Origin of the sequence: Salipaludibacillus sp. CF4.18 (assembly GCF_051262595.1) — a bacterium.
Lineage (GTDB): Bacteria > Bacillota > Bacilli > Bacillales > Salisediminibacteriaceae > Salipaludibacillus > Salipaludibacillus neizhouensis.
In genome coordinates this window covers 1-50,001 of record NZ_JBIMEV010000032.1, presented here as the reverse complement: position 1 = coordinate 50,001, position 50,001 = coordinate 1, and the positions used below count along the sequence as shown (strand labels likewise).

Here is a 50,001-nt window from a genome sequence, read left to right as displayed (position 1 = left end):
ATTGTTTCAGGAGAAGTTCTGAAAAAAGAGGATTTAATCTTTTCTTTATAGATAATAAAGTATATATTCTGACCGTTTTTTTGTACTAGAAAAGATTAGCTGATCTAGTAAAAAACACATTTGTATTTAGAATTTCACCCTTCATTCATGTTCATTAGCAAGGAAATGAAAACGATTATCGCAGTTAAATATAAAAACAAGCAAGCTACTTTTGGTAGCTTGCTTGTTTTACGCGATTACCCCAGGTTTTTGTGTGGATGGTTTAATGTATTTTGTTAACAATTTTCGTGAGATTGGACCAACAATTAGTAACTGCGCTGGGAAAGCTACGATAAAGTTTAGACCAACAATTTTAAGGTAGGCTGTGAAAATAGAACCCTCCACTCCTGACATGAACGACATTAAAATAAGGCCGTATCCTGACATAATAAGAACCATCATCGGGACCATACAGACAGACATGGCCAAAATAAAGTTGAGTTTTTTTGACTTATCGTAAGGTATTGATAATGCAATTTTACGCGCTTGCGGTTCAACTATTGACTCTACGATAAACGCGATGATAAACGTAATGACAAATTGAATTACTAAGCTTCCTACTGTAATTGATGAAAATTCGACGTGTAAAGCTGTGTTATAAACTGACATGATTAGTACCATTCCGAAACACATAAAAAGTCCAAAAATGATCCCTTCTTTTTTATTACTAGGCAAGTAAAAACATCCTTTCTTATAGAACATAGATGTAATTATATATCCCTAGAATTATTTTCATAAGTGACGTTTTTGTGAACTTTTTATGAAAAACATTGTTCGATTTTTTTGATTCACTTAATTTTACTATTCATTGTTTTCCTTTAACCGCAATTCAATGCGTCTTATTTTCCCAGAAGTAGTCTTTGGAAGCTCATGAGTATAAGTTACTTTTCTTGGATATTTATATGGTGCTGTCAGCGTTTTGACGTGGTTTTGAATGTCAGTAACGAGTTCGTCCGATTCCTGACCGGGCTCTTTCAGCACAACAAACGCTTTAACGATATTACCTCTTACCTCATCGGGGCTTGCAATGACGGCACACTCTTTCACAGCTGAATGCTTCATAATGGCATCCTCGACTTCAAAAGGTCCAATTGTATAACCAGAGCTTACGATAATATCGTCGGAGCGACCTTCAAACCAAAAGTATCCGTCAGAATCTTTTTTAGCTTGATCCCCGGTTATGTACCAATCGCCTCGATAAGCCATGGAAGTTCGCTCGGGATCCTTGTAGTATTCCTTGAATAATGCCGGTGTACTTTTATGAAGGGCAATATCTCCTTGTTCGCCAATTTTCACAGGCAAGCCATCTTCGTCAATAATCTCTACTCTGTTCCCTGGTGTAGGTATCCCCATGGATCCAGGTTTAATTTCCATTCCGATCATTGTACCTACTAGCAAGGTACTTTCCGTTTGGCCATAACCGTCTCTTACATTGACATTGAAATGGTGCTTAAACGTTTCAATGACCTGTCTGTTCAACGGTTCTCCGGCTGAAACGGTACTTCGAAGGTTTGGTAACTGGTATTCATCAAGGTTGTCCAGCTTAGCCATAAACCGGTATTCCGTTGGCGTGCAGCATAAGACTTGAATCTGATGATCTTGAAGGAGCTGCAAGTAAAGTGACGGATTAAACTTGCCGTCATAAACAAAAGCAGTGGCCCCCATACCGATCGTTGATAGGAAGGGACTCCATACCCATTTCTGCCATCCCGGTGCGGCTGTTGCCCAAACAACATCACCCTGTTCAACACCAAGCCATTCTTTGGAAGCTGTTTGTAAATGGGAGTAGGCCCAACCGTGTGTATGCACAACAGCCTTTGGATTCCCTGTCGTTCCGGATGTATATGGAAGAAAGGCAGTTTCATCACGGTTAGTCGGAATGGCATCAAATGAAGAAGACTTTTGTTCTGCCAGCATGGATAAGGAATCCCAACCTGTTACATTCTCTCCAACTGAACACTTCAAACGGAGGGAAGGCATTGTTTCTTGAATGGCATCTACTTCTGTTGTAAATGCACTGTAAGCAATGACTGCTTTGGCTTCAGCATGATTAATTCGGTAGCTTAAGTCTTTTGCCCGTAGCATTTCGGAGCAAGGTATGATAATCAAACCTGCCTTAATGCATGCTAGATAAATAAAATAAGTTTCCGGCAATCTTGGGAAGATTAACAGGACCCGATCTCCTTTTTCAAGACCTTGACTAATTAATGCATTAGCAAATTTATTCATCTGCTCGATCATTTCCGCATATGTAATGTTTCGAGAGTCCCCTTCGTCATTGAGCCACTTAATAGCTAGACGTTCAGACCTAGAATTAAGATTTTCGATTTCCTGTGCTAAGTTATACATTACTGGAGCAACTAAATCTTGCATGTCTAAATTCCCCTCTTCCAATTATCTTAATAGTTAACTAACTTATCCATCCATTATACAGAAAATCACCATACAAAAGAATTAATACGGTTTTGGCAAACGGGATGGTGTTTACGAACCAAATCGTGAAACTGAAAGGTGGTTTTGCGCAGAGTTGATATCTTTTGAAAGTACTCAAAGAAGCGAGGCATGGCTCACCTTTGTTTAAAGTAAAACAGCCCCCTATTAGTCAGGCAGATAAAAAAACCCTACTTTAGTTATAAAGAGCAGGGGTTGCAGCCTTCGCTTCTTCGAGTAAACTTTTTAAAAAGTCAATGTTGACAGCTATCTTTACGCCACTCGTGTCAAGGGAAACCCACCCTTGATACTTAAAAGATGGCGGTGGAAGCTGACGCTGTCTAATAAAAGACGGCTATGCCGTTTTTCTTAGGCAAAGCGGTAATAAATGAGAAGGATTGTAGCCAATACAAACAAAAAGTTTAAAAAGACGAATACGATTTTTTCTAAAGGACTCTGATGCATGCCAATCGGGGGCTTGTAAAAAGAGACCCCTTCAATGATAAAAGTAATTAAAATAATATGAATCATTAGGTGTCCAATAATTTCCGTTGTTCCAAACAGCATCGTTGTCGACACGAATATAATGGTAAGTACAAGTGCTAACAAACGGTTGAGAATCCCTACAACGAGAAGGTAACCTACGACAAATTCAATGTAGGCACTAAGAATAACGAAAGTCTCCGGAGAGAAACCGAATGTTGGAACACCATGGTTTAAAATCACATCAGTAGCCATGGTAGGATAGACGAATTTCTCGACGGCAACCCAGCAAAGGGATAATCCGGTTGCCAAGTATAAAACAGGAAAACCCCAAGCTTGTAGTTTGGTACCTTGAAACAGCAAAATGAAAATGACAGCAAGGTAAAAAGCGTAATCGAGCATATGGAAGATCCCGTACTCCAAGGTTGTTATGGAAAACAAAAGTAGAAGTAAGATTCCTGCTGCTCTCGTAGCAAATAGGTGTGGAATGAGCAAAAGTATAATAGCAGCCCATGGCAGGATCGTCCACATTTCGGTAGGGGCCAATAACTCCGGCGCAAACAGTCCACCTGTGAACACTTGAACGAGAATAGCGAGAGCTGCCCCATATTTAATGATCCAATAGGTGTAAGATCTAAAACTTCCTAAGCTCTGTTCAACTTTTTTTAATGGCTGATAGGCCATGATTTTTGGTACAAGCTGCGGTAAAACGGCTAATATTACTGCGGTAATAAAGGCTAAAGTGACAAATAAAGGACTAATGATTTGTTCGATGGGTGCTCTCTCGGCTTCAGCCTCTGTAAACCATTTCACGTGCGAATGCACCATGACAGATGGAATAAAGAGCAATATTAAAAAAAGGGAACTAGCTTTCAAAAAGTAATTTTTCATCGGTCCGTTAACTCCTTCAGTGTAGTGTTGAATTTAGTGTATGTAGGAAGAGCCTAAATCACTATAACAGATAAACATTTATTTTTTAGCGGAGCTGAAATGAAAAAAGTCCCTGACCTCAATAGATCAAGGATCAGGGCTTCTCCGTTTTCCTAAACTCCCACTGGAGCCAAGGTTTTCGTATTTTGTTCAGCCGCTGCGAGACCGGCTTTGTTAATGAAGTTAAACGGTTGATTAAAGTGTGGTTGGAAAAAGAAGTCCACGTAGCCGAGTTCATCAATGGTCATACCCGATTGGATGCAAACACTAAGCGTATTAATAGATTGTGTGACATCTGCTTTTGAAAGAACTTGTGCGCCTAGAATGCGGCGGCTGTCCGGATCAAAACTGACTTTGAGTTGAACGTTCTCGGAAGAAGGCATGAATTCAGGACGATGATTATCATTGATTGTGATACTTTTCACATTAATAGCCATCGCTGAAGCGCTCGTTTCCGTTAGACCAGTAGAAGCCATGTTTAAGTCATAGATGTGAAGACCTGATGTTCCTTGAGTACCAACATTTTTGATAGTGGGTTCAAAAATATTACGAGCAACGAGTGTACCCATGCGAACCGCATTCGTAGCTAACGGAATATACGCATGATCTCCGGTTGGATTGTACTTCACTGCACAGCAGTCTCCGGCAGAGAAAATGTTAGGATCGCTGGTTTGCATAAAGTCATTTACTTTAATCGCTCCGTTTGGAAGCATATCGACTTTTCCTGTAAGCAGTCCTGTATTAGGTTTGAATCCAACGCAGAGGATGACGAGGTCTGTTTGAAGGCGTCCTGTGCTAGTAACGACCGCTTCAACTTTGCCATTCCCTTCGAACTCCTTCACAGATTCACCGAGTCTCAATTCAATTCCTCGTGAGCGGAAATCTGCTTCCACCGGATCTGTGAATTCTTGATCAAGATATTTGTTGAGTATCCGGTCTACGCCATCGATAAGTGTCACCTTTTTTCCTGACTTTTCAAAGGCTTCGACGAGTTCGACGCCAATATAGCCAGCGCCGACAACCGTGATATGTTCGGCCTCTTTACTTTTTTCAATGATTGTATTTGATTGTGCATAATTTTTTGCTAACAACACGTTCTCAAGGTTGACGCCCTCAAGAGGCGGAATTACCGGCCAAGAGCCTGTTGTAAACACGAGTTTGTCATAACGATCATAGACCGTTTCATTTGTAAGCAAGTTGAGCGCTTCGATTGTCTGTTTTTCTGTGTCTATTTCTTTCACTTCGTGTTGCATGTTGACCTGAATCCCGAGTTTACGAAGCGCCTCTGGTGAAGAATAGAACAAGCTTTGTGCATTTTCTACGACTCCTCCAACATATAGTGCAAGTCCACAAGATAAAAAGGAAACATTGTCATTTCGTTCATATACGGTAATCTCGGCTCCTGGATAAAGAGTGGCCATATTTTTTAAAGCGGCAGTGCCAGCATGTGTGCTTCCAATAACAGCGATTCTCATAATAATAATTCCTCCTATTATTTCACTTGTGATTAATTTCACATATCAACCATAAACATAGTTTAAACCGTAATTAAAAAAAGCGCAACCCTTTTGCTCATATTTTCACAATGTATTTTTAACTTATAGGTCAGTCCGGTGGGAAATGGTCTGCCGGTTAAGTGAAAGTCGTCGAGAAGTTATGATTAAGTTAGACGAAAAAGTATGGGAGGCTAGAATCGTGACTCCTGCACTTTTTGAATTAGAAAATGTATCGAAGACTTATAAAAAAGGGAAAGCGTCTAAATTGTAGCGAATTCAAGTATCATATCTAATAAGAGCAACCTTCTTGCATCTAAAAGAACAGCTGATGTAAACTAGTAAAAACTCGGAAAGTTATTGAAAAGTACTGCCAAGATCATCTATCTCAATAGAAAACAAGGAGTATGATATGTATGAGTTTTAAAGCTTTTGTTATTCAAAAAGAGAATAATCACGTTTCATCCAGCATCGAAACTTGGGAAGAATCGCAGCTTTCTGAAGGGGAAGTGACGATAGCTGTTTCCTATTCAAGTGTAAATTACAAAGATGCAGTGGTTGGAAAAACAGGTCAGCTTGCTGAGTTTTTCCCATTAATTCCTGGTATAGATTTAGCGGGGAAGGTTATATCTTCCGCAGATTCCCGTTTCAAAGAAGGTGACAGTGTCATTGCAACAAGTTATAAGATCGGTACTGGCCAACATGGTGGGTTTAGTGAAGTTGCGCGTGTTCCGGCTGATTGGGTTGTGCCTTTACCAGAGGGGCTGACGTTAAAAGAAGCGATGTCTCTAGGCACAGCAGGTTTAACCGCTGCTCTATCTATCCAACGTTTGGAGGATAACGGGTTAACTCCTGAGGATGGCCCAGTTCTTGTTGCTGGCGCGACTGGAGGAGTTGGAAGTCTTGCTGTGGCGATGTTAGCCAAAATTGGCTATGAAGTTATGGCAAGTACTGGCAAAAAAGAAGAACACGAATTTTTATATCAAATAGGTGCGAAACACGTCATTGATCGGGCGGAAATTACAGCAGGGGATAATAAACCTACTCGTAAGCAGCAGTGGGCAGGTGCTGTTGATCCAGTAGGGGGACCGATTCTTTCTTACATTCTTTCCACATTGAAACGAGGCGGATCTGTAGCTACAAGTGGTTTCACAGCAGGCGCACAGGTAGAAACGAGTGTTATTCCGTTTATTGGCAGAGGGGTGAACTGGCTAGGAATTGATTCTGTAACATGTGATATGAAGCGGCGTAAACAGGCATGGAGCAGATTAGCCACAGACCTAAAACTAGATCAATTAGACACGATTGCACATGAAGTTGGCCTAGAAGATTTAGACCATGTTTTTTTACAATTGTTAGCGGGTCAAGCAAAAGGGAGAACCGTTGTGTCTTTTTAATAAAATGTAAAGGGGATGTTCCGAAAGGTCTTTTTTACCTTTTGAAACATCCCCTTCTTCTAATTGGAATAACTATTCTTGTATTTGTGAGAACTCATGGACCCAAACTTGCATATCCGCTTTCCATGGCATACCCGGATGGAAAGATAGGATCGAATCTTTATACTCCTCCAAATTATCATATCCCTCTTGCACAGCAATTTCGTCTGTAACGTCACCTAAAGTTTGCTTGTACACACGTTCTACTTTAAATGATTTTCCTTCCAGCACCATGATTTCACCAGGATCAGCATATCTGCCATTTCTTCTTGTTGCGGTCTTTTTCCCTTTAAGCACCTTTTGAACATCTTCTTTTTTTGTAACCAGTCGATCGATCTCACAGGTTTTAGGTGGTAATTCATTGTTGTAAGTCACTATTTATTCCCCTCTTTTCTCTTTCCTCTATTTTATACTATTAAAGGTCAGACTGGAACATTTTCGAGGTGATAATTACTATAAAATACGAGATGAATGTAGGATTCGCTATTTTAGAGTTTTTACTAGGACTATTAATTACCAGGTGAAACTAGATCTCATACCTTGAAATCGTGATCGATGATTTAGACTAAGGCTTATTAATGCAACCTCTTGTTATAAGTCGAAAACAGAATTGGTTTATTGTACCGCTATTCTGACAGTTCACTTTCTGTTATCCATTTATGATTTGTTACTTCTTCTCCGCCATCTGTAGGAGTGAGATCCACCATATACACAGTCGTTTCTTCAGCCGAATCAATTTCAGCAGTTGCACCTTTCATACCTTCCATGTGTTCAGCAGCTAAAATTACCTCTGTACCAGGTTCTAAAGGTTTCGGTCCAGCATCTTCTAATTCCTCATGAATAACCCATTTATGATTTTCTACTCTTTGTTCACCAGTTGTTGGAGTATAAGAGACAGAATAGACCGTAGTATCATAGGCACCAGCAATCGTTGCTTCAGCACCTTCCATACCTTCCATATGATCTGCTTCGATTGTCGCTTGACTTCCCTCTTCATAAGTTGGATTTTCAGACCCTTCTAATCCTTCAGGTACTTCTCCTGAACCAGAATGGTCCATATCTTCATGTGGATCAGATTCTGTTTCTGTGTTTTCCTCTGTCCCAGCCTCTATTTCTGAATTTGTTGCTTCTTCTGGGTTGGCATCTTCATTAACTCCAGCACACGCAGATAAAGCAAATACGGAGAAAAGGGTAAGTAGTCCTATCAATATGTTTTTCATACTCATTTTTATGCTCCTTTCATTTTTAGAATTCTTTATTACACTACCCAATAAGTGTGCAGAATATATGCAGAGTTTATGGTATTTTATTTAAATTACTTTCTTATAACAAAATCAGTATTAAGAGTTTTATTGTAACTTCTTGTTCTTATCAGCACATTCTCCATCCAAATGAATTCATTCAGCCATCATTTTAATATCATCCTCTTGTTGACATGCATCATAATAGTGATTACATTCTTTCATCCATTCATGTAAAGTTAAAATAAGCTCTTGATACTGTTCGTGTGCCATATAAAACCTCCATAGTTTTTTACTTACTTGGATCATTAAAATAGCTGCTCTATTTGTATAAAACAATCTACTAGTAGGTAAAACTCCATAAAAAATGCATATATTTTTTATAATATATAAAAGGTATAAAGCAGTGTGTCGAGGATTGAAAGAAATAAGGAGAGTGATGGTTATGCATATGATCCATGGTTATGGTGGATGGAGTTGGATGATGATTTTCATGATAATCAATTTGGTTGTCTTATTTAGTATTGGAGTATATCTCATACGTTACCTCGTTCGTGGTTCAAAAAAGCAGAAGAAGGAACCAATAGACATACTAAATGAGCAACTAGTAAAAGGCGAATTGAATGAAGAAGATTACGATCGTATGAAGCGCAAGCTAAAAGATAAATGAGATGAAAAAGGCGGATTGTTGGTGTTATTGGAGAAGAGGAATCGAAATGTTTAACAAATTGTCATTAAAGATAGGTATGTTATTTTTTGTGTTTATCTTATTTATCGAATCGGTATTATTTATCTTCTTATATATGAATTTAGCGAATGATCGAATTGATGAAGTTCTTAGCGGGTTATTGGCTCAAGGTAATAGTCACCGTGATGTTTTGGAGAAAAATTATGACCCGGTTACATTAAACCATGTCGTTTTAATGGAATCGGAAACAGAAACAATGGTAGTAATAACAGATGAAAAAAATACTCCTATCGCACAGTCAAATTCAATTGAGCAAGAAATGGAAAAAATGATGGACCATACCGATACACTGCCACATGATGGGGAAATCATTGCAGATCAATGGAGAAATGACACCTATATTGCAACGGAAAGTCCAATCCGAATAGACGGAGATCTCCGAGGCTATGTCTACATGTTTGCTGAATCAAACATGATAAAAAATGGAATTAGCCAATTAAGTTATCAGTTTATACTCAGTGGTATTCTAGTGGTCATACTAACGATCTTAATGATATTTATACTTACACAGTTTATTACTTTGCCGTTGGTGCGAATGAAAGAAGCTACTGAAAAAATGTCTCAAGGACAATTAGAGATTACTTTAGGATATGAGGGAAATGATGAGCTTGGACAACTAGAGTCTTCTATACGTAAACTGGCTCAAGATTTGGAAAAGCTTAAGCAAGAAAGAAATGATTTTTTAGCTAGTATTGCCCATGAACTTAGAACACCTCTGACATATGTGAAAGGATATGCTGAAATTGCTAATCGAGATGGTATATCAGAAGAGGACCGAAAAAATTATTTAGTAATTTTAAAAGAGGAAGCTGACAATATATCTAAACTTGTGAGTAATTTGTTTGAGTTAGCTAAAATAGATCAAAATCAATTTTCAATTAATACACAAAAGATTCATTTATGTGATCCTATTGAGCATATTGTTGAAAAAACAAGACTTTTAGTAGTGGAAAAAGGGATTCAATTAAACATTGATTGTCAAAAAGAAGTTACAGCAATGATAGACCCGGAACGCTTTCAACAAGTGTTACTTAATTTATTGGATAATGCGATTAAACACTCACACGCTTCTTCAAATATCACGATATCAGTAAAAGAAAGGGAAAAATGGATAGAAGTGAATGTTGAAGATGAGGGTGAAGGGATTTCGAACCATCATTTACCGTATATTTTTGATCGTCTTTATCGTGTAGATAAATCTAGGTCAAGAAAATTGGGCGGAACAGGATTAGGTCTATCTATTGTCAAAGAAATTATTGAGGAGCACCAAGGAACAATGCAGGTACAAAGTACAGTGGGTAAGGGAACAAAAATCACTATTCAATTAAAAAAGGGGCTTGACCATGGATGAGATTTTGGTAGTTGATGATGAGCAAAGAATGTTAGATTTACTATCGTTGTATTTGTCTCCTCATGGGTACATATGTAAAACAGTTGCATCGGGAGAAGAAGCTTTAAAGCAAGTGGAGCAGAAAGATTTTGATTTGATTTTGCTTGATATCATGATGCCTGACAAAAGTGGCTGGGAGACGTGTGAAGAAATACGCGAAATCACGGATATTCCTATTATTATGGTTTCAGCAAGAGACCAAAAGCCGGATATTGTTAAAGGGCTAAGGTTAGGTGCGGATGACTATATAACGAAACCCTTTGATGAAACGGAGCTATTGGCAAGAATGGATGCTTTATTAAGACGTTTCAAACTAGGGGATAAAGTAGATTTTAAAGGGCTTATTTGGGATGGCGTACGACATGAATTAAAATTCAATGATAAAGAGATTCGATTAACACCAAAAGAGTTTTCAATAATAGGACATGTCATGAAACATCCGAACCTAGTATTTAGCCGTGAACAACTCATAGAGTTAATTTGGGGATTAAATTCAGAAACAGAAGGAAGAACCGTCGACTCTCATGTTAGAAACATAAGGGAAAAAATACGTCACGCAGGTTTTCCTGTGGAAGACCATCTCCTGACAGTATGGGGAGTCGGATACAAATGGATTAAATAGTAAAGGTGAAATGATAGTCTTTAAAATGGGTGGTCATATGAAGCGATAAGTGCTATCCGAGCAAGTAATAGAACGAGTGAAGGTTGATATTAAAGCTTTCTCTGGAGGATAAATACAGAAGTGATTTAAGAAATAAAATAAATACTAAGCTAATGCATAAAAATTAGCCTCAGATCGGATGAATGCCATGTACATCAAAAACAAATATCTTAAAAGAATTTTTTGAAATGATTTTTATAAGTATGGAAGTTTTGCATTTTTGAAAGGATCAATTATGAAATGTGGTATATATACGCAATATTATAGACGAGTTGTACTACAAATAAATATACCAATAAAGGATAAACCGCTATATAACCACAAAAAATGCCTATCAAATGAGTATACAATTTGATAGGCATTTTTTATAGGAAGAAACCGTTAATACCATTGTTATGAAAAGTTTTGATCCCTTTTTTACGTGAAGCAACAAAAAATAGAAACAGGACATAAGAATGTCACATTTAATTAGCGGTATTTTCATAGAACTTTCACATTGTAATTGTATAGTTTTTTAGAAGGTGTTTTCGTAAACTTTGTCATTTTTAGAAAACAACCTCTCAGAAAGAAATATGGAGGAGGGTCCTAATGGCGGCGGTCAGTAAATTAATGTCAATCTCCTTTATTATTATAACTATCATTGCAGGCATTATTTCTTTTTATATGATGAGCGATTTACAAAAGGAGCAGAAGAAAAGCCAGATAGAGGAACTGACTTCGCAACTTATTAATTTCGTTATCTTTATTTGGGTTGGAAAACTCATCTTAAATTTTTCCATATTTATGAACGACCCAATGGCAATATTAGCTTATCCAAGTGATTCAAGTTCATTTTACCTAGCGGTGTTATTCAGTGGATTATTTCTGTTTTATAAGTCAAAAAAGGGAAAGATCGATGCACTTATGTTTATGGCATCTTTTATCCATGTATTTTTAGTAGCATCCTTTTTGTATGAGTTTATACAGTTTGTCTGGAACAACAATCCATATTCGTTTGGATATATGATTTTACTGGCAATTCTCCTCGTTTTATTTTTATTCATCCACGGGGTGACAATTAATATGTTACTAACCGTTGTGTTAATCGGATGGTCTTTAGGATTGTTCGTACTAACCATTGTCCAACCGTATGTGACGGTATTTGGTTATATTATGCAATCGTGGTTTGTGGGAGTGTTTTTTGTAATAGGTTTTACCATAATCATAATAAATCAAAGAAAGAAGGTGCGAAATGAGTGGAATTGAAACAGATACAGTATTTACAGTAGGGATGCTGTTAGCTATTGCAGCTGGAGCACTATCTTTTCTATCTCCTTGTGTACTACCAATTTTCCCAGCATATTTATCCTACATTACAGGAGTAAGTGTGAAAGAATTGCAAGGAAAACAAACCTCTGAAATTCGCAAGAAATTATTGAGCCATTCCATCGTATTTTTGTTGGGAGTGTCGCTCGTTTTTATTAGCTTGGGCGCCAGTGCTTCCTTTTTAGGGCAATGGATACAAACCTTATTACTTGGTGACTCAGGATTATTTATTCAACGTATTGCGGGTATTTTCTTAATTATTATGGGTTTATTCATAGCAGGTTGGATTAATATAACTGCATTAATGAAGGAAAGACGTTTGCATATATCCAAAAGATCACCTGGGTATGCTGGAACCTTCTTTGTAGGACTAGGATTTGCTGCAGGCTGGACCCCGTGTATAGGACCGATCTTTGGTTCCATATTACTTCTAGCAGCGAGTAATCCCACCCAAGGTATGTTTTATACAGTCATGTATGTTATCGGCTTTGTTTTGCCATTTCTAATATTAACTTTTTTCCTCGGATCAACGAAATGGATCGTTCGTCGTAGTCAAGTGATTATGAAAGTGGGCGGAATCATTATGATTGTTATGGGATTGGTATTATTTTTAGGTCAAATGCCCCGTATTTCAGCTTTTTTACTTGATTTAATAAAAGATACGTGGTTGGCAAAATTAGGTTAGAGATGGAGGTTATATCAATGAGTAAACGAAATAAAATAATTCTTGCTTTACTGGTTGTAGGAATGGTGGGGTGGGCTGTTATTGATCTTGTCATGTCAACTAGTGAAGGCGCTAATCAAGAAGATAACGTCATTGTCACAGAAACACCATCTGCGGATGATGAAGAGGTCGTCGCGTCTGATAGCGTTGGGCTTGGCAAAGGTGAAATAGCGCCTGATTTTGAACTGACTACATTGAAGGGAGAAAAAGTTCGGTTATCGGACTACAGAGGGAAACGTGTCTTTGTTAATTTTTGGGCCACTTGGTGTCCTCCGTGTAGAGCAGAGATGCCTGACATGGAAAAACTATATGGAAAAACGAACATAGAAATTTTAGCAGTTAATTTGACAGAATCAGAAAAAAGTGAAGAAAATGTCGCAACGTTTGTAGACGAATTCGGGCTGACTTTTCCGGTGTTGATGGATGAGGAATCGGAGCTGGAATCTACTTACCAAGTTCAGGCATATCCAACTTCTTATTTGATTGATTCAAATGGTCGTATACAATATATTGCATTAGGCGCGATGAATTATGATCTTATGTTTCAAGAGTTTGAAAAAATGGAATGATTTTTTGTTGTTTAGTATATTAGTTTCTTCCTCTTCGTGGGTAGGATTGGATAGTGCAAAGAACAGAGGTGACATGAATCTTTTCATGTCACTGAATTAGGGGAACTATATATGTCAAAGCTAATGATCTTTTAAAATCTACAACTCTAAATTTCAGCAAAATTTATTGATGTAATGGGGGATACAAACATGAAAAACCGACGACTGCTTAAACGTTCCATCATTTTAGGAGTGATGTTGGCAGCTATTGGTTATACGTTTTATATTCATTTTTCTGAAGATAGAGGCCTTGTAAGTCAAGGGGATACTGCACCGAATTTCGTGTTAGAGGACATGGAAGGGAATCGTTTAGAGTTAGCAGAGCTCCGAGGTCAAGGTGTATATTTGAATTTTTGGGCAACCTACTGTCCATACTGTGTGCAAAAAATGGAATATTTGCAGAAATATCACGAAGATTACAAAGAAAAAGGTGTGGAGATTATAAACATAAATGTCGATGAGACGACATTACAAGTAGAACGTCATCAGGAAAGAAAAGGACTTAGTTATTCATTATTTATTGATCGAAACATGCTTGTGAGTAATGCATATGGAGTTTCAGTTCTTCCAGCAGTATTTCTTATTAATGAGGATGGACAAGTGTTAGAGGCAGAAGTTGGCGCTAAAACAGAAGAGCAAGTTATAGCAGCGCTGGATAAATTAATACCGATCAACTAATAGGGGCTATTAACAATTAACAGCCACCTAAAAGCCGCTCGCCTAAAGATGGAATTCTTAAGACGAGCGGAATAAGTTAGTTGTCTAATTTAAAGACCATTCTGCGATTTAACTTTAAACACTTTTATCGATTGCTGAGATGAGTCTATTTTCAATTTCTAATGCTGTTTTGTGTAATCTGTCATCATTTACGAGTTTTATCAATGAACTGGGTTTCGGCATTCCAATTTTCGTTTTATCTTGATCACTATAAACAACGATTTTACAAGGTAAAAAGTAACCAACCATCTGATTCATATCTAACATCATTTTTGCTTCATGCGGATTACATACTTCTAAAATTCTAAACGGTTGTTCATGGTCTAAGCCTTTCTCTTGTAGTTTACTTTTAACATCAAAATCCCATAAAATACCGAATTTTTCTTCCTCTAAATTTTTTTGTAATTTTTCGATTGTAGCATCGATTCCGTTCGTAGTCTCCACTGTGTAATCAAACATGTTCACCACTCCTTAAGTTGGAATTAGTTATATAACTATTTATACCCATATAGGTATCTGGATAAACCATATTAGCAAACGAAAGCAATGTTAACTTGAAGAATAACTTATTTTAATGGTAATGCTAGGGTGAATGTATGAATGTTACCAACCGAGTTAACATTTACACTACCGCTATGCTGGGTGACAACAATTTCCTTGACGATGGCCAGGCCAAGACCCGTGCCACCGGTTTTTCGGTCACGTGAAGCATCAACACGGTAAAAACGTTCAAACAACCACTCTCTGTCCTTATCTGGAATAGAGTGCCCGGGACTGGTCACACGTATTTCATACATATCGTTATTTATAAACCCTTTAAGTTCAATTGGAGTGTTTCCATCATAATATTCAATCGCATTTTGCAGAAGGTTTGTCACAGCCTGCTGTATACCATCTTTATTTAATAATATCTTTTGAGAGGTCACTTCTAGAAGAAAAGGAATGTGTTTGTGTTGTAACTTTAATCGAAACAAAGCAATACTTTCATCTAGAACAGCCTTGATGTCCATCGTTTCTTTGTCAATAATGGAATGGGAGGAGATCTCATTCCATTTACTCATTTCAGATAGCTGGTTAACCATGCTAATTAAGCGCTCTGATTCTTTATGCAAAGACCCATATAGCGGCTGTTCGCCTTGAATAACTCCGTCTCTCATTGCCTCAAGATAGCCGTTAATATTCGATAAGGGTGTGCGTAATTCATGAGCCATGTCTGCGAGCATTATATTTCGTGATTCTTCATTTTTTCTTAAACGTATATTAAGTTCATTAAAGTGCATCGTTAATTGATCGATTTCACGAAAAGAGGTCTTCTTAATTATAGGTGGATAATTCCCCTTACTTAGATCATTGGTCGATTTAACTAACTCATGTAAAGGAGATAGCATTCTTTTTGTGAAAAAATAATAAATAAAAGCACCAGTAATAATAATTACGGAGGAAATCCACCACAAAAGGGAAGCTAATTGTTCATTAAATATCAATTGTTTTTCTTCCGATGCTGTGGGGAATTGCTCAACGAGGAAGCAAGCCGACGAATAAATAGAGTAACTGCTAATAATAATGAGAAGTGCACCTGTTCCAACATTGATTATGGTTAATCGATGAAGCATACTTGGAGATGATTTTCTTTTATCAGTCAGTTTAGCAAACAAATTGATACCCCATTCCCCTCACAGTAACAACTCTTTTAGGTTGCGAAGGTTCTTCCTCAATCTTTTCCCTCAGCTTTTTAATATGAGCATCGATCGTCCGATCAAGAATATCGCTTTCTGCATTAGGATGAATTTGCTGCAAGAGTTGATCGCGAGATAATACGATATTAGGATTCTCCATGAAGTAATAAAGCAAATTAAATTCATATTTAGTTAATTTAACCTTTTTACCGTTCATCAGTACTTCGCCTTTTCGAGGTTTGATCACTAAACCACCGTGGCTAATTTTTTGGCAAAACTGGCCACCTCTTCTTAACACAGCCTCAATTCTTGCCATGAGTTCATTTGGACTGAACGGTTTTGTTATATAGTCATCAGCGCCCATTTTTAGTCCTTTAATTTTATGTTCACTGCTCGTTTTTGCGGTAAGCATAATGATGGATATCTCATTTCGCTCCATATCTCGAATCCATTTGCAAACCGATTCTCCACTTAATTTAGGTAGCATCAGGTCAAGTATGACAAGACAAGGAGAGTGCATAAGGAATAGTTCTTTTGCTTCTTCCCCATCTCTAGCAGTAATCACCCTATATTTGTTTTTTTGTAGATAGATTCGTATTAAGTCTCTAATCATTTCATCGTCTTCCACGACAAGTACAAGTTGCTCCATAATAATCACCTTTTCTAACCTATACTGCAGTCTCAGTCTTTATAAGACGACAGCTGCCATCACGCTAGTTTTTTTCTTAATCCATTTCTGCAAACCTTTGTACGATCATTTCTTTATTTAGTGGTCCGAAAGCAATACTTTGTATCCGACCTTGTGAATCAATTAAGTATGAGGTTGGAATCGGCTGAACTTCATATATATCTGCAACCTCGATTTTTTCATCTAAAAGAATTGGAAATGTAAGTTCAAAATCGTCTTTAAAACTTTTTATACTATCGATGTCAGGTTCGGTTTCTGTTAGGTTAACTGCTAAGATTTTTATATCATGTTCTTCATAAACTTCTTGTATATCAGGCATCTCAGCGCGGCAGGGGGGGCACCACGTTGCCCAAAAGTTTACCATCACCTTTTCTCCTCGAAAATCTGATAGTTTTACTTCATCACCGGCTAGACTATCTAACGTAAAATCAGGAGCAAAATTACCTTCATCGAGGCCAATATCCTTCTCTTGGATAATTTGTTCATTTCCTTCGTTTTCATCATTGGTGGTTTCTAAGGTAGCATTATTATTTTCACCTTCATTCGATTGTACACTATTAGGTTTCAGTTCTGAAGTTTGTTCTGAGGAGCTACTCCATTCAATACTCTGAAAGAGTGTCCAACCTATCATACCTGCTAATAAAATGATAAGAGACCATTTTTTCATTTAGATTCATCCTTTTTCGCTTTTTATAAGAGTAGGAAATTATAAGTTTTCTGCTTTCTTCTCGCCGCTCACCTTAGTAGAAAGCCAGCCTTCATTTCGAGTAGCATCTAACGCAATTAATAGGTGCTGCATGGGTCGATGGAAGCTGACGCTGTAATTAAAAGGTGGTAAGCGTTTTTCTTACAAGATAAGAATTTATAAAATTCTTGGTTTTTTAGAGATTTTTATTATCGTCGAACAGAGAGACTCGAATCGGCTCTAGGCCGACGCTTTCCGCGGGCAACGACCTCAGCCTCCTCGGGAGAGTTCGCCCTGTGGGGTCTTCAGTCGTTGCTAATTCCGTAGGAGTCGCCACCTTCGCTACTTCGAGCTCTTAAAAATTGAGTTAAGAAAGCAACTGCTTCTATTTTAAATAAGACGCTACGCGTTTTTCTTAACCAAGATTTTCGAACCTTGTTCCTTCAATTAACCTTAAAATAAAGACGGAAATATCGGTTAGTTTACCAGTAAATAAAAGAACACCCATTATAATCATAATTGCTCCGCCAACTTTCATTATGATTCCGCTGTATTTGACAATCCATCTTGTTGAACTAATAAAAAAGGTCAAAATGAAGAAAGGAAGCCCGAAGCCGATGATATAGAATAATGTGTAAATCAGACCTTGAGAAGGATTATTAGCAGCCAAGACTAGGATAGAAGCAAAAATTGGACCTATACAGGGAGTCCATCCCGCTGCAAACCCCATACCTACAAATAATGTTCCGAGAAATCCGGCTGGTTTGCGAGAAAATCTCATTCTTTTTTCTCGCATCAACCAGTTAAAGTTTATGACCCCAGCTACAAACAGTCCCATAAAGATGATGAAAATACCTGCAAAACGTTGTGTTAAGTTACCGTACTGACCGATCACCAAACTTTGTATCCACCCACCGAAATAGGTTGCACCGACCCCTAATGCGAGAAAAATCGTTGAAACACCTGCAATAAAGAAAACGGTGTGTAGCATTAGATGTCTACGTACTTTATGATGTTTATTCGTTTCAAGTTCTTTTACGCTTATACCGGTAATGTAAGACAAGTAAGCAGGAAATAAAGGCAACGTACAAGGAGAGATAAAAGAAATAACACCTGCAGCAAATGCTGCCCAAACTGTAATAGTTAGAATTTCATCCATCGGATCACCTTTTTCTTTTCTAAAATAATTTAATAGTGTGACTGCTTTGCATCCTTCAAGTTAAACGGATAGGGCGAGAAAAAAAGTAAAGACTATCATTTAATGAATTTAATAGGATAACTCCTTCTCCAAATCATGATCTAACATCATCCATCACGCATCTTTAAATTAACTTTCGTTTATCAGTTTATAAAAGTTATATGAAAGTTTGATGAAAATGTAATATATCGATGAAAAGAAAATGAAAAATTTCATGAGGAATAATACCTGTGGTCAATCTAAGTGACTGGAAATTAATAATTGAAGGTGTGAACTCTACCAAAGGAGGTAAAAACATGAGTCTTAAACCAATGCCTGCAAACGAATTAGGAAAATTGGTCATTAACGGAGAAGAAATATTTATTTTAGATGTCAGGAATACAGAGTCATTTGATGATTGGAAAATAGAAGGTGAGGGAGTACACATTATTAACAAACCCTACTTTGATCTGATCGATGGGGTAGAACATATCCTTGAAGAGCTACCAAAAGACAAAATCTTACTTGTTGTATGTGCGAAAGAAGGTTCTTCTAAATTCGTAGGGGAACAAATTGTCGAGGTAATGGAGCATGACGTTTACTATTTAACTGGCGGAATGAAGTCCTGGAGCGAACATCTAGAACCAGTGAAGATTGGAGACCTGAAAGAAGGTGGAGAGCTTTATCAATTTGTACGATTAGGTAAAGGATGTTTGTCTTACCTCGTTGCTTCAAATGGTGAAGCGGTCATTATAGACTCCAGCCGAGTAACAAATTTATATGAGAAATTTTTAGAAGAGCATAAATTAACATTAAAACACGTGATTGATACACACCTCCACGCAGATCATATATCTGGTGGCCGTAAACTGCAGGAAGCGAGTGGTGCTTCTTATTGGCTTCCTCCTAGGGATGCAGAAGGTGTCACTTTTAACTTTGAAGCATTAGAAGAAGGTACTGGTATTAAAGTTGGGAATTCTAAAGTTATGATTCAATCGATATATACTCCTGGTCATACGATTGGGAGTACGTCGATGATTATCGATGATCAGTATCTATTAACAGGAGACATTCTTTTTATTCATTCGATTGGTCGTCCGGACCTAGCAGGTAAAGCGGAAGACTGGGTCACTGATCTCCGAAAATCTCTTTATCAAGTCTATGCTAACTTGAGTGGGGAGTTGTACGTCCTTCCTGCTCACTTTGCTAAGCATCATGAATTGGATGAGCAAGGGCGTGTGATGGAAAAGCTAGCTATCCTCTTTAAGGAAAATCATGGTCTTAATATTGATGACGAAAGTGAATTCCGTAAAGTTGTATCAGAAAACTTACCACCTCAGCCAAACTCTTATCAGGAAATTCGGCAGACAAATATGGGGAAAGTGGAACCTTCAAAGGAAGAACAAACGGAGATGGAAATTGGTCCTAATCGTTGTGCTGTAAGTGAGTAATTGCTAAATCATGATGGGGTTTATGAATGATTAAATATATCAAGGTCTAATTTTTTTTGTAAGGGGGGTGAAGAATGTGGAACTGACCGTTAACAGTATTTTAGATGCAAAAGGTCTTGCATGTCCGATGCCTATTGTAAAGAAAAAAAAAGAAATGAGTTCACTTGAACCAGGTCAGGTCATGGAAATCCAAGCGACTGATAAAGGATCAACGGCTGATTTAAAAGCCTGGGCAGAAAGTACAGGAAATCAATATCTTGGAACCGTAGAAGATGGGGAAATATTAAAGCATTATTTACGCAAAGCAAGTTCCGATGAAGAAAAAACAGAATATAATCATCCTCATGTGGTCTCCTTGGATGATTTAACAAAAAAAATAGAAGGTGATGAAAAGATCACTATTTTGGATGTTCGAGAAAGCGCTGAATATGCTTTTGGACATATTCCAGGGGCTGTTCATTTACCATTAGGAGAGCTAGAGCACCGATTTGAAGAGATAGATAAAAATGACGATATTCATGTTGTGTGTCGTACCGGTAGTCGAAGTGATTTGGCTGCCCAAAAGCTAGCAGAAAAAGGGTTTGAAAATGTTAAAAACGTGGTGCCAGGTATGAAAGAATGGACAGGACCCAAAAATAAAAACTAATTATGAGGAGATGGAAAGAGTGAAAGTTGCTATTATCGCCGCAAATGGTGGAATGTTTGATGCGTACAAAGTGTTTAATATTGCAACAGCAGCTGCAGCAACAGATGCAGAGGTAGGCATATTTTTTACATTTGAAGGTTTGAATTTAATTCATAAAGAAGCGCATAAAAGTCTTCCTATGCCAGCTGGAACGGAACATTTTCAAGAAGGATTTAAAAAGGCCAATGTACCTCCAGTAGATGAGCTGGTTGGAATGGCAGCAGAAATGGATGTGAAGATGATTGCTTGTCAAATGACAATGGATGTTATGGGTCTAGAAAAAGAGCAATTCATCGAAGGAATAGATGTTGGTGGGGCAGTAACATTTTAACTTATGCAAAAGATGCAGACGTTACCCTTACATTTTAGAAATTAGGCAGTGCGTTCAATCATTAACTATAAAAAATCCATCAAGTTTTATTTGGTACTTAAATATTATTTCATTGTTAAAGTAAATTTATTTATCCGAGATCCCTCATTTGTTAGGGCGCTGTAATAGGCCCTAATACATAATTTTAATATGGAATTTGACAATTTAAAACGCTGGAGTTAATATAGGTATACCGGTATTGGTATAAATAAAAATGAAAGGACGGACTGATGTGTTTAAAAAATTTATTCCAGCGTTAGAATGGATACCCAATTATAAAAGGAAGGATTTAAGGGGAGATATGCTAGCAGGACTGATTGTTGCGATCATGCTTATTCCTCAAGGGATGGCGTACGCAATGTTGGCAGGACTCCCACCAGTTATTGGATTGTATGCTTCGACCATTCCTTTACTAGTCTACGCTTTATTGGGTTCGTCAAGACAATTAGCGGTAGGCCCGGTTGCAATGGATTCATTATTGGTTTTTGCCGGAGTATCTGTGTTGGCTGCCCCTGGGTCAGAGCAGTATTTTTCTTACGTTCTGTTATTAATGTTAATGGTAGGAAGTATTTTACTGATAATGGGGGTATTTAAACTTGGTTTCCTAGTGAATTTCTTATCCAATGCAGTTATTAGCGGATTCACCTCTGCGGCAGCGATTATCATTGGACTTAGTCAGCTAAAGCATTTACTCGGTGTTAATTTAGATACGAACCAGAATGTTTTTTTTATCGTCTATGAATCGATGACTAAAATTAGTGAGGTTAATATATTTACTTTAGTTATTGGACTACTCGGTATCGCTCTGTTAATTGGTTTGAAACGATTTCCGAAAGTGCCTGGACCACTAGTTATAGTAGGATTGAGCATCTTCGTTGTTTATCTTTTTCAGTTAGAGAAGGTTGGCGTTAATATTGTGGGAGAAGTTCCAAAGGGTCTTCCTTCATTTTCTCTACCGACAGTTTCGGATGATGCTATGATGAATCTTTTACCGATCGCACTAACGATATCCTTTATTGCATTTATGGAAGCTATTTCTGTCTCAAAGGCCATTGCCGCAAAAGAGAAATATAAAATAGTGCCTAATCAAGAGCTGGTTGGTATTGGCATGGCAAATATAGCAGGTTCGTTCTTTTCAGCGTATCCAGTGACCGGTGGATTTTCAAGGTCAGCAGTTAACTACCAAGCAGGAGCTAGAACTCCATTAGCTTCTATTTTTACAGCTATCTTAATTTTATTAACATTATTATTTTTCACGGGTTTCTTTTATTATCTGCCAAATGCGGTACTTGCAGCAGTTATTATGGTTGCAGTTTTTAAATTAATCAATATAAAAGATGTGAAAAAATTATTTGCAATACGAAAGATAGACGGATGGACTTGGGTGATCACTTTTCTAGCGACGCTTGTATTAGGAATAAGCCAAGGAATTTTAGTCGGGATAGCATTTTCTTTACTTATTTTTATTGGAAGAAGTGCCTATCCACATGTAGCAGAATTAGGATATTTAAAGAAAGAGAATGTATATCGAAACATTATAAGGTACCCAGAGGCCACTATTGATCCGGAAGTGATGATCTTTCGTATCGATGCTTCTCTCTATTTTGCCAATATGACCTTTTTAGAGGATAAATTATGTGTGCGAGTAGGGGAAAAACCTCAAACCAGGTGGATAATATTAGATTTCTCAGGAGTGAATTCAATCGATGCGGTTGCTGTTCAACAATTAGAAGAGTTAATGGAGCAATGCCAAAAAGGAGATATGGAGTTTCTTTTTGCTGGTGTTAAAGGTCCTGTATTGGATCTTTTGGAGAAGGCTCGATGGGACATAAAATATGGTGAGAAATTGAACCATTTATCGATTGATCAAGCTATAAAAGCCATTGGAAAATAGGAGATAGATCTGTGAAAGACTTAGATTTAAGAAAAAAGAATGAGGCTTTTATCCACAAAACGAAAGAACAAGATCCTCTCTTTTTTGAGCAATTGAAAAAAGGACAGACACCAGAATTTTTCGTTTTGTCTTGTAGTGATTCACGTGTAAGTCCTTCTGTGATTACGCAGATGCCGTTAGGTCAAATGTTTGTTCATCGAAATATCGCAAACCAGGTAGCAAATGACGATGAGAGTTTTTCCGCCAGCCTTTATTATGCTTTAAAACATCTGAAAGTGAAACAGATTATCATTAAAGGACATACAGATTGCGGAGGAGTGAAAGCTGCTTTGTTAGACAATGAGGAAGAAGAGTTACAGGGATGGATTTCAAAGATAAGAAAAGGTTTACCGGATAAACGGATAACAAACAAGTTTTCGATGGATGATTTAACGAATATGAATGTATTAAGACAAGTAGAAAACATCCAACAACATCCGATTTATAAAAAATACGGACAGCACGTTAAAGTGATCGGCTATTTGTTTCATGTAGAAACCGGAGAATTGGAAAGAATTTATCCTTTGTAAAAAATTAGAGTAGTTGGAGGTAAGTATCATGGCAGGAGAACGTTTTAATCCAAAAAAAGCAGATAAACTCATTGATCCAAAAAGGTTTGAATTACTTCAACCGGATAAAGTAATTGACTCCCTTGGCTTACGTGAAGGGGATACTGTTGCAGACTTAGGTGCGGGAAATGGCTTTTTTACAATTCCGCTGGCTGAAAAAACAAAATCAAAAGTGTATGCAGTAGACATTGAACCAGATATGCTTAGTTTGTTAAAGGAACGATCAGAACAGATGAATAGCAACATTACAAATATTCACTATGTTGTAAGCGACTTAGAAGAGATAAAGTTAGAGAGTCATTCGATCGACAAAGCGATTAGTTCGCTAGTGTTGCATGAAGTTCCTAATCTTCAAAAGGCTTTACATGAAATTAAAAGAATCCTACGTCCAGGTGGACAGCTTTTTATAATAGAGTGGGAAGCAGTAGAATCTGAGATGGGACCTCCGCTACATGAAAGAATTGGTTCTGATGAAATGATCGAAATAGTAAAAGAGCGTGGCTTTGAAGTGGAGAGGACATTAGAAAAAGATTCTATCTACGGTTTATCTGCTACACTTAGAAAGCAGTAGTCATAAAGATGTTTGAAGGAAGAGAGGTTTGGAGTTTAATAGAAACTGCAGCCCGCCACATATATTCATGAGTTACTTGAAGATCAGATTATATTTTTTTACATGAGATATACCCCCGCGTGTATAAAGAGTAGAAAGTATGAATAAGAAATCTCGAAGTATTTATGACAACTTGACAAATATACCCCAATGGGTATAAAATAAATTCATTGATTGCAACAATCTATGATTAAACTGATCAAATAATTTAAAGCATGTCGACATAAATGGTATTATCTAAAATAGGACCTAAAAAATGATCAACGAATTACTCATTTATTGAACGAGGAGGAATTATGATGGAATACACTACCCAAATGAAAAATAGAATTAGTCGAGTGGAGGGTCAGGTCAAAGCGATTTCGAGAATGATGGAAGAGAACAAGGATTGTAAAGATCTTGTTGTGCAAATGTCAGCTGCTAGAAATGCATTAGACCGGGCTATTGGATTAGTTGTAAGCTCGAATTTAGAGGCTTGTATTAGAGATCAAATTGATAAAGGGGAAGATACGGAACCTCTTATTCAAGAAGCGGTCAATCTGTTAGTCAAAAGCAGATAATAAATTTTTGTCAAGGAGAGGGTTAAATGAGAAAATCTCCATGAATTATTACAACAGAGGTTGTGTACAACTTCAATGATGAACGTGTCATTACGAAAGCAAATAATCGGAGCAATAAAAAAGAAAAAGTCGTCTATTTAACGTTCGATGATGGACCGAGTAAATATTTAGAAGATATTTTAGATGTTTTAGCCGCGGAAGGTGTGGTTGCACATTTCTTTTGGCAGTCGCGACTACTGCATCATCACAGACCTTGGAAACGAGTATTAGCAGAAGGTCACCGGATAGGATCTCATTCACACTCTCATCCTGATTTAACAAAATTAACTTATGAAGCACAGAAGAAACAGCTGGTCACTAGTAAAAAAATAATCGAGCAAGTCACAAAACAACCTGTACAGTATTTTCGACCACCATTCGGTCAGTATAATAGTGATACGTTGGATATTGCGAGTAACCTTGGTATGGAAACGATCCTCTGGAACGTCGCTTTGTTAGATTGGACATTAAAAGACGATCCTGAAAAAATTATTCAAAACGTAAACGATTCTGTTGTAGATGGATCGATTGTTCTTCTTCATGAACTTGAGCAAACACTTTATGCACTGCCGGGATTAATCAAGACTTTAAAGACAAAAGGTTTTACCTTTTCTACATTTCGAGGTTGACAGAATGTAGAATACAATGTAATATACCCCTATAGGTATAAAACAACTATTTTTTTATATGAAAACATACCCCAATGGGTAATATAATAGGAGGAATTTAAATGGACGTATCAAAAGTATTAGATGCTAAAGGCTTGGCTTGTCCGATGCCTATCGTTAAAACAAAGAAAGCAATTGCGGAGTTAGAACAGGGTCAAATTTTAGAAATACATGCGACGGATCAAGGCGCAAAAAATGATTTAGCTGCATGGTCAAGATCTGGTGGTCACGAATTACTGGCAGACAAAGAGGAAGATGGCGTGTTAAAGTTTTGGATTAAAAAAGGATAGTGTATATTTTTTTGAATATAATAATACCCCTACATGTATAGGTAAAATAATGTGATTTATTCGATTGTAGTTTTAAAACCACAATCAATGATATCAAAGAAAATTAAAAGGAGTGTCTAAAATGTCAGAACAGAAAAAAACGACTATTATTTTATTTAGTGGTGATTATGATAAAGCGATGGCTGCATTTATTATTGCAAATGGAGCGGCAGCCTATGATCATGAGGTAACAATATTCTCAACTTTTTGGGGTTTAAATGCTTTTAGAAAGGATCAACAAGTACCAGTAAAAAAGGGAATTCTAGAGAAAATGTTTGGCAAAATGATGCCACGAGGTGCAAATAAAATGGGGCTATCTAAGATGAATTACGCTGGAATGGGTCCGAAAATGATTAAACATGTGATGAAAAAGCACAACGCAATGCCGTTACCGGATTTGATTGATATGGCTAAGGAACAAGATGTGAAACTAGTTGCATGTACAATGACGATGGATTTGTTAGGCCTTCAAAAGGAAGAATTAATCGATGGACTAGAATATGCTGGCGTCGCTGCTTATCTGGGAGACGCTGAACAAGGAAATGTGAACTTATTTATCTAATATAATATTTTACCCAAGGGGGTAATACTTTTGGAAGTTATTATCTATGCTCTGTTCACCGGAATTGTCATTTGGTTTTTTCTTAGTCGGGTGATGCCAGCTAAGGGGATTACTGAAATAAGTGCAAAAGAGTTAAAGGGAAAGTTAAAAAGCAAAGATATTCAGTTTATAGATGTTCGGACTTCGGGTGAGTTTACTGGGAATCACATTAAAAACTTTAAGAACATTCCGCTTCATGAGCTATCTCAAAAGGCTAATCAGTTTTCGAAGGAGAGAGAAGTTATTCTCATCTGTCAAAGTGGAATGCGCAGTAATAAAGCGGCCAAAATGCTTAAAAAGAGGGGATTTACACAGTTAACGAATGTCAAAGGCGGCATGAGTGCCTGGAACTAAACAAGAAGAGGAAGGGAAAAATCATGAAAGAAATAAAGCCTGAAAAAGTAGAAAAGTTAGTGAATCCAAACATTATTGATGTGAGAGAGGTAGAAGAAGTTGCAGGCGGAAAAATTCCAGAAAGTATTAATATCCCTCTCGCTTTACTAGAATTTAAAATGCATGAACTAGATAAATCACAAGAATATATTATGGTTTGCAGATCTGGTGCTAGAAGTGCAATGGCTACTAAATTTCTTGAGGGTCATGGTTTCAACGTCACGAATATGACTGGTGGCATGTTGGAATGGAAGGGAAATTCAGCATAGTTTTTTTGATAAACTAATACCAATGAGGGTATAAAATAAGGAGGAAACATAAAATGGAAGCGATTAAATTTGATGAATTAGTAGATGCAAAAGGATTAGCGTGTCCAATGCCAATCGTTCGTACAAAAAAAGCAATGAAGGACCTAGAGCCAGGAAAAGTAGTCGAAATTCAGGCAACGGATAAAGGCTCTACCGCTGATATGAAAGCATGGGCACAGAGTACAGGGCATCAGTATCTAGGTACCTTGGAGGATGGCGAAGTGTTAAAACATTATCTTCGCAAAGCAACAGAAGAAGAAAAAGAGGAAAAGAAACATCCTCATGTAGCTAGTAATGAACAGCTTCAAGCGAAGCTAGGTAGTAAAGGGGATTTATTGGTTTTGGATGTTCGTGAATCAGCCGAATATGCTTTTAATCATATTCAAGGTTCAACATCCATTCCATTAGGGGAACTTGAGAGCCGTTTAGATGAACTAAATAAAGAGTCTGAAGTCTATGTAGTATGCCGTACCGGCAATCGAAGTGATTTAGCAGCACGAAAGTTAACGGATGCAGGATTTAAAAACGTCATAAATGTCGTGCCAGGTATGAGTGAATGGAAGTAAGAAGTTTAGTCATTGAGGCTGCTTAATGCCTCTTTGCCTAGCTATTCATGATTAAAAAAATTTAACTAAAAAAATACTATAGGGGGTATATAAGTGTCTTTTAAAGCAATGAATGCCAAAGAAGTAGCTAGAAAAGTCATTGAAAAACAAGATCTGTTTATTCTAGATGTTCGTAATGAAAGTGATTTTGCAGATTGGAAAATCGAGGGTGAAAGTATAGATTACTTTAATATTCCGTACTTTGAATTACTTGATGGAGTTGAAGAAATCATGGATAAGATCCCAACAGACAAAGAGATTTTAGTCGTCTGTGCCAAAGAAGGATCCTCGATGATGATAGCGGAAATGTTGGCGGACGAAGGATTGGCCGTGTCATATCTCGAAGGAGGAATGAAGACGTGGAGTGAACATTTAGAGCCAGTAAAAATAGGCGATCTAAAGGATGGCGGAGAGTTATATCAATTTGTCCGTCTTGGCAAAGGGTGTCTTTCTTATATGGTTGTTTCAAATGGAGAAGCGGCTATCATTGACGCGACACGTATGGCTGACATCTATGTGGATTTTGCGAAAGGGATTGGCGCAACGATTACACATATATTTGATACACATTTACACGCCGACCACATTTCCGGGGGAAGAACAATTACGGAAGCTACGGGTGGAACATACTGGTTACCTCCAAAGGATGCGGAAGAAGTAGTTTTTGATTATGCAGCCATAGAAGGTGGGAATGATGTAGTAATTGGAAACTCTACTATTAACATTCATGCCTTATACTCACCAGGGCACACAAATGGTTCTACTTCATTTGTGATAGATGAGCAGTATCTATTAACTGGTGATATTCTTTTCATCGATTCGATTGGTAGACCTGACTTAGCAGGGATGGCGGAAGACTGGGTAGGCGATTTAAGGGAATCGCTTTACACACGTTATAAAGAGCTTTCCGCTGAATTAATTGTTCTACCGGCTCACTTTATGATCATTGATGAATTAAATGATGATGGCAGCGTTTCTGAAAAACTAGGAACTTTATTTGAAAAAAATCATGGGTTAAATATAGAAGATGAAGAGACGTTTAGAAAAATGGTAACAGAAAACCTGCCACCACAACCAAACGCTTACCAGGAAATACGCGAGACAAATATGGGGAAAACTAATCCGGAAGATGAAAAGCAACGGGAAATGGAAATTGGACCAAATCGTTGTGCAGTAAGGTAATTGTCAGCTCTATGAAATTCATAATAAGACCAAAAAAAGCCTATTTGGGCTTTTTTGGTTTCTTTTTCAAGAGATACACCAGAATTAATAAAATTAGCAGCTACCTTCACACCGCGCGTATCAAGGGAAAATCACCCTTCTTTTCGAGTAGCACCTACACGCAGTTCGTAGGTGCTACTCGGGGCGGCGGAAGCTAACGCTGTTTTTAATAAAAGACGGCTATGCCGTTTTTCTTATATATCTTAAATTAATATTAAATAATGTAAGCTAACTTACGGTCATTATAGTTTAAGGATAGGAATTTTAGGATAGATAATAGAAAAAGGAGGCGATTGGAATTAGTACATTAACGATGAAATCAATACTGGAACAATATGTATACACTCGGGATTTAACTTTAAAAATAGTAGAGCCCTTAGAAATTGAAGATTACGGAATTCAAGCAAATGCTGACGTAAGTCCTCCTAAGTGGCATTTAGCACATACAACATGGTTTTTTGAAGACTTTATTTTAATGCATTATAAGCAGGGTTATCAGTATTACTTAGAAGATGCACGGAAACTATTTAACTCTTATTATGAGACGTTAAGTAAGCCATTCCCCAAGTCAAAACGAGGACTGGTATCCCGGCCAACGGTGAAAGAGGTTATGGAATACCGGCATGCCGTAGATAAAGAAATTATTGCCCTTTTATCAGAGGGGGAAGATTTAGATGATGAATTTTACAAATTAATAGAACTTGGTATTAATCATGAACAACAACACCAGGAACTTTTAATCACTGATATGAAATATAACTTTTCAGAGAACCCTATACAACCAGCATACAAGGAAGCTAGTAGCCTGGGAGAATCCAAACAAACAGTTGCGCCGATAAATTGGAGCTCTTTTGAGGAAGGACTTGCAACAGTCGGTTCAAATGAGGAGCGTTTCAAGTTTGATAATGAGGAACCTGCACATAAGCATTATCTTTATCCATTTTCAATCGCGGACAGACCAGTAACAAATGGAGAATTCATGAAGTTCATAGAAGTTGGAGGTTATTCCAGTCCGGAATATTGGCTGTCAGACGGATGGGCAACGGTCGGAAAAGAACAGCTGGAAGCACCTCTCTATTGGGAAAAACATGAGGGGTCATGGTATACCTATACGTTATTTGGCTTAAAAGAAGTTAATCAATATGAGCCTGTTACACACATAAGTTTTTATGAAGCGGATGCGTATGCAAGATGGGCAGGATTTCGGCTTCCGACGGAACAAGAATGGGAACATGCTTTTAAAGAGGAGAAAATAGAGGGGAGTTTCTTAGAGAATTTCATTTTAGACGAAGCGTCAGATCCAGAAAAAACAGTATTCGGTTCTGTGTGGGAATGGACAAAAAGTCCTTACGTAGCCTATCCCGAGAGCGCAAGGCCAGAAGGTGCCTTAGGAGAATATAATGCAAAATTCATGAGTAATCAGATGGTGTTACGGGGTGGATCTTGTGCCACACCGCGCAACCATGTACGCTTAACCTACCGCAACTTCTTCCATCCGGATAAACGATGGCAGTTTTCAGGATTACGTCTTGCAAAGGATGGAAAATAACATGAAGCAAACGATGAGTCCGATTAGAGATCTTAAACCATCCCTGGCATCTTTAGAAGAGGATGTAATGAGTGGGTTGAAAAAAGACCAAAAGAGTTTACCTCCGAAGCTATTTTATGATGCAGAAGGCAGTCGATTATTTAATCAAATTACGGAGTTACCTGAGTATTATTTGACACGAGCTGAAAAGGAAATTCTTATAACCCATCAGAATGATATTGCCACATTTATAGGGAGTAGCTCCACACTGGTGGAATTAGGGTGTGGAAATGAAGAAAAAATCAGCCTCATTCTTTCTGGATTAGAAAACGTTAGTGAGTACATTCCTGTAGATATTTCGTTATCAGCACTCCAAGAAACTGCGGATAAAATTAAGAACGACAATCCCCTGCTTAGCGTTCAAGGGATTCGGGCCGATTATACAGAGTCCTTATCGTTCTTATCTGGTATTTCTCAAAATAAGAAAGTCATTTCGTTCTTAGGTTCAACACTTGGAAACTTTGAAGCTGAGCCTCGAGAACTTTTTTTAAATCAATTAGCACAGGAATTAAGACTTGAGGATGGTCTTTTAATTGGAATAGATTTAAAGAAACCTAAGCGTATTTTAGAAGCGACTTATAATGATTCAAACGGCATTACAGCTAGATTTAATAAAAATGTTTTGCAACGAATCAACAAAGAGTTGGACGCTAATTTTCAATTGAACAACTTTAGTCATCTAGCTTGTTATAACGAAGAGGACCAACGGATTGAAATGTACCTTGTTAGTGAAAGAATTCAAACAGTTGAAATTTGCGGGGAGTCATTTCATTTCCAAAAAGGGGAACGAATTCATACCGAAAACTCTTATAAATTCAGCGTTGATGAATTCGAAAAGACACTTCATCAGATAGGATTAAGACTACGTAAAGTGTGGACAGACCAAAAAAACCATTTTGCCGTTACCTATGTTGAACCGTTAAATGTATAAGAGTAACTGCATGACAGACTTCTAAAAAATGAAGAAATTTTATAAATTTTCATTTTCATATAAAAAAGGGATGCCTCACTAGGTTTTAAAAACCTAGTGAGGCATCCCTTTTTTTATTCATACCGCCTTGCTCCTGCATAAATATCAGAGAAAAATTCACTATGTTCAAGGTGGCGGGTTGTTACGCCTGAGGATTCACTGGCAATCATAAATTGGTCATGGCCAATATAAATTGCGGAGAGGTAGCTGCCGGAACCATCGAAAAAGAGAACATCGCCAGGTTGAAGTTCATCACGTTCAATTTCTGTCCCGCTGTTCCACTGATCATTGGCGGTATTTGGAAGCTGAATTCCTAAGCTTTCCTGATACACATAGCTGACGAAACCGGATGTATTAAAGCCTTCTTCAGGGGATGAACCACCTGATTTAAATGGTGTAGTGAGATGACGCGCAGCTTCTTGGACGACAGGCTCTTCGTCATGAAGAGAAAGCTCATCGTAACGCTGCACGCTAGTAAAGGCATCCGACCAATACTCGTTGATGTAAGAAATCTGCGTCATCGCTTCGGTTCGGCTTGCGTGAATCATAAAATCATTTCCAACATAGATTCCTGCGTGGGTAACTTCTCCATTTCCACGGTTTTCCTCTTCAAGGTCAATAGCTGAAAAAAATAACACATCCCCAGGCTGTATGTTTTCAAGATCAATTTCCTTACCTAGTTTATGCTGGTCAACGGTCACTCGAGGCAAATATACATCAGAACTTTCCCGGAACACCTGTTGAATTAAAAAGGAACAATCGAAACCGTCCAAGGTATTGCCGCCAAAAACATAGGGGGTATCCAAATACTGCATGGCATGTTCCACCGCAGGATGTTCATGATCTTCATAGGTGCTCGGATGCAGTGATTCGGCTTCTTCTTCTGTGAGACGTTTTGCACCTATATAATTATCAGCCCAGAAGTTACTGCCTTCAAGACTTAACGTTTCTACTCCATTAGTTTCCGAAACTGTCATAAATTCACCATGACCTAGGTAAATACCACTCATCAGCGTATTTGCTTGGAAAAAAACCATATCTCCAGGATATAACTCGTCCAAGGAAATACTTTCACCTAAATCAAATTGGTGCCCGGCGATACGTGGTAATCTGATTCCGGTAGACTCTTGATAGACATACTGTACAAATCCAGAAGAATTAAACCCTTCATCAGGATTAGTCCCATCTGTAAGAAAAGGAGTGTTTTCAAGGCTAAGAGCTTCAGAGAGGATGGCCTCGATATCAGGCTCAAGATCACCATACTCTTTTCCCGTAAACACGGTTCCTGACCCATTATCCAAAGACTGACTTGATTCATCTGTCCCGATGAACTCCCATGGACGAAACATAATGATCAAGACAATAAAAAGGGCAGATGTAAATAACATAGTTATCGGGTGTTGATTTTGTTTTTTTCTATTAGAAGCCATTTAAAACACCTCTTTAGTTTACTCTTCTCGTAGTCTATCAAGGGTTTGTTATTAATGCAAAAACAAAAATGAACGGGTTAATTTCCTGTATAAAAGACCTATACTAGGAGGAGACAACATGTATAAGTATCCCTGTTATAAAACGGGTATTTTGATAGAGTAGATGCAGACCTATAAACGTTACAGTGAATATTATTGACATCAACAAAAGAAGTATTATATAATTATCTCGAATTCGAGACTTTAAACAAAGGATTGGTATTGATGGAGCCACAGACAAACAAGCAAAAAGAAGAGGATGTATCGCTAAAGTTATTTGTTGTGTTATCCCGGGCATTAAAATCGATTGAAAGACGGGCTGAAGAAGACATAAAAAGCTATGGACTTAACCCAACTGAATTTGCGGTATTGGAGTTAATTTATAGTAAAGGCGATCAACCGATTCAGAAAATAGGCGAAAAGGTTTTGATTGCGAGCAGCAGTATTACGTATGTCGTGGATAAATTAGAGAAAAAGAATTATTTGGAAAGAAAGTCTTGCCCAACGGACCGCCGTGTGACTCACGCAGGGATAACTGCAGAAGGAACCGAATTAATGAATGAGATCTTTCCCAAACATAGGGAAGCTATTTACGAAATATGTGGCGGATTAGACTCTAATGAAAAAGAGTTTTTGATTCACCAGCTTAAAAAATTAGGTTATCATGCGCTAAAAAAATAGTCTTTTAACATATATCTCGAATACGGAATAAATGACTTAGCAATATATAAATTAAAGGGAAATTTCGCCTATTTTAGCTTTCTAATATGGAAGAATCAATTATACAGATCCTGTACAAATTGCCTCCGTCGGAAATCCATATGGAGTCAGAGCCAATCGAAATTCGATGGGCTCTTTTTAGTTTTTTATTATAGATTGCCCTTTTATTTTCATAGTGAAACAGCTTTTTTAAACAATTGATTAAACATAGAAGCTAAACGATTGTTTAAGTTCAAATTATAATAGCGAAAGCGAATTAATATGAGAGAAAATATTGATACAACGAGGTATTCCCCTTTAAATATCGGGTATAAGATAAGAAGGAGGTGTGATATATGGCGAAAACGTATGCAGTATGGTTTCGAAGTGACTTTCGATTTGAAGACAATACGGCTCTTTACCATGCGATAGAAACAGCAAAACACGATGATGGGAAATGGATTGCTTTTTTTCATCTTGATCCAATTTTTACGTCATCGATTGATTTACACCATGATTACTTTTTTCGTACCTTGGAGGACTTTCGAAAGAGGTGTGTAGAACGAGGTATTCATTTACATATCATATACGGGAAATTAGAAGAAGCACTCCATCAACTTAGACAAGCTTTTCCGGATCTTAAAGCAGTGTTTTATAACCGAGATGAGGCAGGAGATGCTCACAGTAGAGACAAACAAGCAGAATCGTGGATGGAAGATAACGGGGTTGAATTATTTTCCTATGAGGATGCCCATATTCATGGACCACAAGAAGTCAAAAAAAAGGATGGCACGCTATATAAAGTATTCACTCCATATTTCAGAGCATGGGGCAGACAAGAAAAACCTACTTCTTACAAATTAGATAAGGACGCTTTGAGGAGTTATTATCAAATGACTGATTCGATCGATCACGAAGGAGAAAACAATTTCGAGAAAAGTATTCTATCAAGGTGTCTTCATGATTGGCAGGCAATTGGAGAAGAAGCCGCTCTTGAACGGGTTGAGAGCTTTGCGGACACTCGGCTCAACTATTATAAAGAAAACCGTGACTTTCCGAAAACGGCGGGGACAAGTCGCCTCTCGCCCTTTTTGAAGACCGGAGTACTTTCCCCACGGCTTGTATATCGAACTGCTGTGACTCGCCTGGAAACAGGAGGAGCGGGAGCAGAAACATTTATTCAGGAACTGGCATGGCGGGACTTTTACTATATGATTCATGCTCATTTCCCTGAATCGAAGAATAAAGAACTTACGGAAAAGTATCAATCCATGGAATGGGAAACAAATGAAGAAAGACTCGACATGTGGAAAAAAGGCAAGACGGGATTTCCTATTGTTGATGCAGGGATGCGACAACTCAATGAACTAGGCTGGATGCACAATCGATTAAGGATGGTCACTGCTTCTTTTTTAACGAAAGATTACATGCTGGACTGGCGGTTAGGGGAGCGATATTTTCAAGAAAAATTGATTGATTACGATGCGTCATCGAATATTGGAGGCTGGCAATGGGCAGCTTCAGTTGGTACCGATGCTGTTCCTTACTTTCGTGTGTTTAATCCGACAACACAAGGAAAAAGATTTGATCCAGACGGAAGTTTTATCCATAAATACGTAGCCGAGCTCGCGAATGTTCCCGATCAATTTATTCACGAACCGGCGAAAATGACGGAAGATTTAAAAGAAGAAACGAAAAGTGAAAGTTACCCTGAACCAACTGTTGATCATGGACTACAACGTAAGAAAGTGATTGCTAAGTTTAAAAGGATCTAGTGTTTAGTTGAATGGTCCTTTTAAGAAATTGGCCGATATCATGCTATACTAATGATAAAATTTCCAAGAGACGCAAAGGAGTTCATGATGACTAACCAACAAATTTTATTTTTAGATATTGATGGAACGATATTAACCCCCGATGACCGAATTGAAGAATCTACAAAAGAAGCAGTGAGGCAAGTTAAAAAAAGAGGAATAGAAGTTTTTCTGGCAACAGGGCGCCCACTCCACGAGATTATGGAAATTGGAGAAGAATTAAACGTGGAGTCTTTCATAGGCTACAATGGTGCGTATGCTATCCATCAAGGGAAAGACATATTAATTGAGCCGATGGATGCGGAAATCGTAGAAAGCTTCTTTCAAATTATGAAAGGGAAACAGCATGAGGCGGTATTGTACACGAATGGAAAAAACTTATTGTCTTCAGAGAAAACTGGATCAATAAAGGATTTCGCTAAACACTTTCATTTGAAAAGTACAGAAGCCTATCATGAAAAATACAGCGATGAGATTTTAGGCATATCGCTAATGAACATTGGTAAAGAGGAGGTAGTCCTTTATGAAGAAGCTGGTGACCTTTCCTTATCACCAATCAATGTGGAGGGTTTCAAAGAACATGCATATGATGTTATTCGTGACAAGGTCAACAAGGGATTTGCCGTTCAAAAGGTTTTAGATGTTCTCGGTTTAGAGAAAGAACAGGCGATTGCCTTTGGGGATGGAATGAATGACAAAGAAATGCTTTCTTTAGTTGGTGATAGTTTTGCAATGGGTAATGCGCAACCAGAGCTTTTCCCATACGCGAAGCATAAAACTACCGACGTCACGAATTCCGGTATTTTTAACGGATTAAAGACATTGGGATTGGTGGAGTAGTTCTGCTCTATATTTAAGTTAACATCATAGAAGAAGCCCTCGTCCGTGATTAGACAGGAGAGGGCTTTTCTGCGGAAGACGAAGCCATGGAAGAGGCGTCCCGGTCCCTACAAAAAACAACAAAGAGTGTTTCAGCAGCACCTACATACTCTTTACATGATTGACTAAATCATCTGCTGAGTGGGCGACTTGATTAGAAGCTTCTGCAATTTCACGGACGGAAGTAGAAAATTGATTCAATTCTTTTTCAATAATTTCATTAAAATTGCGAGTTTCACTCATTTTAGCAACAATTTCTGAAAATGAAATTTCCAGATTACCGACCGTTTTATTATTGGAGTCAATCGACTGCGTAACTTCCGTAATGAGAGAAGAGTTTCCTTCTACTTCTTTGTTCGTTTGGTTAAGTAAGTTACGGACTTTTTCAACGGACTCTTTCGTTTGCTCGGATAATTTCCGAACCTCGTCAGCTACAACGGCAAATCCTTTTCCATGTTCACCGGATCTGGCAGCCTCGATTGCTGCATTTAATGCAAGCAAATTCGTTTCATCAGCAATGCCCTGAACGATTTGAACAATTCCTTGCACTTCCTTGAAGATACTAACAAGTGACTTCATATTTATTCCCATTTTATCAACAGAATCAGTGACTTGAATCATCAATCCTTTTAGTTCATCCAATTCCTGTTTGCCTTCGATCGCTTTGGCTTCAGAATCCACAGCAAATTGGGTTCCGTCTTGCGACTTTTTAACAATGTCCGCAACCTGTTGATTCACTTCATCAACTGTGGCACTCGTCTCTTCAGAAATAGCACTAAGTTCTTCAGAAGTAGACATAACTACCGTTTGAATTTGCTGCTTAAGCTTTTCTTGGCTTTCTCGAATGCGGTCATTTTCTTTATCAAATGCTTCTAAAACAATTTGCTGTTCCAAACCTATTATTTTCGAAACTGCCTGAACGCATAAAGCTACATCTTCGGCATGTTTGTAGTGATTATGAATCAGATTAAATATCTCTAGTTGAAGACCTTGATAAGCACACATATACCATTTTTGTTCCAAGCCGATTCGAACGTGTGTATGGGCGATTGTGAACCGTTTCGCAATAAACGTTTCATCAATAACACCATTAAACATTTCAACGAGGTGGATAATGAGTGTCTTTTTTAATCTTTCTATGGAGCTGTGATCATTAATTATTTCCAACAATATCGGTGAATGAGCAATGTTATCGTAAAAAGTTGATACTAAAAACTCAATATTAGGTGAGATTAATTCGTCTTTTAATATCTTTAATATCTTTAATATCTTTATATCTTGATCTTCAAAATTGTTCATAAGTATTTGTTTCTTTAGATCACTGTGATCTCCCACGTCTATTGGTGTGACATTAACCTCTGCTAATTTTTTCGAAATGACTGACTCCGTTTTTCTTGTGCCTCTTTCTATTCCAAACATAAAAATTCCCCCCCATGGTTATGATAGTTCTATAGTTCTATATAACTAATACCATGGATAGAAAGAGTGTGCAAGGGGAATTTATACATATTAATATTATTTCCCGTTAAGAAAGATATATGCTAAAAGGTGAAGTGACAAATTATAATTTTACACAAATTTATTATACGGTTTATTAATCTTACCTGAAAGAAATCATGTTCCTTGAATGGGATATATTTGCCCTTATGAAAATCGCTAATAAATGAACAATAAGAAGGAATTAAGGCGAAATTCAAAGGGGAAGCGATAACAATGAATGTCATATTTACACTAGGAGAGCGGCGGAAAGAAAAGCAGTGGAAGTACCAACGCGGGATGTTACGCTCGCTTTCCATTACTGATATGAAAAAAGATGTCCAAAGACGGTTTTTCGCTCATGAAGTGGAAGAGACAGTCTCAAGGTTATATTTATCCGATTTATGCCTTGATATGGGAATTGATGCTTATTTATTAGGAGCGGAATATGCTCGATTTGGTCACTATGGGGAATCAGAATTTTCGGCGATGCAACGATGCAGAGAAGAAATTCAAGCAGTCATTGATCAGACAGTTGCTCAATTCACAGCATGGTTAAAATTAGATGATGCACAGGAATCTCTTTATAAAGAAGTGTCTACAGGTTATATCCATGAATGGTGGCGTCAAGGATTCACTGAAGGGAAGAAGAAATACTCCATGCGATTACATTAATTAGAAAAGAGGGGGGTGTCTAAATCTTTAGGGACACCCCTTTTTAAAGAGATAAGAATGTATAAGTTGACAGCTATCTTTACGCCACACGTGTCCTTCTTTCGAGTAGCACCTACACGCACTAAGCAGGTGCTACTCGGGGGTGGCGAAAGATCACGCTGTATTTAATAAAAGACGCTTTGCGTTTTTCTTAAAAAACACACTCATATTTTTACCCTTGTCCCATATATATATTACATGTGGGGAGGGACGGACTTTATGAAAAGTAAGATTGGTATTATTTTGATAGCTGGTATATTTGCGATACTTTTAGCAATCGGACCATTCTTTTTAAAAACAGAGGACTCCATGAGCTGGAGCTTGCCACTTTCAGGGAAAATTATAATTTTAGATGCAGGTCATGGTGGAATCGATGGAGGCGCAACCTCAGCAAGTGGATTGCTTGAAAAGGATATAAGTCTAGAATTGGTATTGAAACTCCGGGATTACCTTCAGGAGGCAGGGGCATTTGTGATTTTAACCCGGGAAGAGGACCGTGATTTAGCACAGGTAGATACCGCTAAAGTTCGCTCCAGAAAAGTAGAGGACCTAAAAGAACGGGTAAGAATGATTAATACGTCCAATGCCGACTTTTATCTTAGTATACACCTTAATGCGATTGGTGCTTCGCAATGGCGAGGTGCTCAATCATTTTATAATCGGGCTATTGAAAACAGTGATATCTTGGCAAAACACGTTCAGCAGGAAATGGTACGTAATTTAGAAAATACAACTAGAAAAGCGAAGCCAATTCACAATGTATATCTTCTTCAACACGCGGAAATTCCGGGCACTTTAGTGGAGATAGGTTTTTTATCAAATCCTAATGAAGCTGAGGAGCTAAGTACGGAAAAATATCAGCAAAAAGTAGCTGCTTCTATCTATGAAGGTGTTCTTCGCTATGCAGGGAACGAACGACTCCCTGAAGGGGCAGAGGAGTAAACCTGAGACTGTATGTGTTCACACATCCTCGTTCATACTATGCCAAGGGATTCGTTTCGAGAAAACGACTGGCTATATATGTTATAATTGTACACGAAGTGTGAACGAATACATACTTGATCATATATAAAAGGATGGTGCGCCCTATGTTAACAGAAGAGCAAGTCCTGAAAGCGTTAGAGACGGTTCAAGATCCGCATTTAAATAAGACGTTGATTGAATTAGGGTCTGTAAAAGAAATGAAAATTAAGGACAAATTAGTCAGTCTGAAATTAGCCATTGCAGAACCAGGAACAGCAGAGCAAATGGCTCTTCAACTGGACATTGTGAACAAAGTAAAAGAAGCGGGAGCGGAATCTGTTGGGCTGCGTTTTGAGAAATTATCGGACGAAGTCATTCAAAAGCATGGTGGAGCAGCTGAAGAAGAGGAAGAAAAATCTTTATTAAACAGTGATACTACATTTATTGCAATCACTAGTGGTAAGGGGGGCGTGGGTAAGTCCACCGTTTCTGTGAACCTTGCGACGTCACTAGCACGTGAAGGGAAAAAGGTTGGTATTATCGATGCGGACATTTATGGTTTTAGTGTTCCGGATATGATGGGCATTGAAGAGCGTCCGAAGGTTGTAGGAGAGCGCATTTATCCTGTGTCGCGTTTTGGTGTTCAGGTTATTTCCATGGGCTTTTTTGTGGAAGATAATTCCCCGATTATTTGGCGAGGTCCAATGCTTGGTAAAATGTTAAACAACTTCTTTAATGAAGTCGAGTGGGATGATTTAGACTACTTAATTCTTGACTTGCCACCAGGTACAGGAGATGTTGCATTGGACATTCACTCCATGTTGCCACAATCAAAAGAAATTGTTGTCACAACCCCTCACGCTACAGCCGCATTTGTTGCAGCGAGAGCTGGGGCGATGGCAATCAAAACAGACCATGAAATTCTCGGTATCGTTGAGAATATGGCTTACTTTGAAAGTAAAACAACTGGAGAGAAAGAATATGTCTTTGGAAAAGGTGGAGGACCTAAGCTTGCAGAAGAGCTGCGATCAGAAGTACTTGCCCAAATTCCTTTGGGACAGCCAGTGATTGATGAAGAGGATTTTGCACCATCTGTTTATGGCGCCGACCACCCGATCGGAAAAATTTACACTGAAATGGCGCAAAAAGTTATCTCTAAAATCGGAAAGTAAATAAGAAAAACGCAAAGCGTCTTTTATTGTAAAAAAGGTATGTCATAAGGTAAATAACCTGTGACATACCTTTTTTTAGAAAGAAATTGTTATTTCCTTTCAAGCGGAGGGGCTCGTCTTATGGGGTCTTTGCAGCTATTGTTTTTCCCGCAAGACCGTGCTATTACGGGCTTTTAAAAATCAAGGGTTTGGAAAGAAGTTATTTTAACCGCCACCTTCTTTTTTGGACTCACCGCCACCACCTTCACTGCTCTGTAACTCCTTTTTAGCTATTTCAGTCAAAAGTTCGTTTACTCGGGCGACAAAGAAAGGACTTTCCATGGCTTCTGTGACGACATTCATGACTTCTTTTCGATAATCCGCGCTTTTCATCAGTTCTACATAATTTTTTTCAAGTGCAGGGTCTTTAAGGATTTCCGCCATCATTTTTTGATACTCTGGATCTTTCATGAGATCCTTTAACAACTTTTCGTTTTCTTCTTGCATACTGGTTGCGAATGTTTTGGAAAACTCCGGATCTTTCATCACTTCTTTCCAATATTTTTTCCCTTCTTCAGATGCAAGTGTTTTTTGGATAGTATCTTTAATAAATTCTTGTTCCATCACTAATTCTTCTTTCACTTTTTCATCCTGAAGAATTTCTCGTACAGCCTTCTTTCCTTCCTCAGTCTGAAGCATGTCAACCATCATTTCCTTTGTTTTTTCATAATCCTGGGGTTCTTGACCAGTGTTATCGGCGCAGCCAACTATGAAAAAAGAAAGACAAAGGGTGGAAAATATAAACAGTATCGTTTTATTAATATAAAGGCGTTTCATCGACTGAATCTCCTCTCTTTTCTTGCGATTCTTCTTGTTATAATATGAGATTTTATCGATGTTTTTATACAATACTGATGTGTAAACCGAGAAAGTTTTTAACCATACAGTAAAAAACTGGCGTGATAAATACCTCTTTTGATACAATAAGACAGTATGTATATGTAGTAGGAGGAAAAGAAGTGAATTCTAGAAAAGTCGTTTATTTATTTTATACAACATTTTTAATCGGGACAGTCGCTGGTTTTATTTTCGGCTTGATTTTAGATTGGCAAACACATTTAGATGATATTACCAGCTTTGCCTTCGGTGGTCTTTTTATGTTGGCAGTTACCGCAGCTATATGGGCAGTCATTGCACAAATGGGTTTCTTTGCTTATTTAACGATTCACAGGTTTGGATTAGGGATTTTTAAGTCTTATCAACTATGGAATAAAGTTCAAATTGTAATTATTGCATTCGCTTTATTTGATTTAATGTTTTTTAGACATTACTTTTTTGCAGCAGAGGATGTGTCTTTGACTGGTTACATTATTATGCCGCTCTTGCTGTTAGCATACGGGCTTCTTATAGCTTGGGTAAAAAGTAAGGAAACGGATCGATCTGCGTTTGTATCGACTGTATTTTTCATGGTGGTTGTAACTACGATTGAGTGGATACCTGCACTTAGGGAGAATGATTACGGGTTTTTGTTAACCGCAATTGTGTCTCTTTTAGCTGCAAACACATGGCAAATTCTAGTGTTGCATCGCCTTCACGATCAACCGAACGGTAAACAGCCTGGGGTAAAGAAGAAGGAACGACCTGTAATAAATTAAAGTGAAAGCTCCGCACCCAATTATATGGGAGCGGAGCTTCTTTGCTATTTTTCCTCCTAACTAGAAAAACCGATGGATTACTTAATCTCTTCAGTATCAACTTTAACGCCTGTTACGAGTTGAGAAATAGAAACAAAGGAAAATCCATCATCCTTTAATTTTCTTAAAGCAATTGGTAAGGCTTCAGAAGTCTGTTCTGCAGAATCGGATGCGTGCATGAGTATAATATCTCCGTTATTAACGTCGGTGGTCACATTTTCAACGATAGCATCAACACCCGGGTTCTCCCAGTCATGGGAATGGACACTCCAATGAATGACGTCATAATTCAAGGAAGCGGCTACATCCAAGACTCGTTGATCAAAACTTCCGTTAGGAGGCCGCAAGTATTGTGGTACTGTTTCTGTTAATTCGGAGAGGACCTGATGAGCATGTTGAATATCGTTCTTTATTTGATCATCTTCCCAACGCGTGTAATGCTCGTGTCTATACCCGTGACTTCCGATTTCATAGCCTGATTCTACAATAGATTGAAGTAAATCGGGATGACGTTCTGCCCAAGCCGCTGACACGAAAAAGGTGGCATACTCGACCCCTTCTTCTTCCAAAGTTTCAAGTATAGGGCTTAATTGTTCTTCACCCCAGCTAATATCAAACGTGAGTGCTAACTCTGGTCTTTCGGCTTCCACGCGGTGAATAGCGACAGGATCGTCGTCTGGCGAAAAAACAGGAAGAAACGGCGCTTCCACATATAAAATTCCCGCTGTAAAAAAGGCCGCTAAACCAATAATCATATATCTTTTCACCGTTTTAACATTCCAAATCCAAATAAAATTCATTATGCTCTCTCCCCCTTGTCCATCCTTTATTCCATATGTATTCACTGGACAGGCATTTATGTTAATTGTGGTTAATAAAGTTCTAAGTAAAAAATATTATCGGAAATTTAGTTAAAGCCCTTGCAATTTTTTCTTATAAATAGTAAGATAGCAATTGTCTCACTAATGAGGAGTCTTTCATTAGCGAACAGAGTTTAGTGACGATCGCGGAGAGGTCACACCCGTTCCCATGCCGAACACGGAAGTTAAGCTCTCCAGCGCCGATGATAGTTGGGGGTTTCCCCCTGTGAAAGTAGGACGTCGCTAAGCTCGATTTATTTTTATGTATATAAAAGTATATGTGTGTACATAATAGTATAGGTGACTCAAAGTGACGAAGAGATTCGCTGCTTATTGAGAATCATCCATTATTCCACAGTAGCTCAGTGGTAGAGCTATCGGCTGTTAACCGATCGGTCGTAGGTTCGAATCCTACCTGTGGAGCCATGCTTCCTTAGCTCAGCTGGTAGAGCGCAGCCATGGTAAGGCTGAGGTCAGCGGTTCAAGCCCGCTAGGAAGCTCCACGAGTACCATAGTAGAAGAAGTCTTAATTACATAAAAAACTATAAACCATGTTTCCTGAATAATTAGGATACATGTTTTTTTTGTATCTGTGTATCGTGAGGGGAATTCTCACTACGGACGAGGAAAACTAATAAAGATGTCGAAAAAAATAAGTTTTTGTAAAATAATAGTTGCACAGTTACTCAAAGTTTGATATTATCAATTTTGGCAATACGTTGTTATGTACAACAATTTATTAATTCATAGATCGAATGGCATATTCAATCAAACTAGATGGCCCGTTGGTCAAGCGGTTAAGACACCGCCCTTTCACGGCGGTATCACGGGTTCGAATCCCGTACGGGTCACCAAATTTTTTTTGAATTGCATAATTGTCGAAGAGTTTTTTCTACATAGGGAATAATTTTTTTGGGAGAAGGGTATCGTAATTATTAGAGCTTCACCTAATAACTTTTTGCTACATTCAAGAAAGTAATTACTAAAGATAGGGCTATAGCCAAGCGGTAAGGCATCGGATTTTGATTCCGTGACCCGCAGGTTCGAATCCTGCTAGCCCTGCCATATTTTAAATTAACAGGACCTATATATAGAAGAAATTGAAGAAAGAAAGAGCCGGCGTGTACATAAGTACATGAGGAGTGAACGAAAGCAGTTGACGAAGAAGATTCACCGCTTATTGACAATCACACACGTAGAGAGCCATTAGCTCAGCTGGTAGAGCATCTGACTTTTAATCAGAGGGTCGAAGGTTCGAGTCCTTCATGGCTCACCAAAACTTTCATATATACAATAAAAAGACCAATAATTACGACAGCATACATACATTTACTAACTAATTACCTCCAAATTGATATGATGGAGGTTTTTTTTATTAGGTGAATTTTAAATCTAAATGCTATGTACAATCTCACAGACGAACAGGTGTCTATCCATATTGTCTTGCAGAAAATCAAAGATCTAGTGACTTTTTTCAACAAAAAATATCAAATATGTGTAAATTTGGACTCTTTTTCATTTAAGCTACGTTTATCCTCCTAAATAATGTTAAAATTAAAATTGTATATGAAATGAAACCTTTCATTGGTGGTATGCGTATAGAAGGTAACCGCAGTGAAGCGGAGGGTAGCAGCATGGACATTATTGTAAGAAAGATTATATTAGAAGTGAAAAAAGGTAATCAACAGGCATTTGCGGAATTGATGGATTTATATAAGGACAAAGTGTACCATATTGCATATCGCATGCTTGGAAATGTCCATGAAGCACAAGATGTTTCTCAAGAGGCATTTCTAAGAGCATACACAAATATCGATTCCTACGATATGAATCGAAAGTTCTCCACATGGCTGTTTCGTATTGCGACGAATTTAGCGATTGATCGTATTCGAAAGAAAAAGCCGGACTTTCATCTGGAAGACCAGGTAGCTGGAACAGAGGATCTTACGTATTACACACAAATCTCTGCAGACGAAGAATTACCAGAGGACCAGGTGGTGCAGTTGGAAATGCAAGAATGGATTCAGCAGGAAGTAATGCAACTTCCTCCGAAATACAGATCTGCAATTATTCTTAAGTATCTGCAGGACTTATCGTTGAAAGAGATTAGTGAAATATTAAATCTTCCAGTAGCAACGGTTAAAACACGTATTCATCGTGGCAGAGAAGCGTTGCGAAAGCGACTGAGAGACTCATAGTCGTGGAAAGGGGATACAGCTTATGGCTTGCTCAAAAGAGAATCAAGCTTTTATTCATAAATATTTAGATGAAGAATTGACATTGCTTGAAAAAAAGCAATTTGAGAACCATATATTAACATGCGACGATTGTTATGAGCACTTGCGTGAATTAAGGAAAACTGTTGCTATTATTCAAAGTACTTCCCATATCGAAGCACCCAGTTCTTTATCGGCGAATGTAATGAAGCAGTTACCGAAACAGTCTAAATCGAATAAATGGAAATTCTGGATCAAGAAACATCCATTCATGATTACTGCAGCAACTTTCTTTTTCGTTTTTATTGTAAGTGTTGCTTCTGCTTTGAGTGGAGAGGATGAAGAAATTGTTGTTCAGGGAGACGGTCAATTCATTGTTGATAAAGAACGAAATGTTGTTGTCATTCCTGAAGGCGAGAGTATTTCCGGAGACTTACTAATTCGAAACGGCAATATTGAAATTAGCGGGGAGGTTTTAGGGGACATTACAGTCATCAATGGTGAACATGTGATGGCTTCGACGGATCAAGTATCTGGAGACATCAAAGAGATTAATCAGACGATGGAATTAATTTGGTATGAGATGAAGTCATTTTTCTCCGATGTTGTTGATCTTTCAGATAACGAAAACAACGCGGAAAATCAAAAGGAAGATTAGGTAAAGAGAATAGAAAGGCATATGGAGAGTTGGGCATATGTCTTTTTATCTGTTAGGTAAAAACCGGAAGGAACTCGAAAAAAAGCATAGATCAATCTCACATAATACTAAGTATGTTGTAGAGTAATAATGGGACAAAATATGTTATAATAAACATACTATAAACGATGGGAAGAAATGTGACCTTTGGAGGAACGATTATGTTTGAGGTGTTCAATGATTTTACTTTTTTGAGTGCACTAGCAATTGTGGTAGATATTGCATTAGTGGCTTTCGTGATATATAAATTAATCATGGTTATTCGCGGTACCCGTGCTGTTCAGTTAGTCAAAGGCATCACGGTCATTTTGGCTGTGTGGTTTTTAAGTGGTTTCTTAGGACTAAATACACTTCAATGGATTATGCAACAGGCAGTTACATACGGTTTGTTAGCCATTATAATAATTTTTCAACCTGAGTTAAGGCGTGCGCTTGAACAACTTGGTCGTGGGCGTTTGTTTCAGTCAACTTCCACAGCCGCAGAAGAAGACATACAGGAAACAATTGAACACATTATTAAAGCTTCTAATTATATGGGTAAGCGTAGAATCGGGGCATTGATTTCTATAGAAAGAGAAACTGGAATGAATGATTATGTCGAGACTGGCATTGAAATGAATGCAAAACTTACCTCAGAGTTGTTAATTAACGTGTTTATTCCAAATACACCTCTTCACGATGGGGCTGTAATTTTGAAAAATAACGAAATAGTTGCTGCCGGATGTTATTTGCCCTTGTCGGAGAATCCTTTTATTTCAAAAGAATTGGGAACAAGACACCGTGCTGCACTTGGTGTAAGTGAAGTGACGGATGCCATCACTTTAGCAGTGTCTGAAGAAACTGGAGGAATTTCCGTGACAAAAAATGGAGAACTCCACCGAAGTTTAGATGAAGAGGCACTTCGCAAATTATTAGAAAAAGAAATGCTAAAGGAAGACTCGAATGGCTCAAACTCCCGTTGGCAGTGGGGAGGGAAGAAAAATGGATAAGTTGTTTAATAAAGGGTGGTTTATTAAACTAAGTTCTATCGTTATCGCAGTTATGCTGTTTTTTATGGTAAATATGGACGGAACGCCTAATCAGCCAGGGGGGCTGCCTACGGTAACAGATTCCACAAATATTTTAGAAGAAGTAGATTTAAATGTATATTATGATGACGAAAATTATGTATTAATGGACGCACCTGAAACTGTCCAAGTTACGCTTGAAGGTCCAAAAAATGTGTTAACAGTGGCGGAGATTACGCATCCCCAGCAAGAGTTATATATTGATCTCACAGGTAAAGAGGCCGGGACTCACTATGAACAAGTGAAGTATCGGGAGTTCCCGTCTAATGTCGATGTTTCCGTTAATCCGGCGTATGTTGAGGTAACAATTCAAGAGCGTCAGACAGTTTCTTTCCCGGTAGATGTGCAATTAGAAAATGAAGGGGATATTGAAGACGGTCATGCGATTGGTACTCCGACAGTTGAACCTTCAACTGTCAATATAACATCCGCACAAGGGGTACTTGAACAAATTGATTCTGCAAGGGCTATTGTAGATATGGCCGGTAGAAATACTAATTTCGAGGATTCCGTGCCAGTAGTTCTCTATGACAAAGACGGGAATGTTCTAGACGTTAACGCGGATCCACCGGCGGTAGAGGTAGTTGTACCTGTTACGAGTCCAAATAAAGAAGTACCTGTAAGAATTAATCGAACAGGAGAACTTCCGGATGGCGTCGCTATTGAATCTATTACTACTGATCCGGAAGTAGTAAATGTATTTGGACCGGTAGATGTCATTAATAAAATTTCTTTTATTGATGGTGTGACATTGGATCTCAGTGAAATTGAAACAGCTGGGGAAGACTCTTTTGAAGTGGATATTCCACTGCCTGAGGGGATTGAAAGTATCGATCCTGAAACAATAACGGTAACTGTAGATGTCACTGTTGAACAGGAAAGAGAATTTACCGATTTTGAGATTGATGTCACTGGTTTAGGGGATGCACAATCGATAGATTTTATTGATCCCGAAGAAGGAACACTAGATTTGCTCGTTAGTGGAAGTTCAGAAGCACTTAACCGATTAGAGCGAGAAGATTTGCAAGTAACGTTAGATGTAGAAGGACTGGAGGAAGGGGAGCATGATGTTAGCCTGGAATTCATAGGACCTCAAAATCTAAAGTTTGAGCAAACAGGAACGTCAGCTATTTTCACCCTTTCTGATGGAAGTACAGCTGTTAATAATCCTTCCGGTGAGCAAGAGGAAACCGATGAGTCAATTGATAGCGGAAGTGAAAATGAGAATACTGATACTGATACTGGAACTGGAACCAATTCTGATCCAAGTGATGATTCCGATAACAAAATAAATACGGAAATAGAAATGAATGGAATTGAAGAAGAGGAGATCACTGAGTCCGAACCAGAGGAAGAAACGGATTCTAGTAGTTCTTAAATTTTATGAGCTTTTGGTTTGAATATATCGATGAAAAAGATGAATGTTAGGAGCGATTGTTAATGGGAAAGTTTTTTGGAACTGATGGAGTAAGAGGGATAGCAAATAAAGAATTAACTCCGGAACTAGCTTTTAAACTAGGTAGATTCGGAGGCTATGTCCTCACGAAAGAAACAACAAAGCCAAAGATTTTAATTGGCCGCGATACAAGAATTTCCGGACATATGTTAGAAGGGGCTCTTGTAGCTGGATTACTCTCCATTGGTGCTGAAGTTATGCGTCTTGGTGTTATTTCTACACCAGGGGTAGCTTATTTAACAAAAGCATTAAGTGCAGACGCGGGTGTCATGATTTCTGCATCACACAATCCTGTAGAAGATAATGGCATCAAGTTCTTTGGATCAGATGGCTTTAAATTAGTTGACAGGCAAGAGGAAGAAATAGAAGCTCTGCTAAATAAAGAAGACAACATGGAAGATGAACTACCTCGACCGGTTGGTGCTGACATTGGAACAGTGAATGATTACTTTGAAGGTGGTCAAAAATACTTACAATTCTTAAAACAAACGATTGTTGGAGACTTCTCCGGAATGCATATTGCACTAGATTGTGCACACGGGGCAGCTTCACCTTTAGCAAATCATATATTTGCTGATTTAGATGCAGATAAAATTTCGGTCATCGGAGCCTCTCCGAACGGGATAAATATTAATGATGGTTTCGGATCAACCCATCCAGAAGAATTAGTCAAAATAGTCAAAGAAAAAGGCGCTGATATTGGTCTTGCTTTTGACGGAGATGCTGATCGACTTATTGCTGTGGATGAAAATGGTGATATTGTTGATGGGGACCAAATTATGTACATATGCGCCAAGTATATGAAGAACACAGGTCGTTTAAATCATGATACAACAGTCACAACGGTGATGAGTAACCTCGGTTTCTACAAAGCGTTGGAAATGGAAGGTATCGAAACGAAACAGACTGCTGTGGGAGATCGATATGTAATGGAAGAAATGCGTAATGGAGGGTTTAACTTAGGCGGGGAACAATCCGGACACGTAATCTTTCTTGATTACAGTACAACTGGGGATGGTCTCTTAACGGCGCTTCAGCTCGTTCAAATCGTGAAAGCTTCAAATATGCCGTTATCAAAACTTGCAGGAGAAATGAAGAAATACCCGCAAAAGCTCGTTAATGTTCGTGTAGCAGATAAAAATGCTCTCCATAATAGCGATGTGATTGCGGCTGAAATTCTTGCAATTGAAGGAGAATTAGAAGGGGAAGGACGAATTCTAGTTAGACCTTCTGGTACAGAATCATTAGTTCGTGTGATGGCAGAAGCGCCTACCGAGGAGCTTTGCGATAAACATGTGCAAACAATTGTAGATGTAATTAAAAGAGAGTTAGGATCGTTAGAATAGAAAGTAAAAGCTCATCCAAATATGGATGAGCTTTTTTTAACAGATAAGAATTTATAAAATATCGGTTTTTTAAAGATTGTTGTTTTCGTCGAACAAATATGCTCGAATCCGCTCTAGGTGGACGCTTTCCGCGGGCAACGACTTCAGCCTCCTCGGGTAGTTCGCCCTG

General features: G+C 38.1%; 51 protein-coding genes, 5 tRNA genes, 1 rRNA gene and 1 pseudogene. 42 read left to right on the top strand and 16 right to left on the bottom strand.

What is annotated here, in order from left to right:
* Positions 1 to 228: 228 nt before the first annotated feature.
* From ACHABW_RS17255 to ACHABW_RS17240, 4 genes are all read right to left on the bottom strand, one after another.
* On the bottom strand, positions 229 to 714 hold the full coding sequence (locus tag ACHABW_RS17255) for a DUF2798 domain-containing protein (protein WP_435757003.1): 486 nt from the start codon (positions 712 to 714) through the stop codon (positions 229 to 231).
* Between the two features lie 126 nt (positions 715 to 840).
* Entirely contained in the window at positions 841 to 2,412 is a 1,572-nt protein-coding gene (gene mbcS, locus ACHABW_RS17250) for an acyl-CoA synthetase MbcS (protein ID WP_435757001.1), read from the bottom strand.
* 426 nt (positions 2,413 to 2,838) lie between these two features.
* Positions 2,839 to 3,843 (bottom strand): DoxX family membrane protein, encoded by a 1,005-nt coding sequence (locus tag ACHABW_RS17245; protein WP_435756999.1) that lies wholly within the window; start codon positions 3,841 to 3,843, stop codon positions 2,839 to 2,841.
* 152 nt (positions 3,844 to 3,995) lie between these two features.
* The gene (locus ACHABW_RS17240; RefSeq protein ID WP_435756997.1) at positions 3,996 to 5,357 is read right to left on the bottom strand and encodes an FAD-dependent oxidoreductase; all 1,362 of its coding nucleotides are present in this window, start codon (positions 5,355 to 5,357) and stop codon (positions 3,996 to 3,998) included.
* 434 nt (positions 5,358 to 5,791) lie between these two features.
* Here ACHABW_RS17240 and ACHABW_RS17235 point away from each other — a divergent pair, with 434 nt between their 5' ends.
* Positions 5,792 to 6,772 carry an acrylyl-CoA reductase family protein gene (locus tag ACHABW_RS17235; protein WP_435756995.1) on the top strand — a complete coding sequence of 327 codons (981 nt, stop codon included), beginning with the start codon at positions 5,792 to 5,794 and terminating at the stop codon, positions 6,770 to 6,772.
* A 72-nt stretch (positions 6,773 to 6,844) separates the two neighbouring features.
* Here ACHABW_RS17235 and ACHABW_RS17230 read toward each other — a convergent pair whose 3' ends face one another.
* On the bottom strand, positions 6,845 to 7,186 hold the full coding sequence (locus ACHABW_RS17230; RefSeq protein ID WP_435756993.1) for an ASCH domain-containing protein: 342 nt from the start codon (positions 7,184 to 7,186) through the stop codon (positions 6,845 to 6,847).
* A 251-nt stretch (positions 7,187 to 7,437) separates the two neighbouring features.
* Positions 7,438 to 8,037, bottom strand: a complete 600-nt coding sequence (locus ACHABW_RS17225) for a DUF1541 domain-containing protein (RefSeq protein ID WP_435756991.1) — start codon at positions 8,035 to 8,037, stop codon at positions 7,438 to 7,440.
* A 460-nt stretch (positions 8,038 to 8,497) separates the two neighbouring features.
* Between ACHABW_RS17225 and ACHABW_RS17220 the strand changes: the two genes are divergently transcribed.
* The 7 genes from ACHABW_RS17220 (at position 8,498) to resA (ending at position 14,166) form a co-directional block, all read left to right on the top strand.
* Positions 8,498 to 8,722 carry an SHOCT domain-containing protein gene (locus ACHABW_RS17220; protein WP_435756989.1) on the top strand — a complete coding sequence of 75 codons (225 nt, stop codon included), beginning with the start codon at positions 8,498 to 8,500 and terminating at the stop codon, positions 8,720 to 8,722.
* A gap of 46 nt (positions 8,723 to 8,768) precedes the next feature.
* The gene (locus tag ACHABW_RS17215) at positions 8,769 to 10,151 is read left to right on the top strand and encodes a sensor histidine kinase (RefSeq protein WP_435756987.1); all 1,383 of its coding nucleotides are present in this window, start codon (positions 8,769 to 8,771) and stop codon (positions 10,149 to 10,151) included.
* Positions 10,144 to 10,812, top strand: coding sequence for a response regulator transcription factor (locus tag ACHABW_RS17210; protein ID WP_435756985.1), 669 nt, complete (start codon positions 10,144 to 10,146; stop codon positions 10,810 to 10,812). The genes ACHABW_RS17215 and ACHABW_RS17210 overlap by 8 nt, the downstream gene beginning before the upstream one ends.
* Before the next feature lie 627 nt (positions 10,813 to 11,439).
* Entirely contained in the window at positions 11,440 to 12,096 is a 657-nt protein-coding gene (locus ACHABW_RS17205; protein ID WP_435756983.1) for a hypothetical protein, read from the top strand.
* On the top strand, positions 12,083 to 12,841 hold the full coding sequence (locus ACHABW_RS17200; protein WP_435756981.1) for a cytochrome c biogenesis CcdA family protein: 759 nt from the start codon (positions 12,083 to 12,085) through the stop codon (positions 12,839 to 12,841). Before ACHABW_RS17205 ends, ACHABW_RS17200 begins: the two co-directional genes overlap by 14 nt.
* 17 nt (positions 12,842 to 12,858) lie before the next feature.
* Positions 12,859 to 13,449 carry a redoxin domain-containing protein gene (locus ACHABW_RS17195; RefSeq protein WP_435756979.1) on the top strand — a complete coding sequence of 197 codons (591 nt, stop codon included), beginning with the start codon at positions 12,859 to 12,861 and terminating at the stop codon, positions 13,447 to 13,449.
* A 189-nt stretch (positions 13,450 to 13,638) separates the two neighbouring features.
* Positions 13,639 to 14,166 carry a thiol-disulfide oxidoreductase ResA gene (gene resA / locus ACHABW_RS17190; RefSeq protein ID WP_435756977.1) on the top strand — a complete coding sequence of 176 codons (528 nt, stop codon included), beginning with the start codon at positions 13,639 to 13,641 and terminating at the stop codon, positions 14,164 to 14,166.
* Between the two features lie 114 nt (positions 14,167 to 14,280).
* On the opposite strand, the gene ACHABW_RS17185 is transcribed toward resA, so the two are convergent.
* The 5 genes from ACHABW_RS17185 to ACHABW_RS17165 all read right to left on the bottom strand — a co-directional run bounded on the left by ACHABW_RS17185 (position 14,281) and on the right by ACHABW_RS17165 (position 18,413).
* Entirely contained in the window at positions 14,281 to 14,664 is a 384-nt protein-coding gene (locus ACHABW_RS17185; RefSeq protein WP_435756975.1) for a DUF302 domain-containing protein, read from the bottom strand.
* 107 nt (positions 14,665 to 14,771) lie between these two features.
* Positions 14,772 to 15,860, bottom strand: coding sequence for a sensor histidine kinase (locus ACHABW_RS17180; RefSeq protein ID WP_435756973.1), 1,089 nt, complete (start codon positions 15,858 to 15,860; stop codon positions 14,772 to 14,774).
* On the bottom strand, positions 15,850 to 16,530 hold the full coding sequence (locus ACHABW_RS17175) for a response regulator transcription factor (RefSeq protein ID WP_435756971.1): 681 nt from the start codon (positions 16,528 to 16,530) through the stop codon (positions 15,850 to 15,852). Before ACHABW_RS17175 ends, ACHABW_RS17180 begins: the two co-directional genes overlap by 11 nt.
* A 76-nt stretch (positions 16,531 to 16,606) precedes the next feature.
* Positions 16,607 to 17,236, bottom strand: a complete 630-nt coding sequence (locus ACHABW_RS17170) for a peroxiredoxin family protein (protein WP_435756969.1) — start codon at positions 17,234 to 17,236, stop codon at positions 16,607 to 16,609.
* Positions 17,237 to 17,669: 433 nt separating this feature from the next.
* Positions 17,670 to 18,413, bottom strand: a complete 744-nt coding sequence (locus tag ACHABW_RS17165; RefSeq protein ID WP_435756967.1) for a cytochrome c biogenesis CcdA family protein — start codon at positions 18,411 to 18,413, stop codon at positions 17,670 to 17,672.
* 335 nt (positions 18,414 to 18,748) lie between these two features.
* On the opposite strand from ACHABW_RS17165, the gene ACHABW_RS17160 reads away from it, so the two are divergent.
* From ACHABW_RS17160 to egtD, 16 genes and pseudogenes are all read left to right on the top strand, one after another.
* Positions 18,749 to 19,882, top strand: a complete 1,134-nt coding sequence (locus ACHABW_RS17160; protein WP_435756965.1) for an MBL fold metallo-hydrolase — start codon at positions 18,749 to 18,751, stop codon at positions 19,880 to 19,882.
* A 76-nt stretch (positions 19,883 to 19,958) separates the two neighbouring features.
* Positions 19,959 to 20,528, top strand: coding sequence for a sulfurtransferase TusA family protein (locus tag ACHABW_RS17155; RefSeq protein WP_435756963.1), 570 nt, complete (start codon positions 19,959 to 19,961; stop codon positions 20,526 to 20,528).
* A 19-nt stretch (positions 20,529 to 20,547) separates the two neighbouring features.
* Positions 20,548 to 20,936, top strand: a pseudogene (locus tag ACHABW_RS17150) (DsrE/DsrF/DrsH-like family protein).
* A gap of 233 nt (positions 20,937 to 21,169) precedes the next feature.
* Positions 21,170 to 22,831, top strand: coding sequence for a SulP family inorganic anion transporter (locus ACHABW_RS17145; RefSeq protein ID WP_435756961.1), 1,662 nt, complete (start codon positions 21,170 to 21,172; stop codon positions 22,829 to 22,831).
* Between the two features lie 11 nt (positions 22,832 to 22,842).
* Positions 22,843 to 23,400: a carbonic anhydrase gene (locus ACHABW_RS17140; RefSeq protein ID WP_435756959.1), complete on the top strand. Its 558-nt coding sequence runs from the start codon at positions 22,843 to 22,845 to the stop codon at positions 23,398 to 23,400.
* Positions 23,401 to 23,428: 28 nt separating this feature from the next.
* Positions 23,429 to 24,010: a class I SAM-dependent methyltransferase gene (locus ACHABW_RS17135; RefSeq protein WP_435756957.1), complete on the top strand. Its 582-nt coding sequence runs from the start codon at positions 23,429 to 23,431 to the stop codon at positions 24,008 to 24,010.
* 338 nt (positions 24,011 to 24,348) lie between these two features.
* Positions 24,349 to 24,609 carry a metal-sensitive transcriptional regulator gene (locus tag ACHABW_RS17130; protein ID WP_435757007.1) on the top strand — a complete coding sequence of 87 codons (261 nt, stop codon included), beginning with the start codon at positions 24,349 to 24,351 and terminating at the stop codon, positions 24,607 to 24,609.
* Positions 24,610 to 24,671: 62 nt separating this feature from the next.
* Complete coding sequence (locus tag ACHABW_RS17125) at positions 24,672 to 25,277, top strand: polysaccharide deacetylase family protein (RefSeq protein WP_435756955.1); 606 nt, start codon at positions 24,672 to 24,674, stop codon at positions 25,275 to 25,277.
* Positions 25,278 to 25,378: 101 nt separating this feature from the next.
* Positions 25,379 to 25,606: a sulfurtransferase TusA family protein gene (locus tag ACHABW_RS17120; protein ID WP_435756953.1), complete on the top strand. Its 228-nt coding sequence runs from the start codon at positions 25,379 to 25,381 to the stop codon at positions 25,604 to 25,606.
* Positions 25,607 to 25,727: 121 nt separating this feature from the next.
* A complete protein-coding gene (locus ACHABW_RS17115) occupies positions 25,728 to 26,207 on the top strand; it encodes a DsrE/DsrF/DrsH-like family protein (RefSeq protein WP_435756951.1) in 480 nt (159 codons plus the stop codon).
* 30 nt (positions 26,208 to 26,237) lie between these two features.
* Positions 26,238 to 26,600 carry a rhodanese-like domain-containing protein gene (locus tag ACHABW_RS17110; protein ID WP_435756949.1) on the top strand — a complete coding sequence of 121 codons (363 nt, stop codon included), beginning with the start codon at positions 26,238 to 26,240 and terminating at the stop codon, positions 26,598 to 26,600.
* A 23-nt stretch (positions 26,601 to 26,623) separates the two neighbouring features.
* Positions 26,624 to 26,908: a rhodanese-like domain-containing protein gene (locus ACHABW_RS17105; protein WP_435756947.1), complete on the top strand. Its 285-nt coding sequence runs from the start codon at positions 26,624 to 26,626 to the stop codon at positions 26,906 to 26,908.
* 53 nt (positions 26,909 to 26,961) lie between these two features.
* The gene (locus ACHABW_RS17100; RefSeq protein WP_435756945.1) at positions 26,962 to 27,513 is read left to right on the top strand and encodes a sulfurtransferase TusA family protein; all 552 of its coding nucleotides are present in this window, start codon (positions 26,962 to 26,964) and stop codon (positions 27,511 to 27,513) included.
* A gap of 108 nt (positions 27,514 to 27,621) precedes the next feature.
* Positions 27,622 to 28,734 (top strand): MBL fold metallo-hydrolase, encoded by a 1,113-nt coding sequence (locus tag ACHABW_RS17095; RefSeq protein WP_435757005.1) that lies wholly within the window; start codon positions 27,622 to 27,624, stop codon positions 28,732 to 28,734.
* Positions 28,735 to 29,086: 352 nt separating this feature from the next.
* Positions 29,087 to 30,322, top strand: coding sequence for an ergothioneine biosynthesis protein EgtB (gene egtB, locus ACHABW_RS17090; RefSeq protein WP_435756943.1), 1,236 nt, complete (start codon positions 29,087 to 29,089; stop codon positions 30,320 to 30,322).
* 1 nt (position 30,323) lies between these two features.
* Positions 30,324 to 31,292 carry an L-histidine N(alpha)-methyltransferase gene (gene egtD / locus ACHABW_RS17085; RefSeq protein ID WP_435756941.1) on the top strand — a complete coding sequence of 323 codons (969 nt, stop codon included), beginning with the start codon at positions 30,324 to 30,326 and terminating at the stop codon, positions 31,290 to 31,292.
* A gap of 113 nt (positions 31,293 to 31,405) precedes the next feature.
* Here egtD and ACHABW_RS17080 read toward each other — a convergent pair whose 3' ends face one another.
* Positions 31,406 to 32,761, bottom strand: a complete 1,356-nt coding sequence (locus ACHABW_RS17080; RefSeq protein ID WP_435756939.1) for a C40 family peptidase — start codon at positions 32,759 to 32,761, stop codon at positions 31,406 to 31,408.
* 264 nt (positions 32,762 to 33,025) lie between these two features.
* On the opposite strand from ACHABW_RS17080, the gene ACHABW_RS17075 reads away from it, so the two are divergent.
* From ACHABW_RS17075 to ACHABW_RS17065, 3 genes are all read left to right on the top strand, one after another.
* Positions 33,026 to 33,481, top strand: coding sequence for a MarR family winged helix-turn-helix transcriptional regulator (locus ACHABW_RS17075; protein WP_435756937.1), 456 nt, complete (start codon positions 33,026 to 33,028; stop codon positions 33,479 to 33,481).
* A gap of 374 nt (positions 33,482 to 33,855) precedes the next feature.
* Positions 33,856 to 35,274 carry a cryptochrome/photolyase family protein gene (locus ACHABW_RS17070; protein ID WP_435756935.1) on the top strand — a complete coding sequence of 473 codons (1,419 nt, stop codon included), beginning with the start codon at positions 33,856 to 33,858 and terminating at the stop codon, positions 35,272 to 35,274.
* Positions 35,275 to 35,358: 84 nt separating this feature from the next.
* Complete coding sequence (locus ACHABW_RS17065; protein ID WP_435756933.1) at positions 35,359 to 36,153, top strand: HAD family hydrolase; 795 nt, start codon at positions 35,359 to 35,361, stop codon at positions 36,151 to 36,153.
* A 141-nt stretch (positions 36,154 to 36,294) separates the two neighbouring features.
* Here the strand turns inward: ACHABW_RS17065 and ACHABW_RS17060 are convergent, their stop codons facing one another.
* The gene (locus ACHABW_RS17060) at positions 36,295 to 37,611 is read right to left on the bottom strand and encodes a protoglobin domain-containing protein (RefSeq protein ID WP_435756931.1); all 1,317 of its coding nucleotides are present in this window, start codon (positions 37,609 to 37,611) and stop codon (positions 36,295 to 36,297) included.
* A 294-nt stretch (positions 37,612 to 37,905) separates the two neighbouring features.
* On the opposite strand from ACHABW_RS17060, the gene ACHABW_RS17055 reads away from it, so the two are divergent.
* The 3 genes from ACHABW_RS17055 (at position 37,906) to ACHABW_RS17045 (ending at position 40,517) form a co-directional block, all read left to right on the top strand.
* Positions 37,906 to 38,343, top strand: a complete 438-nt coding sequence (locus tag ACHABW_RS17055; protein ID WP_110937899.1) for a DUF2521 family protein — start codon at positions 37,906 to 37,908, stop codon at positions 38,341 to 38,343.
* A 258-nt stretch (positions 38,344 to 38,601) separates the two neighbouring features.
* Positions 38,602 to 39,324, top strand: a complete 723-nt coding sequence (gene cwlD / locus ACHABW_RS17050) for an N-acetylmuramoyl-L-alanine amidase CwlD (protein WP_435756928.1) — start codon at positions 38,602 to 38,604, stop codon at positions 39,322 to 39,324.
* Positions 39,325 to 39,470: 146 nt separating this feature from the next.
* Positions 39,471 to 40,517, top strand: coding sequence for a P-loop NTPase (locus ACHABW_RS17045; RefSeq protein WP_435756926.1), 1,047 nt, complete (start codon positions 39,471 to 39,473; stop codon positions 40,515 to 40,517).
* A gap of 204 nt (positions 40,518 to 40,721) precedes the next feature.
* Here the strand turns inward: ACHABW_RS17045 and gerD are convergent, their stop codons facing one another.
* Complete coding sequence (gerD, locus tag ACHABW_RS17040) at positions 40,722 to 41,333, bottom strand: spore germination lipoprotein GerD (protein ID WP_435756924.1); 612 nt, start codon at positions 41,331 to 41,333, stop codon at positions 40,722 to 40,724.
* A gap of 182 nt (positions 41,334 to 41,515) precedes the next feature.
* Between gerD and ACHABW_RS17035 the strand changes: the two genes are divergently transcribed.
* Positions 41,516 to 42,151 (top strand): KinB-signaling pathway activation protein, encoded by a 636-nt coding sequence (locus ACHABW_RS17035; RefSeq protein ID WP_435756922.1) that lies wholly within the window; start codon positions 41,516 to 41,518, stop codon positions 42,149 to 42,151.
* A 77-nt stretch (positions 42,152 to 42,228) separates the two neighbouring features.
* Here the strand turns inward: ACHABW_RS17035 and pdaB are convergent, their stop codons facing one another.
* Complete coding sequence (gene pdaB / locus ACHABW_RS17030; RefSeq protein WP_435756919.1) at positions 42,229 to 42,990, bottom strand: polysaccharide deacetylase family sporulation protein PdaB; 762 nt, start codon at positions 42,988 to 42,990, stop codon at positions 42,229 to 42,231.
* 193 nt (positions 42,991 to 43,183) lie between these two features.
* Here pdaB and rrf point away from each other — a divergent pair.
* The 11 genes from rrf to glmM all read left to right on the top strand — a co-directional run bounded on the left by rrf (position 43,184) and on the right by glmM (position 49,832).
* A 5S ribosomal RNA gene (gene rrf / locus ACHABW_RS17025) occupies positions 43,184 to 43,299 on the top strand.
* A gap of 102 nt (positions 43,300 to 43,401) precedes the next feature.
* Positions 43,402 to 43,476 (top strand) — tRNA-Asn (locus tag ACHABW_RS17020).
* Position 43,477: 1 nt separating this feature from the next.
* A tRNA-Thr gene (locus ACHABW_RS17015) sits at positions 43,478 to 43,553 on the top strand.
* 276 nt (positions 43,554 to 43,829) lie between these two features.
* Positions 43,830 to 43,904 (top strand) — tRNA-Glu (locus tag ACHABW_RS17010).
* A gap of 136 nt (positions 43,905 to 44,040) precedes the next feature.
* Positions 44,041 to 44,115: transfer RNA gene (locus tag ACHABW_RS17005), tRNA-Gln, on the top strand.
* A 135-nt stretch (positions 44,116 to 44,250) separates the two neighbouring features.
* Positions 44,251 to 44,326, top strand: a tRNA-Lys gene (locus ACHABW_RS17000).
* 358 nt (positions 44,327 to 44,684) lie between these two features.
* Complete coding sequence (gene sigW / locus ACHABW_RS16995) at positions 44,685 to 45,248, top strand: RNA polymerase sigma factor SigW (RefSeq protein ID WP_435756917.1); 564 nt, start codon at positions 44,685 to 44,687, stop codon at positions 45,246 to 45,248.
* A 22-nt stretch (positions 45,249 to 45,270) separates the two neighbouring features.
* A complete protein-coding gene (locus ACHABW_RS16990) occupies positions 45,271 to 45,924 on the top strand; it encodes a zf-HC2 domain-containing protein (RefSeq protein WP_435756915.1) in 654 nt (217 codons plus the stop codon).
* A gap of 200 nt (positions 45,925 to 46,124) precedes the next feature.
* Positions 46,125 to 46,952 carry a diadenylate cyclase CdaA gene (gene cdaA / locus ACHABW_RS16985; RefSeq protein ID WP_435756913.1) on the top strand — a complete coding sequence of 276 codons (828 nt, stop codon included), beginning with the start codon at positions 46,125 to 46,127 and terminating at the stop codon, positions 46,950 to 46,952.
* Complete coding sequence (locus ACHABW_RS16980; protein WP_435756911.1) at positions 46,945 to 48,408, top strand: CdaR family protein; 1,464 nt, start codon at positions 46,945 to 46,947, stop codon at positions 48,406 to 48,408. The genes cdaA and ACHABW_RS16980 overlap by 8 nt, the downstream gene beginning before the upstream one ends.
* A 62-nt stretch (positions 48,409 to 48,470) precedes the next feature.
* Positions 48,471 to 49,832: a phosphoglucosamine mutase gene (gene glmM / locus ACHABW_RS16975; protein ID WP_435756909.1), complete on the top strand. Its 1,362-nt coding sequence runs from the start codon at positions 48,471 to 48,473 to the stop codon at positions 49,830 to 49,832.
* Here the strand turns inward: glmM and ACHABW_RS16970 are convergent.
* Positions 49,804 to 50,001, bottom strand: a 198-nt coding sequence (locus ACHABW_RS16970; RefSeq protein WP_435756907.1) for a hypothetical protein, incomplete at its 5' end; no start/stop codon positions are given. The genes glmM and ACHABW_RS16970 overlap by 29 nt on opposite strands.

Excerpts from the sequence above, each read along its gene's own strand:
- glmM (WP_435756909.1), top strand. The coding sequence starts at position 48,471 with ATGGGAAAGTTTTTTGGAACTGATGGAGTAAGAGGGATAGCAAATAAA.
- gerD (WP_435756924.1), bottom strand. The coding sequence starts at position 41,333 with ATGAAACGCCTTTATATTAATAAAACGATACTGTTTATATTTTCCACC.
- ACHABW_RS17120 (WP_435756953.1), top strand. The coding sequence starts at position 25,379 with ATGGACGTATCAAAAGTATTAGATGCTAAAGGCTTGGCTTGTCCGATG.
- ACHABW_RS17220 (WP_435756989.1), top strand. The coding sequence starts at position 8,498 with ATGCATATGATCCATGGTTATGGTGGATGGAGTTGGATGATGATTTTC.
- ACHABW_RS17215 (WP_435756987.1), top strand. The coding sequence starts at position 8,769 with ATGTTTAACAAATTGTCATTAAAGATAGGTATGTTATTTTTTGTGTTT.
- ACHABW_RS17170 (WP_435756969.1), bottom strand. The coding sequence starts at position 17,236 with ATGAAAAAATGGTCTCTTATCATTTTATTAGCAGGTATGATAGGTTGG.
- ACHABW_RS17115 (WP_435756951.1), top strand. The coding sequence starts at position 25,728 with ATGTCAGAACAGAAAAAAACGACTATTATTTTATTTAGTGGTGATTAT.
- pdaB (WP_435756919.1), bottom strand. The coding sequence starts at position 42,990 with ATGAATTTTATTTGGATTTGGAATGTTAAAACGGTGAAAAGATATATG.
- ACHABW_RS17225 (WP_435756991.1), bottom strand. The coding sequence starts at position 8,037 with ATGAGTATGAAAAACATATTGATAGGACTACTTACCCTTTTCTCCGTA.
- ACHABW_RS17200 (WP_435756981.1), top strand. The coding sequence starts at position 12,083 with ATGAGTGGAATTGAAACAGATACAGTATTTACAGTAGGGATGCTGTTA.
- ACHABW_RS17055 (WP_110937899.1), top strand. The coding sequence starts at position 37,906 with ATGAATGTCATATTTACACTAGGAGAGCGGCGGAAAGAAAAGCAGTGG.
- ACHABW_RS17135 (WP_435756957.1), top strand. The coding sequence starts at position 23,429 with ATGGCAGGAGAACGTTTTAATCCAAAAAAAGCAGATAAACTCATTGAT.
- ACHABW_RS17235 (WP_435756995.1), top strand. The coding sequence starts at position 5,792 with ATGAGTTTTAAAGCTTTTGTTATTCAAAAAGAGAATAATCACGTTTCA.
- ACHABW_RS17105 (WP_435756947.1), top strand. The coding sequence starts at position 26,624 with ATGAAAGAAATAAAGCCTGAAAAAGTAGAAAAGTTAGTGAATCCAAAC.
- cwlD (WP_435756928.1), top strand. The coding sequence starts at position 38,602 with ATGAAAAGTAAGATTGGTATTATTTTGATAGCTGGTATATTTGCGATA.
- egtB (WP_435756943.1), top strand. The coding sequence starts at position 29,087 with ATGAAATCAATACTGGAACAATATGTATACACTCGGGATTTAACTTTA.
- ACHABW_RS17130 (WP_435757007.1), top strand. The coding sequence starts at position 24,349 with ATGGAATACACTACCCAAATGAAAAATAGAATTAGTCGAGTGGAGGGT.
- sigW (WP_435756917.1), top strand. The coding sequence starts at position 44,685 with ATGGACATTATTGTAAGAAAGATTATATTAGAAGTGAAAAAAGGTAAT.
- ACHABW_RS17080 (WP_435756939.1), bottom strand. The coding sequence starts at position 32,761 with ATGGCTTCTAATAGAAAAAAACAAAATCAACACCCGATAACTATGTTA.
- ACHABW_RS17210 (WP_435756985.1), top strand. The coding sequence starts at position 10,144 with ATGGATGAGATTTTGGTAGTTGATGATGAGCAAAGAATGTTAGATTTA.
- ACHABW_RS17045 (WP_435756926.1), top strand. The coding sequence starts at position 39,471 with ATGTTAACAGAAGAGCAAGTCCTGAAAGCGTTAGAGACGGTTCAAGAT.
- ACHABW_RS17175 (WP_435756971.1), bottom strand. The coding sequence starts at position 16,530 with ATGGAGCAACTTGTACTTGTCGTGGAAGACGATGAAATGATTAGAGAC.
- ACHABW_RS17185 (WP_435756975.1), bottom strand. The coding sequence starts at position 14,664 with ATGTTTGATTACACAGTGGAGACTACGAACGGAATCGATGCTACAATC.
- mbcS (WP_435757001.1), bottom strand. The coding sequence starts at position 2,412 with ATGCAAGATTTAGTTGCTCCAGTAATGTATAACTTAGCACAGGAAATC.
- ACHABW_RS17070 (WP_435756935.1), top strand. The coding sequence starts at position 33,856 with ATGGCGAAAACGTATGCAGTATGGTTTCGAAGTGACTTTCGATTTGAA.
- ACHABW_RS17095 (WP_435757005.1), top strand. The coding sequence starts at position 27,622 with ATGAATGCCAAAGAAGTAGCTAGAAAAGTCATTGAAAAACAAGATCTG.
- ACHABW_RS17240 (WP_435756997.1), bottom strand. The coding sequence starts at position 5,357 with ATGAGAATCGCTGTTATTGGAAGCACACATGCTGGCACTGCCGCTTTA.
- ACHABW_RS16980 (WP_435756911.1), top strand. The coding sequence starts at position 46,945 with ATGGATAAGTTGTTTAATAAAGGGTGGTTTATTAAACTAAGTTCTATC.
- ACHABW_RS17160 (WP_435756965.1), top strand. The coding sequence starts at position 18,749 with ATGAGTCTTAAACCAATGCCTGCAAACGAATTAGGAAAATTGGTCATT.
- cdaA (WP_435756913.1), top strand. The coding sequence starts at position 46,125 with ATGTTTGAGGTGTTCAATGATTTTACTTTTTTGAGTGCACTAGCAATT.
- ACHABW_RS17065 (WP_435756933.1), top strand. The coding sequence starts at position 35,359 with ATGATGACTAACCAACAAATTTTATTTTTAGATATTGATGGAACGATA.
- ACHABW_RS17165 (WP_435756967.1), bottom strand. The coding sequence starts at position 18,413 with ATGGATGAAATTCTAACTATTACAGTTTGGGCAGCATTTGCTGCAGGT.
- ACHABW_RS17100 (WP_435756945.1), top strand. The coding sequence starts at position 26,962 with ATGGAAGCGATTAAATTTGATGAATTAGTAGATGCAAAAGGATTAGCG.
- ACHABW_RS17245 (WP_435756999.1), bottom strand. The coding sequence starts at position 3,843 with ATGAAAAATTACTTTTTGAAAGCTAGTTCCCTTTTTTTAATATTGCTC.
- ACHABW_RS17195 (WP_435756979.1), top strand. The coding sequence starts at position 12,859 with ATGAGTAAACGAAATAAAATAATTCTTGCTTTACTGGTTGTAGGAATG.
- ACHABW_RS16990 (WP_435756915.1), top strand. The coding sequence starts at position 45,271 with ATGGCTTGCTCAAAAGAGAATCAAGCTTTTATTCATAAATATTTAGAT.
- ACHABW_RS17060 (WP_435756931.1), bottom strand. The coding sequence starts at position 37,611 with ATGTTTGGAATAGAAAGAGGCACAAGAAAAACGGAGTCAGTCATTTCG.
- ACHABW_RS17075 (WP_435756937.1), top strand. The coding sequence starts at position 33,026 with ATGGAGCCACAGACAAACAAGCAAAAAGAAGAGGATGTATCGCTAAAG.
- resA (WP_435756977.1), top strand. The coding sequence starts at position 13,639 with ATGAAAAACCGACGACTGCTTAAACGTTCCATCATTTTAGGAGTGATG.
- egtD (WP_435756941.1), top strand. The coding sequence starts at position 30,324 with ATGAAGCAAACGATGAGTCCGATTAGAGATCTTAAACCATCCCTGGCA.
- ACHABW_RS17205 (WP_435756983.1), top strand. The coding sequence starts at position 11,440 with ATGGCGGCGGTCAGTAAATTAATGTCAATCTCCTTTATTATTATAACT.